Genomic DNA, 57671 nt, shown 5'->3' on the forward strand with positions numbered 1-57671 from the left:
TACCTGTTTTGGCAACACCAGTTATAGCTCTATCATGTGCAAATCCTGCTAAACCGGAAAAACCAGATAAACCAGAAAAACCAGCTGAACCAATGAAACCAAAAAACCCAGAAACAAAAACCCCTCAACAAAAAACACCTGATAAAGAAAGTGATACTGATAAAAATCCTAATCCAGATAAACAAGGCGATACTGATCAATCAAAGCAAGGCGATTCAGAGAATGATAAGCCAATTAAACCAGAAATTGAAACACCTGAATCAATTCAATTTAACAAAGACAAACAAGCAGTAATGCTTTTCGCTGAAAAAATTTCTAAGGTTGATATTTCAAAAAATAACTTTGTTGATGAACTTAAAAAAGAAGGGGCTGAGACATTTAAAAAACTTGGTAAAAGTGATTATTATTTCAAAAATGTTTTAACAAAAGCATTTTCATTATTAATTAATCTTGACGATATCATTAAAAAAGATAAAAATCCAAATGTAATTATTCAATTATTAGGTGAAATTGATAACATTTTTACAAAAAGCTTATTCAAGGGACAAATCGATCCTCAACTTAAAAAAGAATTTAACAAAAATGTTAATTTAGGTGTTGAATTGAATAAACTTAATGTTAATTCGGATAAAAAATCAATAGAAGAATTTCAAAAATTACTTGAAGATGAAAAAAAATTAAATGAACTTCTGAAAAAAATTGATATTAAAGAATTTAATTACGAAGATGAAGCGCTTAATAATTCAATTGATAAGGTTAAAATTCTTCTAGGCCTAAGTGTCCCAGAAGTAGTTAAAATTCAATTATTAGGAGAAATTAGTAAGCTATTAACAAAGACAGCAAGTGATTTACTTTTCCCTAAGGGTGAAAATTTAGAATTCGAAGAAAAAACACAACAAGAAAAACAAATCGAAGAAGTTAAAACTATTGTTTTTATGGTTAAAAATCTAAAAATAGAAGCAAATGAATCTAGTTTTTCAAACCTTAAGAAAATGCTTACAGAATACAAAGAAAATTACAAGAAAGATAATGATAAACTTTCTAAATATGGTCTTGGGGGAAACTCATATAATGAAAAATCAATTACCGAAGCAATAAAAACAATTGATGAGCTAATTAAACTTTCAAAAATGAATAACCCAAAAGATGGTAATAATAAAAAAGATCCAAATCTAAAAATTCAATTGCTTGATCATTTAGTTAGATTATTAATGCCAAGTAGTGCTGACTTTTTACAAAACTAAAGCCCTAATAATTTTGTAAAGGTTATTATATAAGGTATCCAAATGTGGATACTTTTTTTATAAATTTAGTTAGAAAAGCATAAAAATTTCTAAAAAATTACTAATATAGAATTCTTATTATGCCTCTATTATGTCGATATTATTTATTTTGATTAAATTTTAAGATAAATATAATGAGTTTATTTTTATAAAATAAGTTATTTGCTATAATTTCTAGGTGCAATGTAAAATTGCCTAAAATGTGGAAGAATTTATTAATTCGTTTGAACCACAATTATCGAAAGGATTTTTAAAAATGGCAAAGGAAATAGTAAAAAAAGCTAAATTACAATTTTTAGCTGGACAAGCCAAACCAGGCCCTGCACTAGCAGGTGTTGGTATTAACATGCCTGAATTTACTAAGGCTTTTAACGACCAAACAAGAGACAGAGGTTCGGAACCGGTTCCTGTATTAATTACAGTTTATAAGGATAAATCATTTATTTTTAAATTATTTACTTCACCAACATCATATAAATTGATTCAAGCTTCAAAAATTAAAAAAGGTAGTGGAGTTCCAAACAAAGAAAAAGTTGGTTCAATTACTTTGGAACAATTAAAAGAAATAGCGGAATATAAAATGCCAGATATGAATGCAATAACTCTAGAAGGCGCTATGCATCAGGTTGCTGGAACTGCTAAAAATATGGGTATTACAGTTGAAGGTTATGAAGAATGACTAAAAGGAAGTGCTAACTAATGGCTAAGAGAGTTACAAAGAACGCTAAAGTTTTAAAAACATTAGTTAACAAAAAAGATATTTACCCTTTAGCAGATGCGATTGAATTAGCTAAGAAAGCTTCATTTGCAAAATTTGACGAATCATTAGATATTGCTATTAAATTAAATTTAGACACAAGAAAATCAGACCAACAACTACGTGGAGCTGTAGTGCTACCAAATGGTACTGGTAAAAGCATTAAAGTTTTAGTGGCTACTGATGAAGTTTCAGCGCAAAAAGCAGCATTAGAGGCTGGGGCAGACTTCGTTTATTCATCTTCAGAACTACCAGAAATTTTAAATCAAGATAAATATGAATTTGATGTGATTGTTGCCGATCCAAAAATGATGCTTGTTTTAGGAAAATATGGTAAAAAGCTTGGTCCAAAAGGTTTAATGCCAAACCCAAAGACAGGAACAGTTACAACAAATCCAGTTAAAGCTGTTGAAGAATTGAAAAAAGGTAAAGCAAATTACCGCGCTGATAAGGGTGGAATTATCCATGCCTCGGTTGGTAAAAAATCAATGCCTACTGAATTGTTGGCTCAAAATGCTGAAACCATAATTCAAACAGTTAAGAGATTAAAACCACAAACTGTTAAGGGAACATATGTTTTAAACATTGTAGTTTCTACTTCAATGGGTGCTGCTGTTAAAGTGAAAATCGATTAATTTGTTTTAAAAAAACTTGGCTTTTTGGCTAAGTTTTTTTAAAACAAAAATAATAAAATTAGACCAAACCCATAACAATTGGGGATTAGGTCTAATTTTATTTTGATATATTATTTTAAATTATAAAATGTCTCTCTTCCTTTAAACTTAGCTCTATTACCTAGCTCATCTTCGATTTTTATTAATCTGTTATACTTAGCGATTCTATCAGTTCTTGACATTGAACCAGTTTTTATTTCTCCGGTGCTAAATGCTACTGATAAATCAGCGATAAATGTATCTTCTGTTTCACCAGAACGGTGTGAGATCACAGGAACTAAATTAGCTTCTTGAGACATCTTGATTGCTTTAATTGTCTCTGTTAATGAACCAATTTGGTTAATCTTAATTAATGAAGCATTAATTGCTTTTTTAGTAATAGCTTCCTTTATATATTGAGGATTTGTTACAATTAAGTCGTCCCCTACTAACTGAACCTTTTCACCATACTTCTCATTCATTGCAATAAATCCATCCCAATCATCTTCATGGTGTGAATCTTCAATTGAAATGATAGGGTATTTATTAATCAATTTACCAAAGTAATTCACAAGTTCTTTAGTTGTAAATTCGTATTTATTTTTAGCATATTTTTCAAAACCAGCTCTTTTATCTAATAATGCCTTCTTAAATTTCTTAAATACATACTTCTTTGTCTCTGAATCATATAGTTCCGAACATGCAGCATCCAAGCAAATTGCAATCGAATTTACGCCTTCTGTTGCAGGATTAAAACCAGCATCCTTAATTGCTTTAACAAGAAAATCAAGTGCTTCCTCATGGGTATGTAAATTAGGTGCAAAACCACCTTCATCACCTACTTGTGTTCCGTGTCCTGCCTTCTTAAGTAATTTAGCTAATGTATGAAATACTTTATTTGCCATTTGCAAAGAGTGTTTAAATGATTTAGCCCCTACCGGCATAATCATGAATTCTTGAAAATCAATGGTATTTGAAGCGTGTTCACCACCGTTAATAACATTTAACATCGGCACCGGCAAAGTAAATGAACTTGCACTAATTTGTTTTAAAGAAGCCAGATATTCATATAATGGCTTTTTAGCTTCGATTGCAGCTGCTTTTGCGCATGCTAGAGATACAGCTAAAATTGCATTGGCACCAAATTTTGATTTTGTTGGAGTACCATCAGCATCAATCATAATATTATCAATCAACTCTTGATTTTTTACATCATGCCCAATTAATAAACTAGCTATTTCATTATTTATATGATCGCAAGCACTTTGAACACCCTTTCCACCAAATCAATTATCTTCATATTTTGTTCCTTTATCACGTAGTTCTAAAGCTTCCTTTGATCCAGTTGATGCGCCCGATGGCACTAGAGCTTCAGCGAAAGCTTTTTTAGTGGTTATCTCAACCTTAACTGTTGGATTCCCTCTACTATCTAAAACTTCATATGCATATATTTTCTTAATTTTAGACATTCCTATTCTCCTTAAAAATTCTTTAAAAATAAAATTAATTTTCGTCATCTAATAACGTTAATTTTTTTATATATAAATTATAGAATTATTTATTAATTTAGAAGCAACATTATTTATTTTAATAATGTTAATAGTGTAAAATTTTATATTATGGATTTAATAGAAAAAGAATTTAATGATTTCATTGATAAAATAACAGAAATAAGATATGACGACCCGCTCAAAGCAATTTATCTCTTAGATAACTCGAGAAATAAATTTGTTATTGATGCAATGCAAAAAGAAATTGACGCTTTCAGAAATACTATATTATTTCAGATTAAAAAAAACAATTTAAAAACAAAAACCAATTTAGATACTTTATCACTAATTAATTCATTAAAAAACAAAAAAATGGATTATATTTTTATGCTTAACTATAATGAATTAAAAAACCGAGATATAAATGAATATCTATCTGAATTTCAATTCTTTTTTAATGGAGATGGTTTTGACAACAGAGGATTTCAAACGCTAATATATGATTTATTGCAAACAAAGAATGTTGATTACAATTACAAAGTTAATAATATAATAATTAATCCTAAAATAGATGGTTCATTTTTAAAAAATGAGGCAATTGCTAAACTGGAAAAAGAAATATTAACAATTTACAGCAATGATGTAGCAAAAAGCAAAATCGCCAGACAAGTATTCAGTGCATATTTATTCAAAAATTGAATTAATATTTTAAAAAATAAAACTATTAGCGAATATGAAGAAATAATCAACGTTACTAAGGTTTTATTTGGCGAAAGGGATGAAAATTCACTATCAGATAATGAAAAATCATTATATTCATTATTTAAATAAATAATGTTATAATAATAACAATATTTTTTATTCAAGGAGAACAAAAAAATGTCAAGAAAATTCAATGAGGAAAATACCGAATTAATTATCGATTATACCATTAATGGCGAGGAGTGAACCAAGGCCTATGAAAAAGCTCAAAAATCATTAGCTAATGATGTTACAATTCCTGGATTTCGAAAAGGTAAAGCCCCTTTAAAAGAAGCTCTAAAAAGAGTTGATCCATTTAAAATTTTTAATAAAGTAATTCATGATAAATTTGATGATGTTTATAAAAATCATATAATTACTCAAATTAAAGACGAAGATAAAATTATTAATGATTATCACCCTAGTTTTGATGTTAGTGATTATTCTGACCAAGGTGCCACATATGTATTTAGATTCCCTCTATTTCCTAATGTAAATTTAGGTGAATATAAGAAACTTAATACTAAGTTAAACATTGCAAACATTGATAAAAAGATGATTGAAGGTACCAAAGAAACAATTCTAAAAAATTACGCTGTTTCCATTGAATCTAATGAACCAATAAAAATGGGTGATAGTGTAAATTTTGATTTTACTGGTTACATTAATGGTGAAAAATTTGAAGGCGGAGAAGCTGAAAAATTTGACATAGTAATAGGATCAAATCAATTCATTCCTGGCTTCGAAGAACAAATGGTCAATCTAAATCGTGGTGAATCAAAAGATATAAATCTTAAATTCCCTGAAACATATCATGCAAAAGAATTAGCTGGAAAAGATGTAGTCTTTAAAGTAAAAATTAATTCAGTTAAAACAAATAATTACCCAGAGGTAAATGATCAATTCTTAAAAGAAGCAAAAATAAATCCATTAGTAAACACTATCGAACAATTTAATGAATATGTTGAATTTGAAGCAACAAAAGCAGTTTTACAAGTAGCTTCGCAAACCTACACAGATGAAGCAATCAACGAAATCATCAAAAACTCTTCAATAACAATTTCTAACATAATTATTAATGAAGAAGCTGAAAAATATTATAAAAGTTTTATTCAACAGCTAAAACAAAAGGGGATTAGCGAAAGAGATTATTTTGAATTCACAAAAACCAATAAAGAGGATGTTCTAAAAACATATCAAGATGAAGCCTTTAAAAATCTTTTTAAATCATTTGTTTTAGGAAAAATTGTAGATGAGGAAAATCTACAAATCACTGATGAAGAATATGAAAATAAGGTTAATGAAATAGCTAAATCATATAATTTAAAACCAGAACAAATAAAAACCTTCGTATCAAAGAAATCATTAGAACAAAATGAACTACCACATAAAATTTTTACTCTACTAGTTAAATTTAGCGATTCTGAAAATTATGAAAAATATAGAAAATTAGAAGAAAATATAAAACAATATGAAAAGAATGTTGAACAAGCTATTGTTAAAATGGTACAATCAAAACCTAAGGACAATGATAAAGAATCAACAACTAAGGCTGATAAGGCTGAAAAATAGATAAACGCAAAAATAAAAATGCAAGATTAAAGTCTTGCATTTTATAATTTCTTTTAATTATTCAGCAATGAGTGTATGCTTTGTGTATCAAGCAACAACCCTTTGTGGCAAGATAAAGAAAGTATAAAAACCAAATGTTACAATACCTAATAGTCATTATTTAATAAATGAACCAAATAATTTGTCCACTTGTTCCATCAAATTTCAATCTTCTAGCGCTTAAATGGTGTGGTTTGCAATAAATTTTTGTCTTGCACAATAAACTCATGGTATAGCAATTCCTAATGTAAAAACAAGTGATAAAATAATTCCTCAACGGAATAAAAAACTGTAAAAAATCAATGTTTTAATGCTGAAACCTCATATATTGAAGAAGGCTCATTTTTGTTTGTTTTTTCCTTTATTTAATCACAATTAAATAATGCTTTTTTTAATTGTACCTATATAAGGCAGCTGTCTCATTTTTTCTTCTCAATCAAAACCAAAACCAACAACAAAGTCTTCTTTTTGAATAATAAAACCATAATTATCAGGCTCAAATTTCACAATTCTACCACTAGGTTTATTTAATAAAGTAAGGACCTTAAGACTCTTAGGATTTCTAGATTTCAAAATTGACACAACCTTAGTCATAGTTTTTGCTGTATCGACAATATCTTCAACTATTAACACATCACGACCCTCGATATTATTAACAAGATCAAGAATTATCTTAACATTTCCTGATGGTTTGTCTTTCCCATCATATGAACTAGTTATCATAAAATCCGTAATAAAATCTATGTTAATTGTTTTTATCAATTGAGCATAAAACGGTAAGCATCCTTTTAATAAACCGACAAGAATTAAGTTATTTGAATTTTTATATGTTTCATTAACTCAATTGCTTAGTTCAATTATTTTTGATTCCAATTGTTCTTGGTTGAAAAGAACTTTTTCTATTCGTGGATCAATTGTCTTAACTGCCATTGTTTTTCCTCTTCATCAATAATTTTTACTACTTGCTTATATACCTCATCCTCAGATAAATTGTTTGTATCGATAATTTTGTAATTAAGTTGAAAATCATCAGCAAGTTCTCTAAAAATTTTATAATAATTTTCATGCAAGTTCTTGAAATAATCGTAATTAAGATCTCAATTATCTATTTCAATAGCTCTCCCTCGCTCAAAAATTCTTTTCTTAAAAGTATCAAAACTTATATCAAGAAATATTACTAAGTCCGGTAATTCGCTTTTTGTAATTAACTTAGAAAATAAGGCTTTGAAGCCATCAAAATATTTAGGTTCCTTTTTGCTAAGAATTAACTTAGCAAAAATATAATGTTCAATAGAAAATCTATCCAAAAACAAATGCCGATCTATATCGGGTTTATCTTGCAATTTATTATAAATTTCCATAAATTTTGCTGAATGGTTTTCAATAATAAAACTTTGAAAACTAATAGTTAAATTTTGTTTTTTCTCATATAATCACTTTAAAAAAGTATTGAATACCTCATCATTTTCTTCAAATTCATTCAGTAGTAAAGAATTTTTATAATGATTAGCTAATTTGGAAGAAAGCGAACTTTTTCCCGCAGCAATCATTCCACTTATTCCTATTATCATAAAGACCCCCTAAATAAGAAAAGTAAAAATATTTAAATTATTTTACTAAATGTTGTAATCAAAAAATAGTAAAAAAATAAAAAATAGCAATTTGTGTAATATGCTATTTTTTTATAAAAAAACAGTTAATAATTATATTAAAAAACATATAAAGTTAATTATAAATCTATCAATATTTTTGATAAAAAATTTAAATCGTTTTGTATATCATATGCCTTAACCAAATTAAGCATTAAGGCAATGATAGTCATAGGTCCAACACCGCCAGGTACTGGAGTTAAATATGATATTTTGTTATTTATCTTAGAAATATCAATATCACCGACAATTAAACCATTTATTCGATGTATTCCTACATCAATAAGGACAACATTATCCTTTAATTTTATTCCGTCCAGGCAGCCACGGCAACCAGTTGCTACAACAACTAAATCATTCAATAATAAATCGTCCTTCGGAGTATTAATATCATATCTTCTTACATGAGACCCATTTTGCTCAAAATAATCAGCAAGCGGCTTTCCAACTATCTTGCTTTGACCGACAACGGCAATATTCATATTATTAAAATTAATTTGATATTTTTTTAATAATATAACAACACCAAGAGCTGTAGCAGGGAGAAATGAATTAAAATTAGTTAGAAAATTTGCTTCTTGATTCCATTGTGTCAAACCATCAATGTCCTTAGTTATATTAATGCAATTAAGTAACTCTTGTAGATTTTTGACTTTATCCGTTTGCAAAGGAAGCTGAACTAAAAAACCGGTTGTTTCTTTGTTCAGAATATCAATATTATGCTTTATTTCTTCTTCTGATACGTTTCTATTTAATTTTATTAATTTTGTTTTAAACCCAAGGAAATGAGCAATATTTAATTTATGCTTTATATATATATTAGATTCCTCAAGATCACCAACCTGTAATATACCTAAAATTGGCATTTTATCTTCTGCCATGTTTTCAAATTGCTTTTTTATTTTAGTTTGTATTTCTTCCTTAGTTTTTTTACCATCTAAAATATTGTACATTTTTATACTTTTCTAAATGCACCAGTCTTACTTTGCACATTAATTGACGTTGTATCCTTCAATGACTTTGCATAATCCATAGCTTCTTTTTGCGTTTTAAAAACTCTCAAAGCTCTTTGTCCTTTTGGGTTTTTTACTGCCCATCCATCAGGATGATTTACGACTAATCTCACTGCCATTATTTTTCCCCTTTTATTTTAAGATTTACAATAAAAATACTTTATATATTATAAAATCATACATTATTTTTTAATTAAAAATAAGCTATTTTATTTAAAAAAAATAAAAAAACTTTTTTGTTATTAATATATTTTTTTATCAAAAAACCGGATTAAATTATTTTCTAAACTTTCCATCAAAAAAAGCAATAAAATAGGTTTTTATGATAATTGTAAAATTTAACTTAACAATTCGACGAGATTACAATTGTTATTTTGAAATAAAGCCACCACAAATTAATAATTTCATAAATTTATTTATTTGCTAAATATCTTAAATATTTTAAAATTTGCTATCTCCCAAAATTTTAAAAGGCCATTTCTTTCGATATCTTTTGAGTTTTTTTGTAAATTGAAAAAATAAATTTTAAGGAGTTTTTTTAATAATGGCGACTCTTTAACTTTCTGCATCTATCATTTTAATTGACGTTGGTATATCGGTGATTCCTCTTATTTAGTTATTAATATTGCTATTTGTTTAATAAAAATTTTTACTATAATTTTTATCTAATTATTTTTATAATTGATTCTTAACATAAACAAAAAAACATGATGCCAAGGCATCATGCTAGTGTATTTACATTTGGTGGAGATGCGGGGAATTGAACCCCGGTCCATACATTGTAATATTTCAATATCTACAGTTTATTCTATTTTTATGCTAACCAGTTTTAATTAAAATAGAAAAAAATTAAAAGGGTGTCAGTTTGTTTGAGTCATTCAGCCCTTAACTGAAACAGTACTGAATCAAGCCCAACACAACAAAATTCTTAAATGCGGGCCACATTATAAGATTTTGACCAGATTTTAATTAAGCAAATACTGGATTTAATTGACGATTCATAACGTTTGTCATGAAGTAGTCTTTTTCTTTTTTGTTTTCTAAGTTTGCATTTAAAAAGCCTAGAAGTATTATGGTTTACAAGACCACTGCAATTGAAATACGTAAATATTTGTCGAAGCCATTACATCCCCGTTAATATATTTTTCTAAGGTTTCTTTTTAGCTCTTCTTGTTTAATTTTTTCACGTTTATCGTATTTTTTTAATCTTTTAGCCAAAGCAATTTCAACTTTTATATAATTGTTCACTCAATAAATCGAAAGGGGAACCATTATTAAGCCTAATCTATCAATTAAATTACTTATTCTCAAAATTTCTTTTTTATGCATCAATAATTTTCTTGATCTATCCAATTCGCCCTTAACTAGCATATATTGAGAAATATACAAATTATTAATCCAAACCTCATTTTTGTTGCTAATAGAGCAAAAAGCATTATCTATTTTTGCATTTTGTGCCCTCAAACTTTTTACCTCTCAACCAAGTAATGAAATTCCTGCCTCATAAGTACTATGAATCTCATAATCAAATTTAGCAAATTTATTTTTTATAATTAACTTTGGCATAAATAATATTATAAGATCAAAAAAAGAAATATTAACACAAAGACGCATTAATATTTCCCTTTTCTCTTTCAATCCCAATAATTTTTATTTTATAATTATGGCCAACCTTGAATAAAAGGCGGTCGCCTTTAGCTTCATAATTGGAAATTTTTATAACATTATCATCCAAATCTTCAAATCTTATTAAAACACTTGTTTGATATTCGTTAATATTAAAAAATACTCCAAATTTTTCAATAGAAACGGCCGTAGAAACAAATGTCTTATTGATTAGTGATTCAAAATATTCAGCTTTTCTAATATCAACAATGTCTCTTTCAACAGTCATTGCCGTTCTTTCACTTTCAGAATTCATAAGCGCAATTTGTTCAATTTTACTAGATTCCTCCGAAAACTGTTCATCGCTAATTTTTTTACGAGCAAACAAATATTTCTTAATTAAACGATGCAATAATAGATCAGGATATCTTCTTATTGGTGAGGTAAAATGTGAATAATATTTAGAAGCAAGACCAAAATGACCGATATTTTTAGATGAATATACTGCTTTTTGCATTGTTCTAAGAAAAGCATTTTTTATATAATCATCCAATCCTTTTTCTTTTAGTTTATTTACCATTTTTGAAAAACTTAATGGGTTTCCATCAAAAGGTACCAATATATTATTTAAATGTGCAAATTTAATAAGTTCTTGAAGCTCAAAAAGCTTATCATCAGATGGTTTATCATGAACACGATATATTGAAGGAATATGGTTTTCAAACATCATTTCCGCTATTGTTTCATTTGCTCTAACCATAAAATCTTCAATCATATTTTCACTTTCGCCGTCCTCTCTTATTTTGATGTCTACTACCTTATTATTTTCTATAATTAACTTTGGTTCCTTAATTTCAAAATTAACATAACCTTCTTTGATCTTATATTGTCGAATAATTTTTGATATTCTTTGCGAATCATCCATTAATTTTTTTAATTCTAATGATACATTTATCTTTTTATTAAAATAATCATTCACTTCATTATAAGTTAGGCGATAATTAGAATTAATTACACTTTCATAAATATCTTTTTTAACATTATTACCTTCTTTATCTATTTCTAACTCAAGTGTAATAGTACATCTATCGACATTAGGGTTTAATGAACAAATTCCATTAGATAATTCATAAGGTAACATAGGTATAACCTCACCTGGCAAATAAATTGATGTACCCCGAAGCAATGCCTCACTATCAATTTTGCTTCCTTCTTTTACATAATAAGAAACATCCGCAATATGAATATAAAGTTTTGTATTACCATTAGGTAACACAAAACATGATATCGCATCATCAAAATCCTTTGTATCTAGACCATCAATAGTAACAGTTAATAAACTGCGTAAATCTTTGCGTTGTTTAATTTCATGATCACTAACAGATGTAGGCATATTAGAAGCTTCTAGAAGAACACTATCATCGAATTTCTGGCTAACTTCATTTTCTGCGAGAATTTTAGCAAAGGGAAATTCAAAAGAATTAATATTTGTAATAATTCTATTAAACTTAATAGCAATATTTTTTTCATTTGGTTCTAAAACAAAAACCTCAACAACATCATCTCTATTTATATTTTTAGGTATATTCATTAAATTAAAAATCTCAAACTTTCCTTTATCTCGATCATTTGATGCTTCGAAATAAATCTTCCCATTATGCGATCTTAAGAAATTTCCTATCAAAATATTTTTTTTATGTTTTAATAGTTTTGTAATTTTTGCCTTATATAACAATTCATTTTGATCGTTATAATAATAGAAAATTTTGGCCTCTATTAAATCGCCATCAAGTAGATTTCTTGTTTCAAATGGAAATAAAATTGCAGATTTTTTCTTCGATTCATCATTAGCGTCAATAAAATCAATAAAACCTAATCTTTTATTAGTTATTGCAACAATATCTTCGACCATTGTAAGATAAAAAATAGGAATATAGGAACCATCCCTCTTGTATTCGATTTTTTCGTTTTCTTCCAATTTTTTAAGTATTAATGATAAATCAGTATTTAATGATGGATGTATGTTTAATTTCTTTACAATTTCCAAAAAACTTAAACCTTGTGGATGAGATTGAATGAATTTTAATATCTCAACTGAGTCTAATTTTTTAACATTTTTAAAAAATTTATTGTTCATTATATATAAGTTTTAACCTTGTTGTCAAACAACGCGCAAAATAATTGCAAATATAAACATTAAAATACCTAAGGAAATCATCGACCATTTAAGAACTTTTTTAATTCCGCGTTCTTTTGAAATTTTAAATAGGTCAAGATCATTGCTACCAACAAGTGCACCGCTAAAACTATTAGAATCTGGGGCCATCATAAACGATATTCCTATAATACCTAAGGATATTATTAAAAGAATTACAACTAATGCTCATACCATAATATTATTTTCTCCTAACTCTTAATTTCTATCCCATACTCAGCAAGTTGATCTTTTGCTAATTCTGATGGCGCTGAAGTAAGCAAATCTACACCTTTTGCGTTTTTTGGAAAAGCAATAACATCCCTTATGGATAATGATTTAGTTAAAATCATTAAAACTCTTTCAATACCAAATGCAATGCCACAATGCGGTGGTAGGCCGTATTCAAATGATTTTAAGAAGAAGCCAAATCTTGATTGTTGTTCTTTTCTTGATATTTTTAAAATATCAAAAATCATTTTTTGAATATTGAGATCATGAATTCTAATCGATCCAGAACCTAGCTCAAAACCGTTTAAAACTAAATCATATGATTTAGCTCTAACCTTATTAAACTCATCATTTTTCAAATAATGAACAGTAGATTCATCAAATTGAGTAAACGGGTGATGTGCAGGAGCATAAGAATTAGTTTCCTTATCAAATTCAAACATTGGCCAATTAACTATTCACAAAAAGTTTAATTTATTAGGATCTGCTAACTTATATAGCTCATTCAATAGTGTTCTTATTGCACCCAAGGCTTTTAAAACATTTTCTTCATCGTTACCGGCCGATATTAAAGCGATCGGGTTTGATAAATGAGTTGACTCTTTTTTTGTTGCAAGGTGTTTGCTAACTTCACATGATGGGCAAGTTAAATCTAACGTTTCAAAAAACTCACCACCATTCTTATAAAAAATTTCATTAATTATATCAATATGCTCATTAACATCTCGGTCAAATATTATACCCTTTACATATTTCATTCCGAATTTATCACTCAATTCCTCTGAATAATCTTGAATTAAATATGGATATCTTGTGTCGGGTTTATCGTTTCCATAATGTTTCATTGAGTATTCGAAATCCATTCGTGGAAATTTTGTTTCAATATTATAGCCTAACTTTCCCAGAACTTCTGCTCACATTTCCTCACATAATGCAAAAATTTCTTCCTCCGAGCCAAAAGACATTTCAATATCTAATTGAGTAAATTCTGGTTGTCTATCCTTTCTTAAATCCTCGTCTCTAAAAACTCTTGCTAGTTGAAAATATTTTTCAACACCTCCAGCCATCAATAATTGTTTAAATAATTGAGGTGATTGAGGTAGAGCAAAAAACCTTCCTTTTTTTCTTGTTGGCACCAGGTAATCTCTTGCGCCTTCTGGAGTTGATTTAGCTAAAATAGGTGTTTCAACCTCAATAAAACCTTTCTTATCGAAAAAATTTCTAATATAAAGCGATAATTTATGTCTAATTTTAAGATTGTTCAATACTTTTTTATTTCGAATATCTAAAAATCTATATTCTAGACGTAAATCCTCATTTGCAGAATTATTCTTATCATCTTCAATATCAAAAGGGATTTGTTTAGATGAATTAAGAATTTGATATTCATTAACTAAAACTTCAATTTCACCTGTTTTTAAGTTTGCATTAGCATCAAGGCGCTTCTTAACGATACCATTAACCTTAATGCAACTTTCCTTGGTTAAAAGTGGGTCAGAAATATTAACAAACACCAATTGAATGATACCGCTAGAATCTCTCAAATCAACAAACATTTGATTCTTAAATTTTCTCTTAGTTGCCACTCAACCAAACAATTCCACACTATTACCTATATTATTTATATCTAAATCTGCACAATATATTTTTTTCATTTTATATTACATCCTTTATTATCTCTTGAAATTGTTTGATGTCATGGTATTTATGAATAATTTCAATATCTTTAATTTTTATTTTTATTTCTTGATGTTTTGAATTTAATTCCTTAAATATGAGCATTCTAGGTTTTAATTGATAATTTAATTTAAAAAGTTGTTTAACTGAGCATTTTTCATTAATGAATTCAATGTTGTACTCTTTTCTTAAATCATAAGCGATTTTTAATATTTCATCTTTTTCGTGATCATTTATATAACCTATAAGAATATCTAAATCTTCTTTTATCTCTTCGTATTTGTCAATGTTATAAGCAATTATGTTAGATATTCTATCAACGCCGAAAGCGAACCCGATCGATCCGATCATAGGGCCGCCGAAAGATTCAACCATTCCATCATATCTGCCACCAGCAAGAATTGTTGATTTCGAACCAAGAGCCTTCGAATCTGAAACAAATTCAAAGACAATATCTGTATAATAGTCCAATCCTCGCACTAAATATGGATTAACCTTATATCTAATATTAAATTTATCTAGCAAAATTAACAATTCATTAAATTCCTGCTTTTCATTATAACTTAAGAAATCAAGTAATTTAGGAGCATTCATTACAAATTCTTTTTTATTTTCCTCTTTATCATCAAGAATTCTAAGGGGATTTTTTTCTAATCTAATTTTTGAAATTTCACTTAGTTGATCTCTATATTTTAAAAAGTAATCCTTTAAGTATGCAATATATTTATTTCTGCTTTCAATGCTACCAAGATTATTAATTTCTAAAATAGAATCATTTATTTTTAAATCATTCAAGAAATCATTAGCAAATTTAATTGCCTCAAAGTTAGAGAAAACTGATTTTTTTTCGATTAATTCAATTCCACCTTGAATAAATTGTCTATATCTACCCTTCTGTGGTCGCTCATATCTAAACATAGGACCAAAGTAAAATAATTTTGCCTTTGTAAAATTATTTATCTTATTTTCGATATATGCTCTAATAACTGATGCTGTGCCTTCAGGCCTTAAGCTAATAGTTCTATTGCCGTTATCACGAAAAACATACATTTCTTTTGTTACAATGTCACTAGTTTCACCAGCTGCTCTTATAAAAAGATTATAGTCTTCAATAATTGGTGTTTCAATAAATTGGAAATTATATTTTTTGCTTATTCCCTCAAAAGTCTTACGAATAAAATTTAGTATTTTAGCCTCTTTATTATAAATATCCTGTGTGCCTTTTAATCTTTTGAACATATATTCCTCACTAAATTACATCGAAAAATCATTAATACCAATAAAGGTTTGCTCTTGGATTTTTTCTGTTTTTCAAAAATCATTTTCAATTCTTTTGTGTTTATTTTTATATCTTAAATTAATTAAATGTTCTAATAGTCTTGGAATGATAAACATGTTTAAATATCAAGTAAATAACAATGCTAATTGAAGTGAAAATATTGCATTAAACGATACACTCACAAGCAAGAATGGAGCTGATGATAATAATACAAATCCCAAAATAACATTAAATGTTTGAATAGTAAAGGTATCACTTATTAATATTTTGATAATATTATGAACCTGGGTTGGATTATAAATAAAGTTCTTGGTATTAGTATCTTTTAAAATTTCATCTTTTATGATTGATGAATTAATTACCGAATCAACAATATTGATAAACGAAACAAATAATAAACCGTCAAACACAAAATTATCAATTTTAGTTCTAAAGATAATGAATATCCCTAACACTAAACCAATCAAAAGAATTTGTTTTACTATAAAAATAACTGCTGATTGCATTGAATATCTAACTGTGATATATATGAATATGCAAATATTGGTTAATAGCATTAATAGAGAGATTCAGGCAGTTGAATACCCGATGCTGTTATTTCCTAAAGCATTAGAGCTAGTTACTAAAGTAACATCTGCATAATTCTTTGAATTAAATAACTTTAGCAATTCGTTGTTTATTAAATTGCTCATATCCATATTAGAATAAATTAATAGCGAATTTAATCCGTTTTCACTTGCTTTTACTTTCTCGATTAAAGCACCTTCATTATGAGAAATAATAAAATTTTGCAATTCATTTAATATAGTAGTTTGTCCACTAATATCAACGCCATTTTTGAAATTTAAACCAACACTATAAATAAACTTAAATTTTAAATTAGAATCGACATTAAAACCTAATAATGCTGACTTTTGTATTCCGGAAAAGGAACCAAATATTAATATTGACACCATAAGAATAGCGATAATAGGAATAATAAGTAGTCTTACTTTAAAGAAATTATTAATCTTTAAAGTAAATTTATGTATTTTTTTATTTGCACTTAAAAGCAAATACTTCTTATTATCAAACGATTCGGTTTGAATTATAAGTCTAAACAATATGGTATTTAAACCAATAACAATAAAAGAAATTAACAAAGCGCCAATACCCATTAACGCACCAATAGTTGAAGAATGATTAATATTTAAATAGAAAGCCAAAATGGCCCCAATGCCTATAACAGCTACTACATCAAGCCCAGATATCAATGACCTTTTTGTCGCCTTATTAATAGCCTTATTAGTATTCGAACCTTCCTTAATTTCCTTTGCAAAGATGTGCAATTTTCTAATTAATAAACTAAATGCAATAAATAGTAACATAATTACTGTTAGTCCAATTATTGAATTTATAACTACACCAAAAGCAGTTATGATTGATAAAAATACAAATATCAAGAATGCCAACGTAACACTAGCAGTTACACCAAGTAGTCTGTACTTTATTAATAAAAATAGTGACATAACGGCTCACATAACAACTATAGCAATGATATATGAATCAAATTGTCTATATGATTTAGTAATAAAATAAGAAGTTTGTTTTTCTAATTTAAATGGTGTATATGAGAAATTAATTAAAGAAGTTAATTGTTTATTTGAATAACCATTAGAAATGTTATTAATTAAGTAAAATATTGAATCACGTTTTTTTGATGAAATCAACGAGATAGGAGATATTGCAGAAATTAAATATCTTTGGGCATTAATTGAATATTTTAAGCTTGGTTTTAATGTCTTTAATACTTTTCCGTCCTTATCGCGTGTAACATCATCACCTGCTTTATTATTGGCATATGCATAATTAACAGGATTATTTTTTGCTCTATCTCAATTTTCTCTATCATTTTGAATGGCATTTTGAATGAATTCATCCAAATTTAACCAAAAGTATACTTTTGAGCTAGGGTCATCTTGACCTTGTCCTTGTTGTTGAAAACCTCTTATAAAATAATCATATGCAAGGTGTGTAAATTGATCTCATGCATAACTATTCAATTTAATTTGAATTCTATCTGCATAACCCTCAGGTATTTTATCACTTGCGGGATTTGGATCTAAATCCATGTTAAAATTTTGAGACCCTTCATCAATGAGCTCTTTCAACCCATGGAATGAGCTTTCATTACCTTGATATCTACCTTTATAAAATAATGGATTACCATTATGATCGGTAATTGTTAAATTAGGTTTTTTAATTAATGAGTCTAAAAGCTGTTTTTGGGATTTATCATCAGTTGCTGACAAATCTTTTACTTCAATAAGATTATTAGACAATAAATTAACATCATAGTTAGAAGTTAATTTATCACCTTTTTCTTGAAGGTACTGCTTTACAATATCTGCAATTTTATTTGGTTGTAATTCGTTTTTAGAACTTGTTTGGTTGCTATTTTTTTGAATTTTTAAAACTGTTTTAGTTCCGATAATTTCATTATTAGTACGATTAAATTTATTCAATGTTGGTGTTAAATAAAAAATAGAACCAAAAATAAATGCTAACAACATCCCAATAAATATAAAAATACTAAAAACTCATTTTATTGCAGGGCTAATTTTATTTTTTTTATTCATAGGTACAATTATATAATAATTGTTATATTTTGAATATATTTTAATAGTTATAAAGTTTTAAATTAAATATAAAAAACATAAAAACTTATTAGTTATTTATTAATTGATTCTAGATATTCAATTCCGTCGCTGGTTATTCTTCGACCCCTAACAGTTTTTTCAACGAACTTTTTTACTAAAAGAATAGGCTCTAAATCATTAATTATTGTTACCTTATCATCTTTTAAAATTGAACTTATAGTATCTAAAGAAGCACTTTTATTTTTAAATACATTTTTTAAAATACTCAAATATTCAACCTGAAAAATATTTAATCCCCCGGGATATATATCTAGATACTCAAATGATTCCTTTACCAAACTTGCTTCTATTTGATTTAAGTTTCGAAATAATGCAAAGTTATAAACTCTTTTTAATAAGTTGTTAGCAATCCTTGGAGTAGATCGACAGTTTCTTGCTATTTCCTCAATTGCATCTGGTGCGATTATAATGTTATTTCTATTGGCTGAATTACTGATTATCTCTTTAATTTCTTCGTTACTATAGGGCAATAATTTTCCGATATATCCAAATCTATCTTTTAGTGGATTTGATACTAAATTAAATTTTGTAGTAGCCCCTATTAATGAGAACTTATTTAAATTTAATCTCATTATTTTCATATCACCTTCAACACCAACGGGCAAATCAATAACATAATCTTCAATGGCAGAGTATAATAATTCCTCAATATTCTTATTTATACCATGAATTTCATCAATAAACAGAATATCATTTTCACGCAACGAAGAAAACAAAGTTAATATATCACTTTTCTTTTGAATCAGGGGCCCTTGCACATAAATGATGTTACTTTGAGTCTCATTAGCAATTATTTGAGCTAAGGTAGTTTTCCCTAATCCTGGTGGCCCGTAAAATAATAAATGGTCAATAGGCCTTTTTTGTTTTAGTGCTGAGTTTATCATCACTTTTAAAGTAGATGTAATCTTATTTTGCCCAATAAAATTATCAAAACTTTTTATTCTAAATTCTTGCTTCATTTTGTTTTTGACTAATTATTTTAATTGCATTTTCAACAGATTCTTCAATATTGCTCGTTAATTCCATATTATCAAGAGCAAGTCTGATCTGATTATTTTTGAATCCTAACATTTTCATTGTTTCTTCAAATTCTTTTAAAACTGTGTTGTTTTTTGAAACTTTATTGAATTTTTGCATTTCTTCATCACTCATCTTTGAAATAAATTTAATATATTTATCCTTTAAGGTCAATAAAATTGCATTAGCAATCTTTGGCGATACATAAGGTACCTTTATTAACTCTTCTTTATTAGAGTTTGCAATATAATTAATAATATTTTCTCAACCTGAATTTAATATTGAAATAGCAGTTTTGGGGCCTAATCCTTGCAATGAAATTAAATCCTCAAAAACTACCATTTCTTTAAAATTGTCAAATCCATATGTCACCCTAGAATATTCATTGTTTATTTCAGATATAAATATTTTTCTCACCTCCCCTGCTTTAAATCTACTCATTTGTGGCGCATAAATAAGTTCACCTCTACCATTGTGGTCTAAAATAAAATAATTTGTATTTGTGTGTACAATTTTTCCGTATAAATAAATTGTCATTTTTTTCTTCCTCCTGAATTCAAATATAAGTGCGAAATTTTAAAAATCATCGACTTTAAGAAAAAATAGGGAAATTTTTTAGAAAAAATAAAAATTGGTAAAATTTATTTATGAAAAATGTAATAGTAAATATAGAAATTCCTAAAAATTCAAATATTAAATATGAGTATGATCGAAAAACCAAAAAAATAAAAGTTGATAGAATTTTGCGTGAGGGTTTTAGATATCCAGCAAACTATGGTTACCTTTCAGAAGCACTTGATTGAGATGGTGATGAACTAGATGTCTTGGTTTATTCACCTGAAATTTTTATGCCAGGTGTCTCAGTTGAAGCTAGAATTATTGGAGCAATGAAAATGATTGATTCAGGTGAAACTGATACTAAATTAATCGCCGTTCATGCTGATGATTATCGTCTTGATCACATTAAATCATTGGATGACTTGGATAAAATGTGACTACATTCAGTAGAAATATTCTTTAAAAACTATAAATTCTTCAAAGGCCCAAATATTACCAGCATAACTGGATTTGAAGATGCAAAATGAGCGCAAAATGAATATAATGAATGTGTCGAATTAATGCAAAAATACGGCTCTCTTACTAAAGAGGAATTCATTAAAAAAATGAAAGAATTACACCCAGATAAATATCTATAAAATGTAGCATTGCTAAAAATGCTACATTTTTTTTGAAACTTTAAAATTTTTTTATATTTATAAATATAAAATGTTTTTTCAGTTTCATAGATTCCTATAATTCCTAAAAAAAATATTAAAATAATGGTGAAAGGTAAAAAATGAGACAAAGATTTAAAAATATCCTTATTATAAGACCAATATTATTAAAACTATTAAAGGATTTTGTGGGTTTAAAAAATGAAAATGGCAGTTTTAGATTAGAATTAGACATTACTAGACTTGAACTGGAATTATCCAAAAAAATTGCAAATTTTGAAGAACTTAGATTGCAAAGATTAGAAATTACGAGCGGATCAAAACAATTAGTTATAAAACTAATTAAAAGTCTAAGTCAATTGGACCGTTCAATATTACTAACAATTTTATTCAAAGACGATCTAAGCAACATAACTTGAAAAACCTTCAATATATCAAAATCCACATTCTATCGAAGATTAAAATTTATCGAAAGTTTATTATATTGATGTTTATTCGATTAATAAAATAGTCAAATAAAGCTTATTTGCAAAGATAGCAAATATGGCTTTTATTTATTTTGGCAAAAAATGAGAACAAAATATTTTTTTATGTAATAAAAGGTTTCAAAAGTTTCATTTATTAGCATAAAGTAAAAAATAATGGTGTACTTATTATGCCCATAAGAGAGGCATAGAGAGGATTTAATGCTACCAATTTATAATTATCCAAACATTGAACACCAAAAAGAAGTTGTTGAATATAAAGAGAAAATTAGTGCAACTGTCGGAACATACAATGTTGAAGATAGATGAAATTTAGACATCGGACTTACAAAAGATCAAAAATGTGAAATATTAATTTTAAGAAACCTAAAAGAGAATACATGAATTATTGAATTCACGATTCCTAAATCAGCATATGAGAATTCAAGAATTAAAATTTTGCAATTAAATAATAAGGATCTTGAAGTGCAAGATCTAGAGAAATTAGAAAATGAACGGATAAAATTTCGCATTTCAAAATATGCAGACAAAAGCGAAATAAAATTCGAAGATTTAAAGGAACTAAAGGTTAGTTTTTATAACAGGTGAAGAGCTAATTTTTATAACAAGCTTTCTTTTGTTATTAATTTCAAAATAGAAAATAATGTTGTTGATTTTAATAATATTAATGTTAAAGAAAAAGATTTGAAGTTTGAGCTAATTGAATCTATAAAAATTACCTTCGATGGCGAGACTGGGGAATATACAAACATTTTTGAAAATAATGTTGCTTATGCTAATAACCTAATTTACAATATGAAGTTTTTTAACCTAAAACAAAATAATTTTTTAGAAAAAGCAATGCAACAAACGATTGAATTAAAGAGTCCAGATCAATATTACATTCCTAAAAGGCAATATCAGTTAGAATTTTTAAATAGTATCTCTATTGAAGAAGGCAATAGATTTATTACTGCTGAATTAATATCAAGAAAAACCGAAATAGACAAGTTCAAGTACACAATAGATTACTATATAAATAATAAAAATAGTTGAAATAGTAAAAAGAAAGAATTTATTAGTTCCAAAACAGACGGACTTATAGGCTATCATATTTCGCCAACATTTAAAGGTAATGTTAAATTAGAATTTCAACTAAATCAAAACATCATAAATAATGTTAGCAAAATTAAATATTATGACCATTTTGACAAAAAACTTTTTGATTCCAACGAGGGATTAATCAAGCTTTTTTGTCAAGTTGTAAAAACAACTGATGAATATCAAAATTTATATTATTCAAATTGAAAAAAACACATAAAAACTTCATAAATTTTTAAAATTTAGGTTCGAATTAATAAAGGCCTAAATTTTAATTTAACATTATGCCTATATATTAACTAAATTTAAAAAAAATTTATATATAACATTCATTAATTAAGAATTAATAATTTCAATGTAGTTATAAAAAAATAAATTTTATTTAAACTTTGGGCCTCTTGGAATTAACTTTCTTTTATGGCTTGTTTTTTTATGAAAATACTCAATTTTAGTTGAAATATCACTACTTATTAAAGTGTTATCCATAATATATTTTTCGAAATCATCATATGAAAAGCCAAGTTCATCTTCATCATATTGATCATTAAGCAAATTAGCAGAAGGTCTCTTATCCAAAATTTCTGTTGGTGTATTTAATAGTTTAGCCATTTCATAAATATCAGATTTAAATATATTTGCAAATGGTAATAAATCGCAACCACCATCACCTCATTTGGTAAAATATCCTAAATAATATTCATCAAAATTGTCTGTACCCAATACCAATGAGTTATTTTGTTGTGCTTTTGTATATAAAACATTCATAAAATATCGTGATTTAGTGTTGGCTTTTATTCAATCCTCCTTTAAATTAAACTTATCAGAAAAATCGTTAAATTCTTTTGTTAAATCAATCGTTTCAATCTTATTTTCAACAACTAAATTTAACTTCTTGATGTGCATTTCATTAATATCATCTGCCCTTGTTTTTAAATAATAAAAATGAGCATCTTTTTTAAAAGCTTGATAACTAATAATTGCCAAGGTTGAACTATCAATGCCGCCAGAAATCCCAAGGACAACCCCACTAGCATTAGCTTTTTTCACCTTATTTCTTATCCAATTTTGAATTTTTTTAATCATTATCAAGTATTTATTGTTTAAGTTTTTTTTATCATTATAATTATTTAATTCATTTTTTTTCATAGTAATTATTCTATTATTAATTTAGATTTTATAAATGTTTTTAAATTAATATTAATTTATTAATTTATAATTTAGATATTTTTATTATAACAATATAAAGCAAATATAATTAATAAACAATATTTTAAGGAGTTAAATTATGATAAATGTTAATGACCTAAAACCGGGTGTAACCTTTAAATTAGACGGTAATATTTATGTTGTTTTAGAAGCACAACATTCAAAACAAGGAAGAGGCCAAGCCAATGTTAAAGCAAAGGCAAAAGATCTAAGAACCGGATCAATAACTGTAAAATCTTTTACTGGTGGTGAAAAAGTAGAAAAAGCAATGATTGATAAGGTCTCAATGGACTATCTATACAATGCAGGAGATAACATTGTGCTAATGGACCAAGAAACATTCGAACAAATAGAAATACCTGTATCAACAATAAAATGAGAAGTCAATTTTTTAAAAGAAGGTATGAAGGTTATTGTTAGAAAATATGAATCAGAAGTTTTGGATATTGAATTACCAGCTAATGTTGGATTAGTAGTAACAGAAGCACCAGATGCAGTTAAAGGAAACACAGCTCAAGCCGCCCAAAAGAAAGTTACTTTGGAAACCGGTTATGTAGTCGAAACTCCTCTATTCATCAAAGAAGGAGAAACAATTTTGGTTTCAACTGAAACTGGTAAATATGTAGGAAGAGCATAATGAGCAATTTTATCTCAGTCAACACAAGAATGAATTTCGACTTCAAGGTTGAAGAACATGTTATTTATCAAGCAATAAATCAATTCTTTGAGTCTCAAGACTCAATAATTCTTACAAAAAAACCTATTATTAATATAAAAAATAGCACAAATAATATTGAGATTTTTATTTCTTACAAGTTAAAAAAAGAAGCTATATTATCATTCGAAACTAAGAACGCAATATTCATGCTTGAACAAAGAATTTATTCATTAATCAATGTTAGACCAAACAATATTAACATTGTTTTTGAAGGAATTGAAAATGTTTAAAAATAGAAGAATTAATAATTTAGCTATTGATAATATAAAAATTAATTCATTAGCTCAGATAGCAAATACTAAAAATCCAAATGTAGCAATTAATATTAGCGCTGCAAAGATTTTTCATGCACTCTTTGCTTTTCATTATAAATTTGATATAAATAATCCCCAGTGAATATCTAGAGATAGATTCATTGTTTCGTGTCCGGATGTAAATACCACCTATTACACAATTTTATATTTAATGAATCTTATTACGAAGGAAGAAATTGAAAGCATTAATAAACCAAGTTGCAAATATCATAACTATTTAAAACGCAATAACAAACTTGGTATTGACTTTTCATCAGGCAAACATGGTTGTGGTATTGCAGAGGCTGTTGGTATTGCGGTTGCTGAGGCCTTTTTATCAAGTAATTTTTCTGAAATAAATCATTTTACATATGTTTTTGCTTCAAGCAAAGATCTAGAAACAAGCATTGCGACTGAAGCTCTACAATATGCAGGATCAATCAAACTAAATAAACTAATTGTGCTATATGATTCAAACACATTATTAAATAACTTTAATTCTAAAAAGAATAGTAATGACATTAGAAAAACATATGAATCATATGGATTTAATTATATTATTTTAAAAGATGCTAATTACAAATCTATTGCAAACGCAATATTGAAAGCTAAGAAAGCAAAAAAACCAACACTTATCGAAATCAAAAGTTCAATTGTTGAATTAGCAGTTAATAATTTTAACAACTACTACAATAATAAATATTATTTAACAGTAGATGAAATTGAGGAATTCAAAGAAACAACTAACTTCAAGCGTGGTGACTTTTTTGAGAAATATCAAGAAGTGGTAGATGAGTATAAGAAAGTTATTAATTATAATAACGATTTATTTAATAAATGAACTGCTTCAGATAAATTAATTGAATTCTTGGGAGAAGATCTAAAAGAAAATGTAAATGATAACTTTATATCAAATTCAGGCGATATCTACTCTAATATGGTTGTTATCTTAAATAATATATTTGATAAATACAAAAACGCTTTCCTACTTTCTTCTTCGCTAGATCCAATAACAAGAATTAAATCAACTAACGGAGTTTTTGATTTTAACAACAAAGATGGCCGTTCTTTACTATTAGGATTAAAAAACGAGGCAATGAGTTTAATTGCAAATGGTATATTTGGACACTCAAATTTTAAACCAATAATAATTGATTCCTTATCAAATACAGACAAGTTAATTCAAGGAATCAAAAAATCTGTTAGTGATAACCTAAAAGTATTATATATTCTAAAAAATGACTTAAATTCTGTTGAAAACTCTAATATTTATTACCAAAATGAGGAACAAATAGGTATTTTATTGCAAATTCCTAATATAAAAATTTTATATCCTGGCGATCTTAATGAATTGATGGGCTCTATTGAATATTACCTTAATAAATTTAATGGCCCCGTAATCATTATAGCCAATTTTCATAGCAATTGAAATTGTGAAAAAACTTCAAAATACAAATTTCTATCAGGGTCTTATCATGTACTAAAAAATGATTCAAAATATAGCCTTTTAGCCAAAGGCAACGATCTCCAGATTGCATTCAAAATTGCTAATAAACATAACTTGAATTTAATTTCAATATCAAATGATGAAAATATTGCAAAATTAAATTATGATAAAAAAACGGCTATAACATTCACAAAAGATATTTCTGAAGGTTGAATGAAATATGCTAAATATAACCTCAACATAAATAACTCAAACAACAAAATTAAATCAGATTTTAATTATATTGAAAAAAATATAAAATTAATCATTAATAACAAAAGCTAGGTTCTTATATATCTACCTAGCTTTTTTTAATTTTTTTAAACCATTCCAACTCAGAGGCCGTAATATGCCTATGTTCTCCAACTCTTAAACCATCATCTGTAATAACTCCATATCTTTTTCTATGTAATTTTTTAACAAAATTATTAACTAATAAAAAGAGATTTTTCACATGATGATTTCTACCTTCTTTAAGAACTATAGAGTAGGTTAAATCTTTAATATGTTTTATTGTTTGTTTAGAAAAAACACCATTAAGTTTTACAAAATTAGAGTTTAAAAAATTTAAATCTTTTTCACTCATTGGCTTTTCCAATGTTGCAATGTATTCTCTTTCTATATTAGATGAAGGATGGGCCAAAATATTAGCAAAATTGCCATCGTTAGAAATAATTATTACTCCTGTTGTATTAAAATCAAGCCTTCCAATTGAATAGCAATATTTATCCATTCCCATTCACTCATAAATAGTTTTTCTACCCTGCGGATCTCTTAAAGTGCAAATGGTGTTTCGAGGTTTATTAAGTAATATATAAAATTTTTTATCACTTCTTTCGATGATCTCGCCATCTATTTTAATAACAGCCTCAGCATCAACTCTCTGACCAATTTTTGCAACTTGACCATCAACTAATACTCTTTTTTGCATAATCATTTTTTCGGCCTCGCGTCGCGAACAAAAACCAAAATCCGAAATCATTTTTTGCAATTTAACCTTGTTTTCCATAATTAACAAACCCTTCAAATAACACGTTAAAAAAAATATATTTATATTATAAATATTTTGCGTTCATAGTTTCTTTTTTATTTATCTTTTTGATTTATCTAATTTAATTAAAGCAGGAGGAAAAATGTTGGAAAACAAAATTAAAAATCTTAAAAGTATGAGTTTGCAAAGAAAACGAGCTTTTATAATTGATTTTTGCCTAAATCAAAAACTTAAAAGAATACAAAATAACATGAAAGATACTAAGAATGTAGGATTGTTAGATTTTTTCATAAGTTCGCTAAGTGAGGACTATAAAAAAATCTTCATTAATGATTTCATTACAGTAGATGGTGATTCGTCGTGATATCTTGAAAACTGATCTAAAAATGCTTATTATAAGAAATTAAATTATTTAGTAGACCTATTTATAGATTATGTTTATTGCTTTTAATGAAACCCCCAAACTTCATTCATTAGAAAATAAGCAAGAGCAGTGAATGGAAGAATATATCATAAATGCAAAACAAAGAAAATATTTAGAAAACTGAAATAGTTTCAATGAATTAACCACAATTAAAATCAGACGCATTATAAGAAGTGATAAATTTATTATTACATTTGAGCATAAAAATCCATTAAAAGAAATAGAGGCCATAAGAGTTAATGGACTAATTAATAATAAAATAATAGAATTCAAGCCAAAATATGAATATAATAGTGGTCATTTTATACTAACTTATAATAGTGATAATGATTCTAAAAATAAATTGGAATTTAATGACATAGCAAATATCAATTTTGAAATTGAATATAAGGTGAAAAATTTATGATATCAAGCAAAAGCATTTACCTATTGAATTAAAAACAATCCAAGATCTAAAAATATAAATCTAAATAATACGAAGGCCATAAATGTATTAAGTGAGATTGAAATAAAATCACTACCAGACCGCATTAATAAGAACATAATTAACCATAAATTCAAAACAAAATATTTGAATTTATTCTTTAATACCAACAATTTAAAACAAGGAATTCATAACATCAAACTATTATCACTAAAAATTGCCAAAAGTGATCAAGAGACTAATGAAGAATACATTCTAGATAATAGCGATATTTATGATTTAACATTTTCATCTGCAAACATTTATGACTACGCAAAAAATAAGTATGATACTAAGCTTAGCTATCATAATTTTAATAATGCTGACTTAGTTATAGATACATATTCTTATTATGATAAATTTTCAGATACTGTTATGGTAAATAATCAAAACCTTAATGCAAAATTAGGGATTCTAATACCATTAAAATACAAGGGAACATATGGTTATGAAATTAACCTTGATATAGGCAAAAATTTAAAGTCCTTTAAAATGAGTTATTCACAGGAAATTGAAAAACCTTTTTTTGATATCAACAATGGATTAATAAGAATGAATACAAGATCAATTAAAGGTTGACTTACAGATGAAAAATGGCACAAAATTAAATACGATAATTTTGCAGACGTAATCAAAATGGCAAACTCTTTGCAATCAATAGAACAAATAGGGGGTAAATAATGAGTGAAAAAAGTAAAAAATTATTATTATGAACATCATTAACCATAGCGATTGGTGGTTGCGCTGGGTTGGCGACAGCATTTGTAGTATTACAACAAAAAAACAAAGAAAAAGAAAGTAGCCAAGTCGATACTATTCAAAAAGAAAAATTAAACGACAAAACTAATAAACTATCAATTAAAAAAAGCCAGCAACAAAAAGATTTAAAAAATAAAGAGAATGAATTGGAACAAAATGACCATAAAGAAGATTCATACATAGAACCACAGGAAAAGAAAAATATTAATTGAAATGATGTTTTCCCTAATATAAAGAGCAGTGACTATTATGACAAATTAAACTATAGAAACGGGCAGGCTTGAATTGATGAAGACATGATAGTTTATATCATAAAAGACATCATAAATAGAATGCTTGTAACTGAAGGCGAAGTTGAATATGCTTACAAACAAATTGATGACCAAAATTTGTTAATAACTTTTAAATGGAGCAGTGAAAAAGAAAAAAGTGTTGTAACATACAAGATAAATACAAATAAGTTATAATAATATTTATGAATTTTAAAGAATTAGTATTTAACGAACTTAAAAAACATACAAAAAAAATTTTTAATAACGAAACATTAATTAAGGATCTTGATATCGATAGTTTAGATCTGGTTCTATTAGTTTCAGATATTGAACTAAAACTAAAAATAGAAATAAAAGACGAAGAACTAATAAAATTAAAAACCATTGGTGATATTATTTACATAATAGAGCAAAAATATACAAAATAGAAAAAAAATGTATAATATTCTATGAGCGTTTCTTATACGGGTATAGTTCAATGGTAGAACAACGGGCTTCAACCCCGTGTGTTGTGAGTTCGAGTCTTGCTACCCGTGCCATATCATTAATAAATGTTTTAATAGAACAACTAAGGTTGTTCTATTTTTCTACAAAAAGAAAAATAAAAGCCAATTGAATTGGCTTTTGGCAATTAAACATATGGTGCCGTCAACTGGAATTGAACCAGCGACCCCTTCCTTACCATGGAAGTGCTCTGCCCCTGAGCTATGACGGCAATATTTAATACGCTAATAATTATATAAAAAAATGCATATTATTTTTAATAAATTTGACGCAAATTATAGTAATTTAAAATATACTTTTATTACTATGGAAAAAACAATGTATGAATCTCTATGCTCAATAAAGAAGCAATTCCTGGAATTAGAGCAAAAACTAAACGATCCTGAAATCTATAACAACATCAAACAATACACAAAAATATCTAAAGAAAAAGCAAGCATTGAAGATATCTATGTATCATTCAAAAAATACCAAGATATTGAAGAACTATACTTATTATCAAAAGATATTATTAACAATGAAAAAGATGCTGAATTGATTGAATTAGCAAGAAATGATATTAATAGACAAATAGAACAGATGCACGAACTTGAAGAAACAATAAAAGAATTACTATTGCCAGTCGATGAAAACGATGAAAGAGATGTTATTGTGGAAATTCGCGGGGCTGCTGGCGGCGATGAGGCCAATATTTTTTCAGGCGATTTGTTTAGAATGTACCAAAAATTTTGTGAAGAAATGGGATTTAAAATAAAAATTATTGATTACACATACGGTTCAGCAGGTGGATATAGTCAGATAGTTTTTAGTATAAAGGGTGAAAAAGTGTTTTCAAAAATGAAATTCGAAAGAGGAGTTCATCGAGTCCAAAGAGTACCATTAACTGAAACACAGGGAAGAGTTCATACTTCAACAGCGACAGTTACGGTTTTACCTGAAGTAGATGATGACGTTCATATAGAAATTAAGCCTGATGAAATCGAGATTGATGTGTTTAGATCTTCAGGAGCGGGAGGCCAGTCAGTTAACACAACAGACTCTGCAGTTAGAATTACACACAAACCATCTGGAATAGTAGTTACATCACAGGATGAAAGAAGTCAAATCCAAAATAAAGAAACTGCTTTAAAAGTATTAAAAAGTAGACTTTATGAACTAGAAGTTCAAAAGCGCGAAGAAGAAGAAAGTGGACTTCGAAAACTTGCGGGTACCGGAGAAAGAAGTGAAAAAATTAGAACTTACAACTATCCACAAGATCGGGTTACAGATCATAGAATCGGGTTTTCAACTTCCTTAAAAATAGTTATGGAAGGTGATTTGAAAAAAATTATTGAGGCGCTAATTGCTGATGAAAAAGCTCACAAAATAAAAGAAGCAGGTTTATAATGATTAAAAAAGAGGTATTGCTACAAGAAAAAAGAAGATATGAGCTACCTCTTTTTGTTTCAAAAAAGGAAGAAAAATTATTAAAAAAGGACTATCCGGTACAAAAAATTATCGGATATCAAACAATGCAAAATATCCATATCGATATTAGATATAATGTATTAATTCCACGATACGAAACAGAAGAGGTTATCATCGAATCATATAATTACATTAGCAAATATTCTGATGTCCTAGATTTATGCTGCGGTTCAGGTTTTATTGGTCTTGCTATTTGCAAAAATATAGGATGTAATGTAACATTATCAGATATTTCAAGACAAGCAATCAAACAAACTAAATTAAATGCAAAAATTAATAATCTATCAAAATACAATATTATAAGAAGTAATTTATTTAAAAAAATAAACAAAAAATTTGATTTAATTATCTCCAACCCACCCTATTTAAACAAGAAACATTTATTTTCTTCTTCTTTAAAATGAGAACCAAAGCAAGCGTTATTTGCCAAGGATAATGGATTATTTTTTTACAAAAAAATTACAAAAGAAGCACCAAATTTCTTAAAAAATAATGGTTACTTAATTCTTGAAATTGATGATTATGCCAAAGAATGAATTGAAAAGGAATATTCTAATGTTACATTTAAAAAAGATATTAATAAAAATTTTAGAATTGCAATTCTAAAATATGATGACCTTAAAAAATAGCACTCTAATTAAAAATGTGCTAAAATTTTATTATTATGATGAATAAAAGAGACTATTATGAAGTTTTAGGCATAAATAAAAGTGCGACCGAAAAGGAAATCAAAGCTGCCTACCGTAAATTGGCAATGCAATATCATCCAGACAAAAACAAAAATGCTGATGCTGAAGAAAAATTTAAAGAAATATCAGAAGCATATGAAATTTTATCAGACACAAATAAAAGAGCAAAATATGATAAATTTGGTCATAACGCCTTTGATGCTAATGGATATCAATTCGGGGATTCGGAGGATATTTTCCGTAGTTTTTTTGAGGGTTTTGGCGGAGGTTTTTCTGGTGCTGATATCTTTGGGGATATTTTTGGATCATTTTCAAATTTTGATGAATCAAACCATCAAAGAGGTCAAGATCTACAACTAATATTAAACATTGATTTTGAAGATGCACTATATGGAAAAACAATTGATCTTAACCTAGATAAATATGATGTTTGCGGTCATTGTAAGGGCAGCGGTGCAGACACCCCTTCTGATGTAATTTTATGTAATAATTGCCATGGTTCTGGAAAAATACAACAAAGAGTTGCAATATTTACTACCATAAAGCCATGTCCAGTATGTTTAGGATTGGGCAAGAAAATAAATAAGATATGCCATCAATGCCACGGCAAAAAAACAGTAAATTCAAAGACTATTCAAAAGATAAATATTCCGGTAGGGATTGAGGATGGGGATACAATTAGAATTGTTGGCTTTGGGAAACCTTCATCAAACGGAAATAATATTGGAGATTTATATATAGTATTCGCTATTAAACCTAGCAAAAAATACAAAAAAATAAATAATGATCTTTACATTGAAATGCCTTTATCAATTAAGAGCTTATTACTCGAAGAGGAAATTAATGTTCCAACACCATACGGAACAAAAAAAATTAAGTTAGACCATAGCATTAAAATAAATGAACCATTTAAAATCAAAAATTGCGGATACCCATATAAAAATTCTAGTTCCAAAGGCGATTTATTCATTAAATTTGATTTATATGTTCCTAAATTAAGCAAGAGCAATAATTCTCAAATTAAGGAAATATTTAAAAATACAAGTGATACAAAACGAGAAGAATGATTAAAAAAATTCTAATCGTTTTTTTAATTCGTTTTTTAAAATAAAATTGTGCTATTATTTTTGATAACATTTTAAAATATTTTACTCAGAAGAGAGGCTTAGCTTATGTCAGAAAAAATAATGATTGTCGAATCACCAAATAAAATTAAAACAATTCAAAAAATTGTTGGTGATCAAATTAAAGTTATTGCTAGTTCAGGGCATATTTTAAAAATGGCAACATCAGGCACAAATAATCTTGGAATAGATTTCGAAAATTGAGAACCAGAGATGATTCCTGATCCAATGAAAAAGTCAACCATTTCAGATTTAAAAAAAGCAACTAAAAATGCTAGCGAAGTTCTAATTGCAACTGACCCCGATCGCGAAGGCGAAGCAATAGCAAGTAATCTAATTTCAACCTTAAAATTAAAAGATAAATACAAAAGAATAAGATATAATGAAATTACAGATGAAGCAATAAAATTAGCAGTTGAAAATCCTTCTGAAATAGACGAAAACCTTGTAAGAGCACAAAAGTCAAGAAGGATGCTAGATAGAATTATAGGCTTTAGACTATCACAATTAATGATGCAAAAAGTAAAAAATGCTCCTACTAACCCTTCGGCAGGAAGAGTGCAATCCATTGCTTTAAAACTAGTTTGTGATCGTGAGCGCGAAATTGAAACATTTGATCCAATAATTTATTCAAAAATTGAAGCAATTATAGATAATGATGTCAACATTCCTTTGTACTTAAAAAAAGACAAAAAATATGAAGATAATACTTGGTTAACCAATGAACAAGGTGAAAAAATACTTTTTGAATTATTAAATAGCAACTATGAACTAATTGTTGATGACATCAATGTTTCTAAACGCAAGGAATCGGCTTATACACCTTTTAAACAATCAGTTTTATACAAGGAAGCAAAACACAATTCCCAGGCAGTGCAATCATCAGCCCAAAAACTTTTTGAAAACGGGTTAATTTCATACCCCAGAACTGATTCAACTAGATTAAGTGAAACATTTGTTAAAAAAGCTCGTAAATACATAACTGAACAATATGGTAGCCAATATGTAGCTAAAGAAATAAAAGGTTTTTCTGGCGCTCAAGATGCTCACGAAGCAATTAGACCCACATACATTGAATTAACACCAGAATTAGCATTACAAAAGTATAATCTTAACAATATCGATTTTGAAATATATAAGATGATTTATGATAAAACAATAATGTCACTAATGAGCTGTCCTGAAAAAGAAATTGTAAGATTTAATTTACATAACGGGAACAATAATTTTAGAATGTCTTATAGTAGAATACTTTTTGACGGTTATTATATTTATTCAGGCAAAGAGTCATTAATTAATATTCCAAATATTAAAATTGGCGATATCATCAAGGCAAAAGATTTTATTAAAGAGGACAAAAAAACATTACCGCCTGCACGTTATAGCGAAGGTTCGTTAATTAAAAAACTTGATGATATTAAAGTTGGAAGGCCTTCAACATTTGCATCAACAATAAAAGTATTAAAACAAAGAATATTTGTTGAACCAATTGACGGACATCTAGTACCCACAGAATTCGGAAAGGTTGTTCTTGAAAAACTTTTAACAAGTTTCCCAAGAACTATTAATGAAGAATATACAGCTAAGGTTGAGGAAAAATTAGACTTAATTTCAGAAGGAAAAGAAGAATACAAAACTTTAATGAAAAAATTCTGAGATAGTTTCAATGAACGCTATGAAGATATAAAGGATCAATTAAATGTTACCATTTTGGAGCCAGCCAAACCTAATGAAAGCTGCCCTTTATGCAATGCAGAACTCGTTTATCGCTATACAAAACTAACTAAACAAAAATTTATTGGTTGCTCTGCTTTCCCTAAATGCAATTTTATTAAGAACATTGATAATCCTGTAAAAAAATTCTACAGAAGAAAAAAAGCAAAAAAATAATAAAATACATAAGTTCGTAAAATACTATGTATTTTATTTTTATTTTATTTAAAAAAAATATTAATATGTAAAATATTAATCATGAAAAATAGGCAAAAGAAAGCTAGGGGAAAATCAGACTTTTGAACACTTTTTGTAATACCAACTGTCACGCTATCTGCAGTAGCAGGTGCTATATATTATATTGTTAAAAATAGTCAAACAATTCAAAAAGAATTTTGGTCAATTGATAAATTCAATAATAAAGCCAAGGAAATTCTCTTAGAAAAAAATATCATAGGATCGTTGCAAGCTAAGAATTTGTATGAAGATTTTAAAAATCAACAAAAACTTGCAGAAATCCGAACTAAAGATTTTGATAATACTTATAAAGATATTATTAAAATGAACAAGAGCAAACTTACTTTTGAACAAAGAAAAATCCTCAATAATCGGCCAAAACCATTTGACGCGGATAAATTTTTAAAAAACAAAATTAATATTATCCTCGATTTTGAAAAATCAAAGTTTTTAGATTTTCATTTTACAGATGTTGAAAGAATTCAAAATAACCCTTTTGACCTTAGAATTCATTATGAAGTTTTTTTAAATTATGAATATGCAAGTGGAGTTTTTGAAACAAATAAAATAAAATCCACCCCTGAATCAAAATACTATTATAAATCAAGCCAAGTTGTAACTTTTTTATCAAATACCTTAAAAACACATCAAGGCACAGAATTTTCAAAAGAATGACCAAAAATTAAAAAAGAAGCCGAAAAGATTGTAAGCAAATATGATGAGATAAACAAAAAAATTAAAGAAAAAATTCTGAAATATGAAGAAAAACGAAAAGACATTAATGAAAAAGAATCAAAAACTCCTTTGGAAATGCAGGAATTAGAAGATTTAAAAATTAAAATTAATAACTTAAAACAGGAAGTAGATAAAATCTTCAAGGCCAATAATTTTCAAGAAGAAATTTTTTCATGATTTGTTAAGGCGATAAATGAAACTAATGCTGCACAAGACATATATCCAAAGAAAACTTTTGAAATTGTTCCGTTTAAAGAAAAAGATAATGACCAATATGTTTTATGAAATCCGAAAAAAGGTGTTAATGAATTGACCATCAAATATCAGTTTGTTAATATTAATAACAAAAAAATTAAAAGCAATAATGAAATAAAAATTTTCACCTTGGATGTTTAAAATATGAGTAAGGATAAGGGAAATTATAACAATTTAAAGGCAATCATCAAAAGCGATCATCAAGTCGCAATAAAACTAATTAAAGTAGCACAAAAATACAACCTTGACATCGACCAAAACGATTTGCTTAATAAATTAAATAATAATCAATCTGATGATATCACACTATTAATCAAAAATTTAATCTATTTGCTAAAAAAACAACCAATCCAAGAAAAATTTAAACCTATCAAACTAAAAACTGATAAACAACTAGAAAAACTCATAAAAGACTTTAGGAAGGAAAATAAGTAATGAAAAATAAAATTAATATCGCAATAGATGGACCTAGCGGCGTAGGCAAAACTGTAATGGCCAGAATGCTGGCTAGTGAGTTAAATTATATTTTTATAAGTAGCGGAAATTTATATCGTGCTATTGCATATAATGCTATATTAAATGGCATTGATTCTAATAACGAATCAGAAATTAATAAAGCATGAAATTTTGAGGACTTATTCATAACAAAAGATGAAAAAATTTTTCTAAGAGGAGAAGATATTACCCTAAAAATTCGTGAGGATAGAGTTTCTTTGTATGCATCAGCAATTGCAAAATATCAATCTGTACGTTTAAAAGTTAATACATTCATTCAAAAAAAAGGCGCACAAGAAAAGGGAATAATTGTCGATGGAAGAGATGCTACTTACCGTATTCTTCCAGATGCAGAAGCAAAATTCTTCTTATGAGCCACACCAGAAGTTAGAGCTCATCGCCGTTTAAAGCAAAATAATTTACTTGGTATAGAGTCCAAATATGATGAAATTTTAGAATCAATTAAAATAAGAGATGAAAATGATACAAACCGTGATATAGATCCATTAATAGAAAGTGAAGGCAGTATAAGGATTGACTCGACAAATATGAGTGTGGATGAAAACTTTTTAGTAATGCTAAAAGAGGTCAAGAAGAGGTTAAACTAATGAAAAATACAATAGCGTTAATAGGAAAGCCTAATGTCGGAAAATCAACTCTTTTTAACAAAATAATTGATAAAAGAAAATCAATTGTTTATGATACTCCTGGAGTTACTAGAGATAGAATTTATCATAGCGCAAAATGGTCTGGATATGATTTTAATATTATTGATACCGGAGGAATAACACAAGAAAACGAAGACTTTAAAGAGCAAATTAAAAAACAAGCAGAAGTAGCAATCAATGAATCTGAAATTATCGTTTTCATAGTTGATGGTAGAGAACCGATCACATCAGAAGATTTTTTTGTCGCTAGTTTATTAAGAAAATCAAACAAAAAAGTTTTGCTTGTTTTGAATAAACTAGAATCAAATATAAAAACATTTTTTGATAATCAAATATATAAATTGGGGTTTCAAAGCATTTTTCCAATAAGCGCTATTCATGGCGATGGAGTTGGCGATTTGCTAGATGAAATAGTTAAAAATCTAAATTTTAATGATGACAAACAAACAAATCATTTTAAACTTACCATATTAGGCTCGCCTAATGTCGGAAAATCCACGCTACTTAACACCCTTACCAATGAGGAACGTTCTATTGTATCGAATATTGCTGGAACAACTAGAGATTCTGTCTCTTCGATAATAAAAATTGAAAATGAGGAATTTGAAATTATTGATACAGCAGGTATTAAAAGAAAAAGTAAATTATCCAATAGCATCGAGCACTATGCATTAATGCGAGCCACAGATTCAATACAGGAGGCTGATTTATGTTTATTAATGTTAGATGCCACAGAAGAAGTTAGTCATTTTAGCCAAAATATTATTGGGATTGCCTATGATTTAAAAAAACCATTAATTATTATTGTAAATAAATGAGATTTAATTGAAAAAGATACCAATACAATGGATATTTACAAAAAAAATCTTTCTAAGAAATTAAAATTTGTAGATTGAGCACCTATTGTTTTTATATCTGCTAAGAACAGAGTTAGAATAAACAAACTAAAAGATGAAATAATTAAAATTAAAAACAATATTTCTAGAAAAATAGTTACCAATCAATTGAATTCAGTAATGATGACTGCACAAATGATAAAACCTGCTTCACCCATTAAGGGTAAAAGATTATCAATAACCTTTGCAAGACAAATTGATGGAAAAATTCCAACTTTTTTATTATTTGTAAATGATGAAAAATGTGCGCACTTTACGTATTTAAGATATATAGAAAACCAAATAAGGCAAAATTTTGATTTTAGTGGAACACCTATTACCCTTATACTAAAAAATAAAAATAAAAAAGAGGACAAATAATTATGAAAAAAAGAATAGCTATTCTTGGTAGCGGGGCAATGGGTACTGCATGTGGAAATGTTTTAGCTGAAAACGGACATGACGTTATATTTTATGGCATCAATGATAATGAATTGCAGGACCTTGAAAAGGGCTTTAATAAAAAATATTTTGATAATAAATTAATTACCAATTTCAAAACAACAAAAATCCTTGAAAAGGCAATAGAAAATGTTGAATTTATCATCATAGCAATACCTTCAAGATTTATTCCACCTGTTTTTGAAGAATTAATAAAATTAATCAAAAACGACGTAACAATTATTAATGTAATAAAAGGTTTTTGGCCTAATACAAACAGTTTTGTACATAACAAAATGGCTGAAATGGCAAAAGATAACATAAACATCAAAGGCATAACTTCATTAATCGGTCCTTCCTTTGCTATTGATATAATAAATAAACACATAACAATTGTCAATGTCGTTTCAAAGGATATAAATAAAGCTAATGAAGTTAAAAAAATATTCACAAATGACTGATTTGCAGTTTCGGCTATTGATGATGTTATTGGCGCTGAAATAGGCTCAATATATAAAAATATACTAGCAATAGCATCAGGCATAATCGCATCATTAGGATATTCGACCAATACACAGGCAGCGCTATTAACTATGGGATTAAAAGAAATGGTAAAATATGGAAAATTTTTAGGCGCTAAAACCGAAACAATATATGATTTATGTGGCTTAGGCGACTTAATTCTTACAGGATTATCAGAAAAATCAAGAAACTACCAATATGGTTTAAACTTCCTAAAAAATAAAATAGATGATAGCCAAACAACCGTCGAAGGGTTATATGCTCTAAAATATATTTATCATCAAAATATATCTAAAAATAAACTAAATTTACCATTAATAGAAGGAATTTACAAAATAGTATATAATAAAGAAAATCCCCAAATTATTATTAATAGCTTAATTAAAAGGGTTTAAACTATTTATTAAATTAAGGAGTCTGAATAATGACAAAGAGAGAATTAATTAAAAAAACATCGGAAGAAACGGGCTTTCAACAAGCAATGGTTGAATCAATTTTTGATCAAGTTGTCGATATCATTATTGAAGAGTTAGCTAATTCAAGACAAATAACTATTTCAGGTTTCGGCGTTTTTTCCTCCAAATATGTAGCTGCAAAAACCCAACAGCATAACATTACAAAAGAGGAAATTGAAGTTCCTTCAAAAATGGACCCAAGATTTAAGTTTTCAGATGTTTTAAAATCAAAAGTTGATGAAATATATCAAAAAATTAAAAAGTAATATTCTCAACTATGTTCAATATTCCAGGAAAAGATAATGATAATTTTTTTCCTCAACACAAGGCTTCTTCATAGTGAAGGGCTTTTTTTGTTTTAAATTTTTCCTGCAAAATATGATGTTCAATTAACAAAAATAAATTTTTAGGCTTAAAATAAATTATTCAAAAAGCAATACCATTATGCTTTTTAATAAGATCAAGGTATTCAATTTGATGCTGTTTAATATTATTAAAAGGTAAAACATCCGATTCAGTACTTTTGGCCTCAAATGCCAAAAACCTTCCTTTATATATTCCATAATAATCAACAGAGCTTTTGCTGCTGATTATTGCATTATCTAGTTTCAACTTTTTATCATGCAATTGAACAGATTTAAAAGTAATATCAAGATTCTTCTTATGGATAATACAAATGCTATTCTTAAAATAAAACTCTCTCGTTTGATTGATGATTGTTTCTAATAACATACCGCGATTTTTGAAATTAGCTTTCATGTTAGAATTACAACAAAAAAACAATAAAATTTTTCCTTGTTTTTTCTCTAATTATTTATTGTATTTATAAAAATTCTCAAAATATTCGTCCTTATTTTTTAACAAATACTTAACTAGCTCTGCAGCCATTAACATCGCCATAACATCATTATGACAATAAATTTTTAGATCTTTAATTTTTCGGTTTCATTCATTATCCTTAATAAGATTTAGGGCTCTTGTCGTAGCAATTGTTAGCGCCTCCGAACCATTTTTAACATTAAGTTTTGAATATGGAGTGATATTATATTTTAAATGTTTATTTAAATTATTATTTGTTACAAAATATTCAATCTTTTTTATTGAATATGATCCATTAATATATCCTAGATTTATCATTCTATCTACAACAAAAATTTTCTGTTTTCGTCCAGAAAAAAAATTGCATATGTCAACAAGACGGTTTACAATAAAATCGATTTTTTTTGCATATTCATTAAATTGAATCTCGTCTAATTTATTTTGTAAACAATAAATATGAAGCGACTCTTTTATTTCAAGTAATCTGCTCTTCTCATAATTTATATTGTAAATAATATAATATGAAATTTCTTGGTCATATAAATCATCGATAATTTTTTTATATGTATTGATATCAAAAGTTAAAGGATCATAAACATAATCATTACTTTCATAAATTTCATCATTCTGCGTCTTTACAATTGATGTTTGAGATATTACTTGATTTCATGCTGGCAAATAATCGAGCATTGGAGTAGGTAATGTTACACCTTCAAAATCAAACCAAGCAATCTTGGCATTCTTATCCGTTATTACATTATACTCATAAATGCTTTGTATTTCTGGATTTATAGAAATAAGATTATTATCATAAAATTCACTAACAGTTCTCTTTGTTAGTAAATCAACATCATTATTTAAACCGGAAATTAGCTTTAATATTTTTTTGCTTCCAAATTTATATTTAGGGAACTGTTTTTCAACTAATTTATAAAAGAAAATATTCGAATTAAAATTGTCAATGAAATCATCCTTAGTTAAAGTTCAATCCATTTGTAGCGAATCTCTATTATTAATCAAATAAATAAACTCTTTAAATGAACACGTATAATCACTTATATTTTTTGTGTGCTCTTCAATATTTGCCAATCTTTTCTCATTAAAATCGTATCCAGCGGAAATCAATTCACCTTTAACATGGTCAATGATTGATAAATTATTTGTTTTTTTTGATCTTACTGGTTTTGTATATGCAAAATTAGGATCACAAATATATTTAGCTTCAACTTCATCCTCGGATAATAAGACTTTATCATTAGGTTTAATATCTACGCCGCCTTTATTTGGAGAACAATATTTTGACAGATTGAACTTTAGGATATTTTTTCTTACATTCTTTTTCTTTTGATATCTAGGTTTTAACAAAAATATCTCATTAATATCACTATTTAGTGATTTGGTGATGATATTATAATTTCAATATGCCTTTAATAGATTTTTTCTATTCGTTTTTTGCGAATAAATTAAATCACCAAAATGTTTTAATTTTGTATCATAGAAAGCAACTTTTGCATAACAAGATTGATATTCAAAGGCTGGGTTTATAATCAAACGATAATTTTCATTTATTGATTTAATTGTATCAGCCAATACATCATCCTGCTTTTGCTTCAATGATATATATTTGATTTCTTCGTCCTTTATATGATATCTTTCTTTATAAAAATCAACTAAAAAATCAATTGCCTGATCATAAACGGTATCTAAGCCCGAGGAAAGAATATTAACTGTTGTAAAAATGGAAAAAAGAAAATTTAAATTTTTATATACATCTTCATCAACTGTGTTATTAATTAATTCATGATTATTACGAACTGTTTCCTTTAAAAAATCTATTTTTTCCAGGGTGTCGAGTTCTTGGATATAGTCTTGCTTTTCCTTATCTAAATATTTAGACGCAAACTCGTTTGAAATATTGTCTATTTTATCGAAATAAAAGTTAATAAGTTCATGGTTGACACTAGAATCATTATCGTCCTCTAAATCAAAATTAAAATTACCTGCAAAAATTTCATGGCTTGAATCTAAATTGCCATCAATGCTATTAAATACTAACCATGGGTGTGTAGTATTAGCAACTAAAAAATCGCTAAATGAATATCTTACCTTATTTTTCATACTCTGCCACAGCCTTGCCTTCATTAACTCACTCTAGATATAATTTTTTTCATTCATCATAATTCTTACATTCTAAATATTTTACAATATCAACATCTATACTATTATTTCAAGTAGGACTAATACCTAATTTTGTGTATTTATCATATCATTTTTTGCATGCTGCCATATCATCCAAGACTTGCTCTTCATTTACCTCAAAAGGTCAGCCCTTAACAACTCGATTATTTATGTCTACTAAATTAGGGTCTTTGTAATCTTCTTCTTCTAAAAAACAAGCAATAATTGCAAAATGTTTGGCCCCCATCAAATACGAATATAATTGTGCTTGTTTTAAATAAGCAACATTAATCATACCTTGTTTCCAAGATTCAAGTTTTTTACTTCCGACGGTTTTTATCTCAATAATCATCTTCTTTTCAGCAATATAGCCATCTGGTAATCCGCCAAAGAAAACATTATTTTTGAAATAATCATAGTTAAACTTTTCGGCAGGGAACCGTTGAATAGGTAAATTGAATGATTTTTCAATTTTTTCAAGAATTTTAGGTTCTAAAATAACTCCGGCATTTACATATTTCGGATCCAATACTGGAAATCTAAAATTAGCTATTCTCGCAAATGCAGCAAAAGGGCTATTAAACTGAGTTAGTTTTAAAATATCTCCAAGAGCTGAACCAGTTATTTTTCTAAAACCGCCAAATTCACCAGGTTTTTTTGATAATAAGTTTTTATGGTATTCAGCAGTTAATTTAACTGTTTTTGTTTCATGATCAACTACATATTGATTGCCATTATAATGCAAGCGATTGGGAATAATTATTTTCTTTTCTTCATTCATTTATTTACCTCACTTATACTTAAAAAAATAAAAATTAAATAGATTTAGGTTATCTTTTATTAATTTTACTAAGTATTATGTTAACCATATTTGAATTTTTTTAAAAAATAAACGAAATAATATGGATTTAACTAAAAACATAGCTTTTCTTGCTATGTTTTTTTCTCGTTACCTATCTTAATATAATGATATTATTTTAATAAATTAATAATTTTTTTCTCACTCTCATTTAATTCAGGTTCAATATCAAGTCTTACATGACAATAACCAGATGGATTTCTTTGCAAATAATCTTGATGATATTCTTCTGCGATTACAAAATTTGTGAGAGGTAAAAGTTCTACATAAAATTCACTATAATTTCCCTTTAAAATATTAAATAACTTTTCTAATTTAGTAAAATCACTTTCATTATCATAGTATACACCGGTTCGATATTGGATACCAATATCACCTCCCTGCTTATTTAAGGATCCTGGATTAATAATTCTAAATAAGTGTAAAACAAGTTCCTCTAAAGAAATTTTCTCATTATCATAAATGACCCTCACTGTCTCAGCATGTAAGGTTGATTTAATTTGATAATATGAGGTTACATCAGTATTACCGTTTGCATAACCAGTCTTAGTTTCTATAACACCTTTTAAACGCGAAAAATAGGCTTGCACACCCCAAAAGCATCCGCCAGCTAGATAGATAGTTTTTTTCATAATTTTCCTCCTTATTTAATTTAATTTTAAGTTAATATAATACTTAAAAACCAAGCTAAATATATCTTAATTTCTATTAGGTATTCATAATTTAAATTATTATTAGTTTATTTTAATATAATAACATTAAAAATAAAAAATAGATATCAGCCTTTATTTTATGTTTTTTTTATTTTGTTATAAATCAACTTATTTTTAGTAGTTTTTAAAATATTTAGCATCTAAAATTTTATTTTTTTATATTTTTTAGCAATGCTCTTATAAATTTCAAGAATATTTTCATAAAAATTAGCATTATTCTTATCAAGCAAAGAAATTTGCTTAATTCCTTCTAAAATATCATCAATCATTCTTAAATTTCTAGCCTTATTGTATCCTCTTCAAATATCATATTTTTTTCTAAATTCTTCATAATACTCTTCTCTTGATAATCAAGGATTAAAGCAAATCATAATTTCTCTAAATAATGAAAATAAAATCAATATTTCGGAATTATACATATCAGTTATAATAATATATTTTTTAGGGCCAAATGAAAAGGTTATCGATCTTGTCATCGTTTTTTCAATATAGGGCAGTTTTATTAACTCAATATTTCTATCTTTAAGAAGCAAAGAAACTTTACTAATTTTTTCATCAAAAGAATCAATTTCATTAAACAGTGTATCAATTAATCTAACAATAACAAATTTTGGCAAATATTCCTTAAATCTTGATCTTGAAGCAATGTCTTTTCCTTTAAAATTTTCTCTAATGAATAATTCACAAAAACGAATAAAAGGGATTCTATTATGTTTTGTAATTTTGCAATGATTAATATACAAATGTTTTGAAATATACTTTGAATATTCCTCAATGTTCAATGTTCCATAATATTTTTCAAGAAATTCAATTATTTCTTCTTCACTTGGCGACTGGCTAAGCCTATTATCACCTAAGATATTAGTAAGATAACGATTTTTTTCAAGTATCTCCCAGCCTAGTCTTTTAATTATTTCTGCTTTATCTAATGGGCCAACATTAAGATTATTTCTAAAAAAATATCATTTATTTGTTAAATAGCCAATTTTTAGGTCTAGCATTTTTTCTAAATCTTGAATTAAATTAAGACTAACATCATCTCTTAAATCGTTTAACAAGTTAAATATTTTTCTTCGATCGGCTTTAATCTTTTTGCAAACATCATTTGTCTTAATATTGGCAATTGTGAAAATATTTCTTAAAAATTCTCCAAAGGTTGTACATGAATTTATTCGATTCTCTAACATCAATAAATCTTTTTTACTCATATAACATCTTAACCTTTCAGCAACAAGTTTATAATACCAATTGGAAACAATTTTATAATTAATTTTAGTTAATTACTTTGTTAATTTAAATTTTATTTAATTTTTTACATTATTTTAATAAAAATCGCATAAATAAGACAAAAATGCAAAAAAAATAAAAATATAGTTAAACTATTTTTGTTATAATTTATTAAAGTAATTTAATTTTAAATGAGGTAAATATATGAAAAAAAACATAAAGTTATTTTTATCACTATCACCTTTAATAGCAGTTTTAAGCACTCCATTAGTAGTTGCATCATGTAGTAATAAAAATGGCGATTCAACTGCGGAAATCAACCAAATTATTTCAAAAAAAGACCAAATTCAAAAAATTATTAAATATGAGGAAGATTTAAATGAAAAAGAGAATGCTCAAAAAATACTAGAAGAGATAAATAAACTTAAAAAAGATGAAAAAGACGAAAAAAAGGTTAAATCATTATTAGAAAAAATAAAATTAGCAATATCAAGTTTCAATAAAAGAAACACACAAGAAAAATCAGGATTAATTGTTCAAAAAATAGCCGAAAATCAAGAAGAAGTTATTGCTTCTGATGTAGTTAAGGAATTAAAATCAGCAAAAAAATGAGAAGATGTTAAAAAAGTTTTTTCAAAATATTCAATTATTTTTATCGAAAATGAATTAAGAGAAAAAGAAGAATTAAGTATCTCCGCTTCAACTCATTCGCATGATGATGAGGGTGAAATCCACCTAGATATTAAATTCAAGGTTTTAAATACTACAATTAGATTTACATTAATTGGTTTCAAAAAAATCGAACCTGTAAAAACGATTTCAAATTGAAAATTTACAACAAAATTAAAAAATAAAATTGAAGAAAAAGAAGCACAAACTAATTTCTTGAATAAACTAAAAGCAGAGCAGGAAAAAGGCTTTAAAAATTTATTAGAAGAATTACAAAAAACACTACCAATCGAAAAAATTGATAAGAATAAAAATGATATTGAATTTAGTATCAATTTTGATGATTCAAAAACTAAATTTGTAGATAACTTCTTAATATTAAATATAAATTTCTATAACACCGCAGACAAAAAAATAGTTCAAACAGAATCAATTCAAATAGAAAATATCGATGACCATCACGAAGAATAACGCATTCAAAATACGCCAATGATAGATAGAGTTAAAAATAGGGGGTAAATTATGACAACTAAAATTAAAATAAATTTGTTCAAAAATATTGCTTTCTATTTTTTTATTTTCTTTATTTCCATTGTTATTATATTCTTTGCAATAAATGTTTTAATTGAACCTCAAATTAAAAAAAATATAGCTATTTATTCACAAATTTCACATAACTATGGAGCTAGATTTAAGACCTTTTTAACAAATTTATTTACATTTAATCCCGGAAAAATATACTCTCATGAATTAGCAAGTGTTGAAAATAACATTTTATTTCTCTACTTACGGCAATTTCGTTGGACCTTTTTAATAAGTCTATCAGTATTTATTATTAGTTTTATTGTCGGCAACATATTAGGAGTGTTTTCTGCTTATAAATTTAATAAATCATATGATGTTATAACCTCTATTATTATTTCTTTTTTAGGTTCCTTACCAATCTTAATTATTTGCATTCTTGCTTTATCAAGTGCAGACATATTTGGCTATCCCTCGCAGTTTTTAAATAGTAAACTTAGCTTTGCTTCGCTAATAGTTCCTATACTAATTTCTTCACTTCCAACAGTAGCTATCTTCTTTTCTAAATCAAGAAAAAAAACGTTTGAAATTATTAAATCAGATTATTATCTATTTGCAAAAACATATGGAATGAAAAAGCGTGATTTACTAAAAAAAGTTGTTTTAAAAGAATTGTTAATTGGCGAACTCAACTTATTTTTTGTTCTCTATGTTTTATTATTCACAATAACAATTTTAGTTGAAAGAATTTTTTCAATCCCAGGCCAAAGTTTATTAATTTCATTTGCTTTCAGAAAAGGTGAAGTAGATATTATTATGTTTTACTTTATCTTTAATTTTATTTTACTAAGTTTTCTTTTATTAATCAATAAAATCGCTATAATAAAGTTGAGCCCGAAAAACGAATTCACTTCTTTACTTCTTTTTAAAAAATATAAACGAGGTAAAAATGCACAATAATCTATTTAACTTTGCAAGAGAAAAAAAATCGAATTCGAATCCTTATGTTATCCATACAAATTCCGCAAAACAATACTGAAAAAGATTTTTTGCCAATAAATTTAATCTTATTTGTTTTATATGCTTTGTTATTTTAATATTAGCTTTATTAATTGCCACATTTTTAATTAAAAACTCTCCTACTCACTCAATCAATGAAAATACAACACTAGTTAATGACCTGCCATCAAATATTTCTCAAAAAATAACAAAAAACTTTAATCGTGGTGTTGAATTAGATTTTATAAGAAACATCGCAAAACTGGAAGCAAAATCAGCGGCTAGTGAACATAGAAACTTAATATTTTGAATTGAATTTGACTCAGCGAGAGATATTGGTGGAGAGCAAACTATTTATACAGATATTGTTACTTTAACATACAATCCTTACAATCTAATCAAAGCAGTAAATCTCTTACAATTATCTAAAGATATGCCCATAGAAATTCCTAATGGTTTATTTCTAGGAACAAACAACCAAGGAATCGATATATATGCTAGAACGATAACATCTATTTGGTCAACTATTTTAATAATTCTTGCTGCAATTATTATTAATATTTTTATCGGTTTTAATTTTGCGGTTATTATAAATGTTTATAAACAAAATATAATTGTACGATTTATTGATAGAATAATTAACTCTATTAGTGTTATCCCAGAAATTATTTGAGTTTTTCTATTATCTATTTTTATCGGAACAAGTTTATATGGGTTGTTTATATCATTATCAATAATTTGCTGAATTTCATATTTCAAATTTGCAAAAGAAGAAATTAATTCCTTGCTAACACAAGAATTTATCGTTGCTTCTAGGGCTGTTGGCGCATCAAATTGAAGAATTGCCTATAATCATATTTTCAAAAGAATTTTTGCAAACTTTCTAATAATATTAGTTGAAAGATTTTCTATTAATATCTTAATTGCTTCTTCATTAGCATTCCTAGATTTTATTAATGATTCAAATAGCATAAATATAGGTTTCATTTTAAAAGAAGCAATTAGTTTGGTATCCAATAATCCTGGATATCTCTTAACCGCATCAATATTTATAATTGCTTTTTCAATAAATTTAAAGTTACTATCATCAGGTTTAGCTAATACATTTAACCCAAAAACAAAATAAAATAGGCCAAGCATACTTCGCAAAGAAATTCAACTTAGGCCTATTTTTTTAAAAAATTCAATTAATTAAGATTTAATTTATCAGATATACCTTCCTTTTTAGCAACATCAATCAATATTTTCTTAATACTTTCCATAATTTGTTTAGCTTTGGCTTGATATTCATCATTAATTAGATTATTAGATTTGTTAAAATCCATATTTTCACTAAATAGTTTAATTAAAAAATTATAATCTGATTCATAGTTTTTTTGGCCAATGTTGTCAATAACATTTTCTTTTAAAACTTTAAAATCTTTTTTTAATTCACCTATTATTTTTTGATCCTTTACACTCTTTTTTAACAATAAATGCCATAACCCCATTTCAAAGGTAAGATTAACAATGGCATGTGAATGAGTATGAGAATTCTTGTCACTCTCGATATTTATCTTGTCAAGATCTTCTATTTTCGAAACTTTTTTTTCATTAAATACATTCTTTCTTAAAAAATCTCAGGCATCGATAATGGACTTTTGCAGCTCACCAAGATTAATATCCTTTCCACTCAATCTCTTATCAATAATTTCGATAAATTTAATAAACTGTTGATTATCAAAAACTAAATTAACATCGTTCAAAACGGCATCAACATCTTGAAAAATTAGTTGATATTTATCTAAAAGTTTAGCTAAACTTGTTTTTTGTTTACCTGCTTCTTCTAATCATTTAACAAAAAAATCATTAATTTTTTTTGAATTCTCAGGTTTTCCTTGGTCGATAATTAATGCAGCAACCTTGTTTCTAAAAGCATCTATTCTTCTTATAATTCTAATATATCGCTTACGATAATTTCGATACGTCTGTTTAACTTCTAAAAATAATTTCAAGAGTTCATTATCGTATATTTTTTTTATTTCAAGTGTTGGTTTATTTTCAAGTTTTATCTCAACAATATTACTCTTATTTTCTATCGATTCATTTAATGATACATTTTCTGAATCATTTGGATATCTTATACATGAGATTGAAATAGCAGGCAACCCAAATAAAGATAATCCCAAAAAACTAGTCAAAATTTTTTTGATCCTCATTAGTTATACCAACCTTTCAAAATTAATAAGTGTAAATATATCATTAGATTTTTGAACATCATAGCCCTTAAAATAATTTCAATAAACAGAAGCCTTTGCTATAACTTTATCATTTTTTGATTTATACTTAAAATCAGACGGATTATTAAATGAAATAAAATTTAATTCAATATATAATTGACCTAATTTATTTTTTTCTGGTTTTAAATTAAGTTCAATTCTCTTTATACCATCTAATGTTTTGCCTTGTTTATTTTCTAGAGCATAAGCTAATAAATAGTTATTAATATATGCTTCAAGCACCTTGATTTGATATGAATTATTATCTAAAAGCGAAACATCAAAATTTTGTCTACTATCGTTATTTCAATAATTAAACAATTTATCCATCTTATTTGATGCTTCATTAAGCCCTTCAATAAACGCTGAATCCTTGTTACTATTAACAAAATCCGAAAGTTTTATGCCAGCTTTTATCCCATTATTACTTGGTTTAAATGAATAAATATCCTCAGGTAAAATATTTGCGTTATTTTTATTTTTAGTAATCAACCCCTTTAACCTGTGTCCATGATCATCAAAGTTAGAACTTAACCAGGAATATTTCTTTTTTGTGCCATCTTTCTTAGTAACCTCAACAATTGCTCTAAAAACCTGATTAGTGTCAAAATAATCAGTAAATTCAAAATCAACTATTTTATATTCAAGATCTTCTTTTTTTCTATATTCTGGAATCTTTATTACAAAGATCTCATCTTTTAGATTTCAAAATAAATTCATCAAACCTTTGGCATTTCAATAATCTTTTGAACCGGATGACTTTATGAAGTGATTAATATTATCAATAATTGTTAGATATCTCTTTCCATCCATGAATAAAAGGGGATTTTCGACGTAATCAGTAAATAATGGATATTCTTCTTTTATTCCTTTAGTTCCGACCCCGAATTTTCCATTTGTGGCATAATTTCTGAAGCCATTTAAATAATACTTTTTATTCTTATTTTTAGATTTTATTAATTCTTGACCGTTCCAATCCTTAATACTACTTATCTCAAAGGAAATATAATCTGTAGCTCCAGAGTATGAATGTTTTATTTCGCTATTGCTTCAATCAATATCGATTGATGCCACATCAACGTTAAACTTATTTAAATAAAGTTTTAATAGTTTTACAAATGTTGATCTCATCTCATTATGTTCATTTGACAAAAAAGATTTTGCTTGTATATATTGAGGTTGAATTCAATTTGAAAACAATACCCTATGCTTTTTAGCATTAATAAGATATTTACGATTCATTATAGAATAATTCAAATCAATATCTTGGTTCAATCTAAAAATTACTGTCTGTATGTCCTCAAAATAGGGGTCCCTATTTCTATTAAAATCTTTCCCAAATATCAATGATAGAGTTGTAAATCATTCGTCATTAAAAGAACCTGCTGAGTCAACATCATCAAACGAATATTCATTCAAAAAGCTATTAATATCACTCTTTTCATCTGAATCGAATATACGAATATTATTATTGCCAGTAGTAAACTGCTTTCAATTATTTCTATATGGAAAATCCGGTTTATATTCAACCCATTCATTTTTATTAAGTAGGTACATTTTTTTGTTTTCTATCTTTACTGCATCAAAATTATGGCGGCCATTCTTATCGAATCAATAAAATATATGTTCATCTTTTTCTATTGAAGCTATTTGGCTAAGAGTTAATCTATTCAAAAATACTCTCGATACCTTATCAATATCTAAATATACTTCTTTTTTAATATTTTGACTACAACTTAAAACCGCAAAAGGAATTGCCACAATAGGAGAAATTAATAACAAATTTAATAGCTTTTTTCTTATTTTCATAATACAAATTTTATCACTTTTTTTTATATTATAGTTATAAAAATATTGTATAATTATTACAAAATTACGAATTAATAAACATTGTGAAAGGAGGTAAATATATGATAATAAATAACGTGGGGACTGCATTTGAAAATAATATAGAATTAACCATATTCATAAATATACTAGTTTATATCCCAATATTAATGATTTTACCACTCATATTATTAGGTCTCCTTTCGTTTATAAAGCCATCTGAAAAAGCAAAAAAAGGTAATGCAATTATTTATATGTACGCTTTTTCAACTGGAATGTTTTTAATGATTGGAGCATTCGGTTTTTTGCGAGAAGGATATAAAATTGCTATCGATTTTACACATGATGGCCCAAATAAGTTTGGTTCAGAAATAAACAGGACACTAGTAACTGTCAGTATTCTCGGGATAAGTGCATTAATAGGCTTTAGTGTTGTTATTGCAGGAAGGTATTTATTTATTAGAAAATCTAAAATAGATCCTCATAAAAGTCATGAAGAACATAACCACTCAGATCACCTAATTTCATTTAAAGATATTGATAATCCCAAAGCAGCTTGATTAGCAATTGTTATGTTATTAAGTCACAGAATAATTGATGGTTTTTTTATTGGATATTCAATATTTAAAATAATATTTACTCAAAATACTTTTTCAAGTTCACTTACTCTACTAATAACATTTACCATCCACATACTTATTGAAGTCACAATCATATACTTCCGTCAAATTCAATATGGAGAAAAAAAAGGAAAGGCAGTTTTATATAATTTCATAACTTTTTTACTTATAATCCCCTTCATTTTTTTAGGAGCATTTACTGGGCGATTCATAAACGATGATTTAAAATGAATACAATCCTCATTATTGATTTTTGGAGGCGCAATTATCATATTTACCGCTATCTTTGAACTAGTCCCTGAATTTATTCATATAAGAAACAAAGATACTAAAACTTTATATCGAACATTAATAATTTTTGCTGCTTCTATTGTCACAACAATAATGCTTTTAAGTTTTCATAGTCATGTTTAAACAAACTAAGGGAGGAAATAAAATGAACAAAAAAATGATTTTATTAACACCGTTAATCAGTTTAATGCCCATAATTACAATATCATGTGTAAAAAATAATTTCAACACCAATAAATATCGTTTCATTGAAAAAAATAATTATGGCAATGATTATGCTAGCTTTAGCTACCTTGATGATAACTATACTAGTAAAAATATTCACAAAATTAACCTAGCAACAGCAGCAAAACTAATACGAATAAAATCAAGCCAACAGCCCTTAATTGATTTTAGAGACAATATTGTTTTAGCTCCCTCAGAACTTTATTATAAATTAGAATGGGCCAACAAAATTAATATCACAACGCCAATAGGCACTAATGAATATAGTAATGATAATACTGATATTGTAGATTATGAAAATGAATCAAACAAACCAGAAAATGGTATTTTTAAGCCTAAAAAGGATAAGGGTAATGGTTTTAACTCACCCTTCCTATTTGTTCCTTCGAGTGATATCAAATCAATAAATAACTCAAACTTTGCTAAAGATTTGAATAACACAAATAAAGTTATAATAGACATCAAAAATAGAGACAATGTTTGGATTAATTACCTAGGCAATATTATAAATACCAATAACCATATTAACCACAAATCATTTAAACTGGGGTTATTATCAAAATTGTTACGAAACAAAGAATATCGCCACTCTTTTGCTGCAAAGCATAAGATTGATCTTTCAAAATATAACAATAAAAAACTACAAAAAAATGATGGTTTCGATTTATATAACTACCTAATTCAAAATGATATTGATGTTGATGCACTACTTAATTTTGATAATAATAAAATTACTATTAAAACCAGGGACGGATCATTTAAAAATCTAAAACAAATATTTGATAATATCCTAATTATTCAAAATTATCTAGATGCAATTCCTTATGAAATAATAGAATCAAGTTACAAAGATCCCCTAAAAAATCTTGATTGATTTTTTAATTATGGTGAAACCTACCAAAACAGATTTTATGCAAGTAATTATTTTATTTCGCATATGAATGCTAATGAAACTACCTTAAAAATAAATAAAAACTATCAAAAAAATGAAGATGATAATCTTAAAGAAATAATCATTCAATACAACTCGTTACCCTTATCGCAATCTACGTTTTCACTCCAATCATTAAATGCTTTTAAGCAAAATATTATTTCAAAAATAGAATATGAAGACCTTAATTTAGATGAAAAAAACTATATTCTTGAAAACTATAAGAAATATAATTTTTCATATCAAAAAAATTATAATAGATATTCAATTAACAACAATATTATCATTAACCAAAATCCTGATATAAAAACGAAATATATGAATAAAAACTTTATGAAACTATATTATGGATTAAAAGATAATAACTCACTAGAACTTAGCAAAAATAATTTGACATTTCAATCATTATTTAACAACCTAATAAACCAGTATAGCCTAATTGAGGATGACAAAAATCTATGATTAAGTCAAGCACCAGAAAATCTTGATATTTTAGCTTCTAATAATGCTATTGGAATAAGCGAACTAAAGGATGCATATAATCAAATATCGAAACCTATTATTTTTGGAGCAAATAATAAAAAATTAAGTGATACATTCCAATACCAAAATAAAAATAGACTAAATGATCCATTAATTGTTTTTGTTGAAGACAAGATTAAATCAACATGATTTAAATTTATTGAAACTAACCTAAGAAATATAATTGATAATTTTTATAAAACATCTAATTCAAATGAAAATATTTATGTAAATATTCCTATAATGATCACCAAGGATAATCAATTTATTAACAAAAGGATACTGCTGATTAAAAAGATTTTTAATTCTATCGACCGCCGGCTAAACATAGATATAACTAAAATTGATAACTTTGAAAAATATCAAGAATTTTTTGAGAGAAATAAATCAATATACAAAAAATCTACATTTAAACTATTCCAGGGAACAACACCAGAATATTTATACAAACAATTAACAAATTTTGAAAATAATTTAAATAAATTAATTGACCTTATATCTAAAAATAAGAAAGATTATTTAACTAGTTTTGAACAGATTATTTCATTGCATAATTTTTTAGTGAATAATAATATAAATCTCAAAAATAGTTTGAGCAAAACACAAGAAACATTATTTATCACTTATCTAAGTAATTTAGAAGTAGAAAACCAATTAAAACTTATTAATGAAATTAATAATCTAATTAGTTATTCAATAAATCTTATAAATCAAATTAACATCAATAGCTTTTCTAAAATTATTTATCAAAATAACATCATTAAACCACTTGGTTGAAATAACTTAAATTATTTACAAGATATAAAAATTAAATAAGGAGAAAAAAATGATTAAAAATAAGAAGAAAATATTCTTATCAATAATTGCTACTAGTTCTATCCTCACACTGCCAATTGTTACATTATCATGTAATTTTGATAAAAAAAATCCAAATAAACCAAAAGTACAATTATTAACCGACTCACAAATCCAAGAAATAAAAGACAAATTTGAATTCACATTAAAACCCGAGGGCAAAAAATTAAATGAAGAAGGAAAATTATATGCCTTATGAGATAAGTTTACAAAATCAAAATATAATACTAAAATAAATACTTTTCAAATCATTAATTGAGATGCTGAATTTAAAAAAAACTTTTCATTTAAATATCATAAATTAAATGGTTTAGGTTCAGCACATATATATGAATTCAAACTGGCATTTGATGGACAAACACCAATAATTAAATACACTATAAAATGTGTCGATAGAAATTATCAAGAAGAAGCTAATGGAATAGTCAAATTGCAAACTGATTAATTTAAAACATTAAAAAATGGAGTGGTATAATATAGATATGAAAAAGATAAAAAAATTTCTAATATTTAGTTCATTTAGTGGAATCATATTTCCGCTAATAGCTGTTTCGTGTGGAGGACCGACAAATAGCCAAAACAATCAGCTTTTGCCTGACAAAAGTCAAAATAATGCAACAGGCAAAATAAACCCTTTAAAACGTCCTAAAGCAAAACTTCTAACGACTTCACAATTAGGCGAAATAAAAAACTCATTTTCATATACCCTAACAAATGAAGGTAAAAAGTTACCTCGTGAAGAATTAATGAAAATATTGCAAAAAATTAGAGCCGATTCCTATCCAATTGATAGGGGAATTACATCAAAAGCTGCTAATGACCCTTCAAGAACGTTCGAAAATGTTAAAGCAAATGAAAATTTTAAAAAATATTTATCTTTTACATCAACATTAGGAAACTTAAAATATCTTTCTGGTCATGTTATAGAGATGGAATTTGTACTTGAAGGTCTCGAAAAGAAGCAACCTGCTATCAGATATTCTGTAAAATGCCTAGATATAATTGTTAATGGAAAAATGAACACTGAGGCCACTGAGTATATTTATTTGGATTTAGACAATTAAATAAAAATAGGATCTATTAATTCAGATCCTATTTTATTTCTTAATTATTTCATTTAATGAATATTTTACAAGAAATATTAACTAAAAGAAACTTTTTCGTATTTATAAAAAACTTTCTTAGTTATATCGCAAACCTCACCCTTGCGATCATCATGTTGCACTGCACTACACTTGTCAAAAGCCAATAGAGCATCATCAATACCCTCATATTTAAAATTATATTCAGACTTAATTTTATGATATGCCTCAATATAAATATCATCAATTTCATTTTCGTTTTTATTAACAAAAAAACAATGTGTTAATTCATGCAAAATATAGTTAAAAATAAATGCTTCACAATTAAAAATATCCGAAACAAATATAAGTCTTCTAGCTCCTTTTTGAAAAGTAATGGCCGCAATATCGCTATTCTCGATAAAAGGCATTGTAATCAAAATAATTCCTTTAGTCAATAAATAATTTTGTATTTCATCAATTTTATTTTTAAAGTTTAAATTTTTAGCGCATATTAATTTAACAACTCTTTTATACACAACTTCAAAATTATTTTTTCTAAAAACACCAATTTTTTTAGTACTAATTGTTTCTAAAACCGATAACTCACAAAATCGAATTCAAACCTTACTATTAGGGTTGGCATAAATACTTTCATCTGCTAGTGCATTTTCACGCAAATATTGGGTATAATTATCTAAATTAGCAACGCCATAAAACCTATTCATAATCATCAATTTTTTGCTAATAGGCATATCCTTTGTTAATTTAATATTACTTACCAGTGGCAAACTTGGATTCTTAATGATAAAGTCCTCTCCATATTGCACCAAAAGTTTTTCAGCATCTTGCAGATTAGATTTTTCCTTATTAGCATATATTGAATAAACCTCAGATAGCGTACCTAATTCCAAATTAAAAACATTTTCCAAGCCTTCAATAATCGCAATACTTAAATTAACATTCGTTTTGCTATTAATGATTATGTAGACATATTGAGCACTAAGCCCTAAACGTTGTGCCAATTCTTTTTGTGATATTGAAAATTTTTCTAAATAATAAGAAATTTCTTCTCCAAAATTATTTCCATGCAAATCAAGATGTTTTAAATCGCAAACATGTTCAGTTTCCATAAAATCCCCATTTTATTTTGCAGCGTGGATAATGTCTTCATTTTTTACTGCGCTAGGTATTAATTGATTCATCGAAAATTGTCTTTCCTCAGTTAGATCAGTAGAATGCAATACTACCTTGGAATCTTTATCTAAAAATTGAGACATTACTTGTAGACAGGCACCGCATGGGAATAATATTTTATTCAAATTGCTAATTATATGTATTTCCTTAAATGTCCCCACTTCTGCGCCATATGCTACCGAACCAAAAAGTGCAGATCTTTCAGCGCAAAGTCCACTAGGATACGCAGCATTTTCACAATTGACTCCATAATATTCATTGCCCAACTTATCAATAGCTAAAGCTGCCACTTTAACCTTTGAATATGGTGCAAATGAATAGTTTAATTTTTCTTTTAATAATTCTTTGTTCATAATAATAATTATACTATTTATAGTTTATAAAACTATAAAACTAAATAATACAAATTATCTTTGCTTATATCAAAT

Annotated in this window: 56 protein-coding genes, 2 tRNA genes and 1 other RNA gene; 33 read left to right on the forward strand and 26 right to left on the reverse strand. The window is 26.8% G+C overall.

Translation table 4 applies throughout. The annotated features are described in order from the left end of the window. The 3 genes from ACWXVJ_RS01500 to rplA all read left to right on the forward strand — a co-directional run. Positions 1-1244, forward strand: a 1244-nt coding sequence (locus ACWXVJ_RS01500; protein ID WP_455966265.1) for a hypothetical protein, incomplete at its 5' end; no start/stop codon positions are given. A 295-nt stretch (positions 1245-1539) separates the two neighbouring features. Further along, complete coding sequence (gene rplK, locus ACWXVJ_RS01505) at positions 1540-1983, forward strand: 50S ribosomal protein L11 (RefSeq protein WP_438340820.1); 444 nt, start codon at positions 1540-1542, stop codon at positions 1981-1983. Continuing rightward, the gene (gene rplA, locus ACWXVJ_RS01510; protein ID WP_438340819.1) at positions 1983-2675 is read left to right on the forward strand and encodes a 50S ribosomal protein L1; all 693 of its coding nucleotides are present in this window, start codon (positions 1983-1985) and stop codon (positions 2673-2675) included. Before rplK ends, rplA begins: the two co-directional genes overlap by 1 nt. Positions 2676-2785: 110 nt before the next feature. Here rplA and eno read toward each other — a convergent pair whose 3' ends face one another. Next, complete coding sequence (gene eno / locus ACWXVJ_RS01515; RefSeq protein WP_438340818.1) at positions 2786-4162, reverse strand: phosphopyruvate hydratase; 1377 nt, start codon at positions 4160-4162, stop codon at positions 2786-2788. A 150-nt stretch (positions 4163-4312) separates the two neighbouring features. Between eno and ACWXVJ_RS01520 the strand changes: the two genes are divergently transcribed. Both ACWXVJ_RS01520 and tig read left to right on the forward strand, forming a co-directional pair. Next, positions 4313-5014 carry a hypothetical protein gene (locus ACWXVJ_RS01520; RefSeq protein ID WP_455966267.1) on the forward strand — a complete coding sequence of 234 codons (702 nt, stop codon included), beginning with the start codon at positions 4313-4315 and terminating at the stop codon, positions 5012-5014. A 48-nt stretch (positions 5015-5062) separates the two neighbouring features. After that, positions 5063-6496 carry a trigger factor gene (gene tig, locus ACWXVJ_RS01525; protein WP_438340816.1) on the forward strand — a complete coding sequence of 478 codons (1434 nt, stop codon included), beginning with the start codon at positions 5063-5065 and terminating at the stop codon, positions 6494-6496. Between the two features lie 414 nt (positions 6497-6910). On the opposite strand, the gene hpt is transcribed toward tig, so the two are convergent. From hpt to ruvA, 13 genes are all read right to left on the reverse strand, one after another. Beyond that, complete coding sequence (gene hpt / locus ACWXVJ_RS01530) at positions 6911-7465, reverse strand: hypoxanthine phosphoribosyltransferase (protein ID WP_455966269.1); 555 nt, start codon at positions 7463-7465, stop codon at positions 6911-6913. Then, on the reverse strand, positions 7435-8106 hold the full coding sequence (locus ACWXVJ_RS01535; RefSeq protein WP_438340814.1) for a deoxynucleoside kinase: 672 nt from the start codon (positions 8104-8106) through the stop codon (positions 7435-7437). The genes hpt and ACWXVJ_RS01535 overlap by 31 nt, the downstream gene beginning before the upstream one ends. Before the next feature lie 158 nt (positions 8107-8264). After that, positions 8265-9137, reverse strand: a complete 873-nt coding sequence (locus tag ACWXVJ_RS01540) for a tetrahydrofolate dehydrogenase/cyclohydrolase catalytic domain-containing protein (RefSeq protein ID WP_455966271.1) — start codon at positions 9135-9137, stop codon at positions 8265-8267. A gap of 2 nt (positions 9138-9139) precedes the next feature. Then, positions 9140-9316, reverse strand: a complete 177-nt coding sequence (locus tag ACWXVJ_RS01545) for a DUF2188 domain-containing protein (protein ID WP_438340812.1) — start codon at positions 9314-9316, stop codon at positions 9140-9142. Positions 9317-9939: 623 nt separating this feature from the next. Beyond that, positions 9940-10330, reverse strand: a transfer-messenger RNA (tmRNA) gene (ssrA, locus tag ACWXVJ_RS01550). Position 10331: 1 nt separating this feature from the next. Beyond that, positions 10332-10763: an SsrA-binding protein SmpB gene (gene smpB, locus ACWXVJ_RS01555; RefSeq protein ID WP_455966273.1), complete on the reverse strand. Its 432-nt coding sequence runs from the start codon at positions 10761-10763 to the stop codon at positions 10332-10334. 31 nt (positions 10764-10794) lie between these two features. Continuing rightward, positions 10795-12939, reverse strand: a complete 2145-nt coding sequence (rnr, locus tag ACWXVJ_RS01560) for a ribonuclease R (protein WP_455966275.1) — start codon at positions 12937-12939, stop codon at positions 10795-10797. A gap of 12 nt (positions 12940-12951) precedes the next feature. Further along, on the reverse strand, positions 12952-13194 hold the full coding sequence (gene secG, locus ACWXVJ_RS01565) for a preprotein translocase subunit SecG (RefSeq protein WP_438340809.1): 243 nt from the start codon (positions 13192-13194) through the stop codon (positions 12952-12954). A gap of 14 nt (positions 13195-13208) precedes the next feature. After that, positions 13209-14882, reverse strand: coding sequence for an aspartate--tRNA ligase (gene aspS / locus ACWXVJ_RS01570; RefSeq protein ID WP_444705112.1), 1674 nt, complete (start codon positions 14880-14882; stop codon positions 13209-13211). A gap of 1 nt (position 14883) precedes the next feature. Beyond that, positions 14884-16143 (reverse strand): histidine--tRNA ligase, encoded by a 1260-nt coding sequence (hisS, locus tag ACWXVJ_RS01575; RefSeq protein ID WP_455966277.1) that lies wholly within the window; start codon positions 16141-16143, stop codon positions 14884-14886. Between the two features lie 15 nt (positions 16144-16158). Next, positions 16159-18801 (reverse strand): protein translocase subunit SecDF, encoded by a 2643-nt coding sequence (gene secDF / locus ACWXVJ_RS01580; RefSeq protein ID WP_455966279.1) that lies wholly within the window; start codon positions 18799-18801, stop codon positions 16159-16161. A 92-nt stretch (positions 18802-18893) separates the two neighbouring features. After that, positions 18894-19841, reverse strand: coding sequence for a Holliday junction branch migration DNA helicase RuvB (gene ruvB, locus ACWXVJ_RS01585; protein WP_455966281.1), 948 nt, complete (start codon positions 19839-19841; stop codon positions 18894-18896). Then, on the reverse strand, positions 19825-20436 hold the full coding sequence (gene ruvA, locus ACWXVJ_RS01590) for a Holliday junction branch migration protein RuvA (RefSeq protein WP_438340804.1): 612 nt from the start codon (positions 20434-20436) through the stop codon (positions 19825-19827). The genes ruvB and ruvA overlap by 17 nt, the downstream gene beginning before the upstream one ends. Before the next feature lie 110 nt (positions 20437-20546). Here ruvA and ACWXVJ_RS01595 point away from each other — a divergent pair, with 110 nt between their 5' ends. The 3 genes from ACWXVJ_RS01595 (at position 20547) to ACWXVJ_RS01605 (ending at position 22909) form a co-directional block, all read left to right on the forward strand. Next, the gene (locus ACWXVJ_RS01595; RefSeq protein ID WP_438340803.1) at positions 20547-21095 is read left to right on the forward strand and encodes an inorganic diphosphatase; all 549 of its coding nucleotides are present in this window, start codon (positions 20547-20549) and stop codon (positions 21093-21095) included. 140 nt (positions 21096-21235) lie between these two features. Beyond that, positions 21236-21616, forward strand: a complete 381-nt coding sequence (locus ACWXVJ_RS01600) for a hypothetical protein (protein WP_438340802.1) — start codon at positions 21236-21238, stop codon at positions 21614-21616. 183 nt (positions 21617-21799) lie between these two features. Then, positions 21800-22909: an MHO_1580 family protein gene (locus ACWXVJ_RS01605; RefSeq protein ID WP_455966283.1), complete on the forward strand. Its 1110-nt coding sequence runs from the start codon at positions 21800-21802 to the stop codon at positions 22907-22909. Positions 22910-23056: 147 nt separating this feature from the next. Here ACWXVJ_RS01605 and nadE read toward each other — a convergent pair whose 3' ends face one another. Further along, on the reverse strand, positions 23057-23824 hold the full coding sequence (gene nadE / locus ACWXVJ_RS01610) for an NAD(+) synthase (protein WP_455966285.1): 768 nt from the start codon (positions 23822-23824) through the stop codon (positions 23057-23059). 139 nt (positions 23825-23963) lie between these two features. Between nadE and efp the strand changes: the two genes are divergently transcribed. From efp to ACWXVJ_RS01625, 3 genes are read left to right on the forward strand one after another with little or no spacing between them, the layout of a single operon-like run. Further along, on the forward strand, positions 23964-24521 hold the full coding sequence (efp, locus tag ACWXVJ_RS01615) for an elongation factor P (RefSeq protein ID WP_438340799.1): 558 nt from the start codon (positions 23964-23966) through the stop codon (positions 24519-24521). Continuing rightward, positions 24521-24832: an MMB_0454 family protein gene (locus tag ACWXVJ_RS01620; RefSeq protein ID WP_438340798.1), complete on the forward strand. Its 312-nt coding sequence runs from the start codon at positions 24521-24523 to the stop codon at positions 24830-24832. The genes efp and ACWXVJ_RS01620 overlap by 1 nt, the downstream gene beginning before the upstream one ends. After that, positions 24825-26666, forward strand: coding sequence for a hypothetical protein (locus ACWXVJ_RS01625; protein ID WP_455966287.1), 1842 nt, complete (start codon positions 24825-24827; stop codon positions 26664-26666). The genes ACWXVJ_RS01620 and ACWXVJ_RS01625 overlap by 8 nt, the downstream gene beginning before the upstream one ends. Positions 26667-26682: 16 nt before the next feature. Here ACWXVJ_RS01625 and ACWXVJ_RS01630 read toward each other — a convergent pair whose 3' ends face one another. After that, the gene (locus tag ACWXVJ_RS01630) at positions 26683-27390 is read right to left on the reverse strand and encodes a pseudouridine synthase (protein ID WP_438340796.1); all 708 of its coding nucleotides are present in this window, start codon (positions 27388-27390) and stop codon (positions 26683-26685) included. Between the two features lie 124 nt (positions 27391-27514). Here ACWXVJ_RS01630 and ACWXVJ_RS01635 point away from each other — a divergent pair, with 124 nt between their 5' ends. The 5 genes from ACWXVJ_RS01635 to ACWXVJ_RS01655 all read left to right on the forward strand — a co-directional run bounded on the left by ACWXVJ_RS01635 (position 27515) and on the right by ACWXVJ_RS01655 (position 29829). After that, on the forward strand, positions 27515-27823 hold the full coding sequence (locus tag ACWXVJ_RS01635) for an MG284/MPN403 family protein (RefSeq protein ID WP_438340795.1): 309 nt from the start codon (positions 27515-27517) through the stop codon (positions 27821-27823). After that, positions 27807-28940, forward strand: a complete 1134-nt coding sequence (locus ACWXVJ_RS01640; RefSeq protein WP_444705105.1) for an MHO_1580 family protein — start codon at positions 27807-27809, stop codon at positions 28938-28940. Before ACWXVJ_RS01635 ends, ACWXVJ_RS01640 begins: the two co-directional genes overlap by 17 nt. Then, positions 28940-29485 carry an MHO_1590 family protein gene (locus ACWXVJ_RS01645; protein WP_438340793.1) on the forward strand — a complete coding sequence of 182 codons (546 nt, stop codon included), beginning with the start codon at positions 28940-28942 and terminating at the stop codon, positions 29483-29485. Before ACWXVJ_RS01640 ends, ACWXVJ_RS01645 begins: the two co-directional genes overlap by 1 nt. Before the next feature lie 8 nt (positions 29486-29493). Beyond that, on the forward strand, positions 29494-29718 hold the full coding sequence (locus ACWXVJ_RS01650; protein WP_444705104.1) for a phosphopantetheine-binding protein: 225 nt from the start codon (positions 29494-29496) through the stop codon (positions 29716-29718). A 36-nt stretch (positions 29719-29754) separates the two neighbouring features. After that, positions 29755-29829, forward strand: a tRNA-Trp gene (locus tag ACWXVJ_RS01655). Positions 29830-29930: 101 nt separating this feature from the next. Here ACWXVJ_RS01655 and ACWXVJ_RS01660 read toward each other — a convergent pair. Beyond that, positions 29931-30005, reverse strand: a tRNA-Thr gene (locus ACWXVJ_RS01660). 95 nt (positions 30006-30100) lie between these two features. On the opposite strand from ACWXVJ_RS01660, the gene prfA reads away from it, so the two are divergent. The 10 genes from prfA (at position 30101) to ACWXVJ_RS01710 (ending at position 39736) form a co-directional block, all read left to right on the forward strand. Continuing rightward, entirely contained in the window at positions 30101-31180 is a 1080-nt protein-coding gene (prfA, locus tag ACWXVJ_RS01665; RefSeq protein ID WP_444705103.1) for a peptide chain release factor 1, read from the forward strand. Next, a complete protein-coding gene (locus tag ACWXVJ_RS01670; RefSeq protein ID WP_438340790.1) occupies positions 31180-31890 on the forward strand; it encodes a peptide chain release factor N(5)-glutamine methyltransferase in 711 nt (236 codons plus the stop codon). Before prfA ends, ACWXVJ_RS01670 begins: the two co-directional genes overlap by 1 nt. A gap of 35 nt (positions 31891-31925) precedes the next feature. Beyond that, positions 31926-33032, forward strand: a complete 1107-nt coding sequence (gene dnaJ / locus ACWXVJ_RS01675; RefSeq protein ID WP_455966290.1) for a molecular chaperone DnaJ — start codon at positions 31926-31928, stop codon at positions 33030-33032. A 90-nt stretch (positions 33033-33122) separates the two neighbouring features. Beyond that, entirely contained in the window at positions 33123-34964 is a 1842-nt protein-coding gene (gene topA, locus ACWXVJ_RS01680) for a type I DNA topoisomerase (RefSeq protein ID WP_438340788.1), read from the forward strand. 81 nt (positions 34965-35045) lie between these two features. Further along, on the forward strand, positions 35046-36155 hold the full coding sequence (locus ACWXVJ_RS01685; protein WP_455966292.1) for a hypothetical protein: 1110 nt from the start codon (positions 35046-35048) through the stop codon (positions 36153-36155). A gap of 3 nt (positions 36156-36158) precedes the next feature. Further along, entirely contained in the window at positions 36159-36449 is a 291-nt protein-coding gene (locus ACWXVJ_RS01690; RefSeq protein ID WP_455966294.1) for a hypothetical protein, read from the forward strand. Next, positions 36449-37117 (forward strand): (d)CMP kinase, encoded by a 669-nt coding sequence (gene cmk, locus ACWXVJ_RS01695; protein WP_455966296.1) that lies wholly within the window; start codon positions 36449-36451, stop codon positions 37115-37117. The genes ACWXVJ_RS01690 and cmk overlap by 1 nt, the downstream gene beginning before the upstream one ends. After that, positions 37117-38433, forward strand: coding sequence for a ribosome biogenesis GTPase Der (der, locus tag ACWXVJ_RS01700; protein ID WP_444705100.1), 1317 nt, complete (start codon positions 37117-37119; stop codon positions 38431-38433). Before cmk ends, der begins: the two co-directional genes overlap by 1 nt. Positions 38434-38435: 2 nt before the next feature. Then, the gene (locus tag ACWXVJ_RS01705; protein ID WP_455966298.1) at positions 38436-39410 is read left to right on the forward strand and encodes an NAD(P)H-dependent glycerol-3-phosphate dehydrogenase; all 975 of its coding nucleotides are present in this window, start codon (positions 38436-38438) and stop codon (positions 39408-39410) included. Positions 39411-39439: 29 nt separating this feature from the next. After that, entirely contained in the window at positions 39440-39736 is a 297-nt protein-coding gene (locus ACWXVJ_RS01710; protein WP_438340782.1) for an HU family DNA-binding protein, read from the forward strand. On the opposite strand, the gene recU is transcribed toward ACWXVJ_RS01710, so the two are convergent. The 5 genes from recU to ACWXVJ_RS01735 form a co-directional block, all read right to left on the reverse strand. Next, positions 39726-40229: a Holliday junction resolvase RecU gene (gene recU, locus ACWXVJ_RS01715; RefSeq protein ID WP_438340781.1), complete on the reverse strand. Its 504-nt coding sequence runs from the start codon at positions 40227-40229 to the stop codon at positions 39726-39728. The two genes, ACWXVJ_RS01710 and recU, sit on opposite strands and share 11 nt — an antisense overlap. Positions 40230-40280: 51 nt before the next feature. Further along, a complete protein-coding gene (locus ACWXVJ_RS01720) occupies positions 40281-42407 on the reverse strand; it encodes a UU173 family protein (RefSeq protein ID WP_455966300.1) in 2127 nt (708 codons plus the stop codon). Then, positions 42397-43248 carry an MAGa7180 family putative nuclease gene (locus tag ACWXVJ_RS01725; RefSeq protein ID WP_438340779.1) on the reverse strand — a complete coding sequence of 284 codons (852 nt, stop codon included), beginning with the start codon at positions 43246-43248 and terminating at the stop codon, positions 42397-42399. The genes ACWXVJ_RS01720 and ACWXVJ_RS01725 overlap by 11 nt, the downstream gene beginning before the upstream one ends. Before the next feature lie 191 nt (positions 43249-43439). Then, positions 43440-43958 carry a peptide-methionine (S)-S-oxide reductase MsrA gene (msrA, locus tag ACWXVJ_RS01730; protein WP_438340778.1) on the reverse strand — a complete coding sequence of 173 codons (519 nt, stop codon included), beginning with the start codon at positions 43956-43958 and terminating at the stop codon, positions 43440-43442. Positions 43959-44179: 221 nt separating this feature from the next. Further along, a complete protein-coding gene (locus ACWXVJ_RS01735; RefSeq protein ID WP_455966302.1) occupies positions 44180-45247 on the reverse strand; it encodes a hypothetical protein in 1068 nt (355 codons plus the stop codon). Between the two features lie 223 nt (positions 45248-45470). On the opposite strand from ACWXVJ_RS01735, the gene ACWXVJ_RS01740 reads away from it, so the two are divergent. The 3 genes from ACWXVJ_RS01740 to ACWXVJ_RS01750 are packed head-to-tail and all read left to right on the forward strand — an operon-like array spanning position 45471 to position 48582. After that, on the forward strand, positions 45471-46406 hold the full coding sequence (locus ACWXVJ_RS01740; RefSeq protein WP_444705096.1) for a Vmc-like lipoprotein signal peptide domain-containing protein: 936 nt from the start codon (positions 45471-45473) through the stop codon (positions 46404-46406). Between the two features lie 51 nt (positions 46407-46457). After that, positions 46458-47417 (forward strand): ABC transporter permease subunit, encoded by a 960-nt coding sequence (locus tag ACWXVJ_RS01745; RefSeq protein ID WP_455966304.1) that lies wholly within the window; start codon positions 46458-46460, stop codon positions 47415-47417. Next, positions 47407-48582 carry an ABC transporter permease subunit gene (locus ACWXVJ_RS01750; RefSeq protein ID WP_455966306.1) on the forward strand — a complete coding sequence of 392 codons (1176 nt, stop codon included), beginning with the start codon at positions 47407-47409 and terminating at the stop codon, positions 48580-48582. Before ACWXVJ_RS01745 ends, ACWXVJ_RS01750 begins: the two co-directional genes overlap by 11 nt. A 61-nt stretch (positions 48583-48643) precedes the next feature. Here the strand turns inward: ACWXVJ_RS01750 and ACWXVJ_RS01755 are convergent, their stop codons facing one another. Continuing rightward, positions 48644-49654, reverse strand: a complete 1011-nt coding sequence (locus ACWXVJ_RS01755; RefSeq protein WP_438340773.1) for an HxHSH motif-containing lipoprotein — start codon at positions 49652-49654, stop codon at positions 48644-48646. 3 nt (positions 49655-49657) lie between these two features. After that, positions 49658-51523, reverse strand: a complete 1866-nt coding sequence (locus tag ACWXVJ_RS01760) for an MAG3240 family lipoprotein (RefSeq protein WP_455966308.1) — start codon at positions 51521-51523, stop codon at positions 49658-49660. Positions 51524-51624: 101 nt separating this feature from the next. Between ACWXVJ_RS01760 and ACWXVJ_RS01765 the strand changes: the two genes are divergently transcribed. Genes ACWXVJ_RS01765 through ACWXVJ_RS01780 form a run of 4 tightly spaced genes read left to right on the forward strand, consistent with a single transcriptional unit; the run spans position 51625 to position 56049 of the window. Next, on the forward strand, positions 51625-52575 hold the full coding sequence (locus ACWXVJ_RS01765) for a hypothetical protein (RefSeq protein ID WP_455966310.1): 951 nt from the start codon (positions 51625-51627) through the stop codon (positions 52573-52575). A 22-nt stretch (positions 52576-52597) separates the two neighbouring features. Next, positions 52598-54946 (forward strand): OppA family ABC transporter substrate-binding lipoprotein, encoded by a 2349-nt coding sequence (locus ACWXVJ_RS01770; RefSeq protein ID WP_455966312.1) that lies wholly within the window; start codon positions 52598-52600, stop codon positions 54944-54946. A 10-nt stretch (positions 54947-54956) separates the two neighbouring features. Beyond that, the gene (locus ACWXVJ_RS01775) at positions 54957-55430 is read left to right on the forward strand and encodes a hypothetical protein (RefSeq protein ID WP_438340769.1); all 474 of its coding nucleotides are present in this window, start codon (positions 54957-54959) and stop codon (positions 55428-55430) included. A gap of 37 nt (positions 55431-55467) precedes the next feature. Continuing rightward, positions 55468-56049: a hypothetical protein gene (locus tag ACWXVJ_RS01780; RefSeq protein ID WP_455966314.1), complete on the forward strand. Its 582-nt coding sequence runs from the start codon at positions 55468-55470 to the stop codon at positions 56047-56049. 77 nt (positions 56050-56126) lie between these two features. On the opposite strand, the gene ACWXVJ_RS01785 is transcribed toward ACWXVJ_RS01780, so the two are convergent. Further along, positions 56127-57179, reverse strand: coding sequence for a helix-turn-helix transcriptional regulator (locus ACWXVJ_RS01785; protein ID WP_455966316.1), 1053 nt, complete (start codon positions 57177-57179; stop codon positions 56127-56129). Positions 57180-57191: 12 nt separating this feature from the next. Next, complete coding sequence (locus tag ACWXVJ_RS01790) at positions 57192-57596, reverse strand: cytidine deaminase (RefSeq protein ID WP_438340766.1); 405 nt, start codon at positions 57594-57596, stop codon at positions 57192-57194. Between the last annotated feature and the right edge of the window lie 75 nt (positions 57597-57671).

The sequence above is a fragment of the Mycoplasma sp. 773 genome (genome assembly GCF_053851515.1).